The following is a 56,653-nucleotide window of genomic DNA, read 5'->3' as shown; positions in this document are numbered from 1 at the left end:
GCAGGGTCTGAGGGTGATCGGGCCCCAAATCTCGTACGTGCCCCTCGTACACCTCGGTCAAGTGGTCGGCGATTCCCGTCATCAGATCGGGCTCCGGCCGTCGGCGAAGCTCCGTCACCAACGTCCCCGCCAACCCCGCCACCATGAGCACCGATCCCGGCCAGATCAGCCAGGCCTGCCAGAAGAAGGCCAAACCCACCATCTCCCCGCCGACCCACAATGCCAGAATGGACACCACTTGCCAGCGCACAGTCCCCACCCCCACCTGTGCCGGGTTCGAACACCTCCACCGATATCGAGGGTAAGCCGGACCAACCGAGTCGGCCACCACAGAAGGTGCCGAACCGAAACAGGCCGCGCGACTGCGAGTGCGCGTACTCCGCCGTCATCATCGGGATCGGTCCCTGTCTTCATCGCCACATCCGCGGCGAACTCGTCACCCGCGGCATCCGCCCCAACCACGCCCGCAGAGCCGCGATGTTCCATCTCGCAGCCGAGATGCTCATTCCCGTCCTCGCCGAACTACTGGGACTCGCTCCAACCACCGCCGGCCGATGGGCCGCCCTGTCTGCTGGAACCTGGGCCCGATACACCGCCATGCGCCGAACGAGCGGCACAGCCTCCTAGCCTCGTTGAATGCACTTGGAACTGATCGCCATTGTCGTCGCAGAGTATGACCCTGCCATCGACTTCTTCGTGAATACCCTCGGCTTCGACCTTGTCGAGGACGTCCCGTCACTGACCAACGATGGGCGTCCGAAACGATGGGTCGTCGTTCGCCCGCCCGACGCGCAGACCGGGATCTTGCTCGCCCGCGCCGACGGCACCCGCCAACTCGCCGCCGTCGGTGACCAGACCGCGGGCCGCGTCGGCTTCTTCCTCCGAGTCGACGACTTCGACCAGGCATACACACGGATGACCGCAGCGAACGTCGAGTTCGTGACGCAGCCCCGCACCGAACCTTACGGCCGGGTCGCCGTCTTCCTCGACATCGCAGGCAACCGCTGGGACCTCCTCGGAACCGCCGAGAATCGCACGCCACAGCGACGCGAGAATGTCAGTAGGTAATCAACGCGAGCAGGTCAGTAGACCAAGGGGGATGTCATGCAAGCCTTCGTCATCAGCTTGATCTTCGGTTCGGCGGCGATCGCTTGCGCCTACGCTGCCTCGAAGGGATTCCGGGGAGTCGCCACCAGCCGAACCGAGGGATACGGCGAGGAGATTCCCGATACCACTCTCGTTGATCCGGTGCGCCGCAGGAAAGCTAACAGGCTCGTTGCCTGGTGCGAAGCCACTGCGGCGGTGCTATGTCTGCCGCCGGCAGGTTACGCACTCTGGGTCGCCTTCGACCCTGACGGACAGATCCCACTCTCGGTGCTGCTCGGCATGGCGGTCTACTCGATTGCCGTCTTCTCCCTTGCCCACTACCCCTTGGACAAGATCAGGCAGTGAGGCGCCCCCGGGCTGCCCCGAGCGGCGCCCTGTCCCGTGATAGCGAACGGCTCCGAAGCCGTCTTGCCGCTTCGCCTGGCACATCGCCACTGAAGCCGTCCTACTGGTACAGCGTCTCGCCGCGTTGGGTGTCGAAGTACTCGCGCACCTCGGAGATCTTGCCGTCCGTGACGACGAAGTTCGCGATGTAGGCGTTGTCGTACTCGTGGCCTGATGTCGTCGTCGCCCTCGATCGCCACTCGACGACGGCGTTCGAGTCGCCGATGGTCAGGCTGAGCAGTTCAGTGGTGAACGACCCCGGCTGCATCCGAGCCATCGCGATCGGAAAGAACTCCTCAACGATGGCGTTCGGCCCGTGCCAGACTCCGGAGTTGGGCAGACGGCCTGGTGCGAACCATCGCGCGTCATCAGTGAAGCACTCCTTCAGGAGCATCGGGCTCCCAGTCTGGAGTGCATCGAAGTAGCGATGGATGGCCCCCTCGGCGGGGTTCTCATTGGTCACTGATAAAGCCTAGCCGGGATGGGAACGTTTGTTCGATAGAGGCACGGTGTACTGGCCCGCCGGTGGCATCACCCGAGTCAGCGGCTTCCCACTGTCAGCAGCCACAAAACACGAGTGGGGGCCCAATTCCTTGGTTGCCACCTTGCAGCCCTGCCGCACCCCCGCTACGCAGAGGCTTGACCCTGAACAGGTTGAGCGGCGACCGATGACACTCCCCCCGAGAACTGCTGCACTCCTTCGGATCCGGAGTGGAGGACGATACCGCCGTTCTCGCGATCCACGCGCTAACCCTGTCGCAGGGCACGACGCGCTGATCCCGAGCCGGGACACCGCGCCGCCGCGAGATCGGTGTCTCCCCCTGGGGCACAAGTAGATCCGCGCAGCCGCGCCACCGAGCCGTCACCTGCTGGAACGCCACTTCGCCGAAATGGGAACGGCCACATCTGTTTAATGAGCCGTCGGATAGTGGCACAATTCATAGCGAACCAATCTTCGTGTAACCCGGGCGTAACCATGTTGCGCTCAGGGCGGTGAGGAGGGACGCCAGTCCAGATGGGGAGACGCACATGCGGCACACCTCCGCGCCCGGATGGCCACCGTCGCCCGTCGCCAGGCTCTGTACGCGGAAGGGGAGAGTATGTGCGCCGTGCACGGGCCGGGCCGCCCGGAATCTGGGCTCGTCCAGGACGAGTCGCACCCATCGGCGTCGCGTGCTGCCAGACCCGTCCGAGCCGGGATCTCGCCGATGTCGAGAAGAGGCGGTGAATATCGACTGATCCCGCCACCCTCACGCAGGGGCATGGACGGACTGGCTAACTCTCGAGTCGAGGTGATCATCAAGTGTTGGAAACGCAAACCAAGGTAATCCGAAGTCTGGTTCCCGCCCGGATGGACCGGCTTCCGTGGACCAGGTTTCACTGGCTCATCGTCGTCGGGCTGGGCGTCTCCTGGATTCTGGACGGAATCGAAATCCAGATCGTCAGCAGCATGGGCGGACCGCTGCAGGACGCGGATGCGCTGCATCTGACCTCCGGCCAGGTCGGCGCGATGGCATCGTGGTACCTGGCCGGACAAGTCGTCGGCGCCCTCGTCTTCGGCCGCCTCACCGACCGGCTCGGCCGCAAGAAACTGTTCATCCTGACCCTGGCCATCTACCTCCTCGGCAGTGGATTGGCCGGGTTCTCCTGGAATGCGTGGTCGCTGTACTTCTTCCGGTTCATCGCGGGCATGGGAATCGGTGGAGAATACACGGCGATCAATTCGGCGATCGACGAGATCATGCCGTCCAAGTATCGGGGCCGGGTCGACATCGCGATCAACGGCACCTATTGGGGCGGCGCGGCGCTGGGAGCGGCGGCCAGCCTGGTCCTGTTCAACGAACGTTTCATCCCCACCGGCTGGGGATGGCGCATCGGCTTCTTCATCGGCCCCGTCCTCGGGCTCATCATCATCTTCCTGCGCAGGCACATCCCCGAGAGCCCGCGCTGGCTGCTCACTCATGGACGGGCCGAGGAAGCCGAGCGGACCGTCGACGAGATCGAAGCGCAGGTTCGGAGCAGAGGAATCGATCTACCTCCGGTCGATGAGAGCAAAGCTCTGGATGTCGTGGACGCGGGTCGGCTCTCCTATGTGCAGATGGGTCGGATCTTCTTCGGAAAATATCCGTCCCGTTCCTTCCTCGGATTCACGATGATGGCCACACAGGCGTTCCTGTACAACGCGATCTTCTTCACCGTCGGATTGGTGCTGATCAACTTCTACAATGTACCGGCCCACCATACGGGTTATTATTTCTTCCCCTTCGCTGTCGGCAATCTGATCGGCCCTCTCGTGCTCGGCCCGCTCTTCGACAGCATCGGTCGCAGGAAGATGATCTGCGCGACCTATGTGGGGTCCGGTTTTCTGCTTTTCATCTCCGCTTGGGCTTTCAACGCGGGTATTCTCGACGCAACCACGCAGACCATCTTCTGGTGTGTCATCTTCTTCTTCGCTTCGGCGGGGGCGTCCTCCGCTTATCTCACGGTCAGCGAGATCTTCCCGCTGGAACTGCGTGGTCAAGCCATCTCGTTCTTCTTCGCGATCTCGCAGGGCGCCGGCGGGGTTGTCGCCCCGTTCCTCTTCGGTCACCTAGTGGGCGGCGCCGACAACCCGAGTCCCGATCGGTTTCCGCTCACGGTCGGTTACCTCATCGGCGCCGGGTTCATGATCTTCGGTGGCCTGGTCGCCTGGTTCTTCGGAGTGAACGCCGAAGGCCGGTCCTTGGAGGACATCGCAGATCCACTGTCGATGGCTCAACCATCGAAAAAGACTCCCGGCGTAGCCCCCAGCGGCCCGGTGAGCGGCAATGGCTCGCAGGCTCATGACGTGAAGGGTTGCCGGGAACCGACCGCGACTCGCGTTACTTCAGTATCCAATGAGCCGATATCTGACGGTTCATCATGTAGCGACTCACTGAATAGGGATTGACGATATGGTGCAGCCAACTCCATGGGGGGCAAGCAAGAATCAGAACCGGCAGGCAGGCTCACCTATTCGCGCAACGGGCGGCGGCCGAAAACGGCGGGTCGACGCGGAGAAACTGCGGGCGCGGGTCCGACCGCTCGTAACTCTGCTACGAGACAACTCGGGCTACCTGTTGGCCGCGGTGGGCTGCGTCATCACATTCACCCTGCTGTTCAAGCCGTGGCTGACCACCGGCGGACCCGACGGCACGATCTGGAGCAATGCCTTCGGCCAAACCCATATCAGCACTACGCTCGTGGGTCTTTGGTCGCAGAAGCCGCCCGCCCACTCCAATCTCAGCGGCAAGTGGGCGATCCTCGCTACCATCGCGATCTTCCTCACCGTGCTCGCCGCGTTGGCGAATCTTTGGACCCGCACCGAAACGCTTGCTCGTTTGACGACGGGTTCCGCGGTGGCGGTGGCGCTTTTCGTCGCTTTCACACTGGTCTATCTCAACGGAAAGGGACCGGAGCTGCGGTCCATGATCGGGTCCGGCCCTCCCACCGACCTCGGGACGCAGGCCGGCTTCGTGATCCGATGGGCTTCGGGCAACGGGCAATACCCGCTACCAGGGATGCGAAAGGTCGAGTTCTCGACCGCGAAGCTCACCGGTTCCGCGCTGTTGGCAGGCGCGACGGCGATGTTCTCGGCAGTGGCGGCTATCGCGCAATGGGTTCGGAGGTTCAAGGCGCGCCGCCGCTCCGGCTGAGGTCGGCCTCGGCCGGAGCGACTCGGCGGGAGCGCAGCCTAGGAAGCCCGAGGGCCGAAGCAATCACGGCCCCGGGGCCGCCACCGGTCGCCGCGCGCAGCCACTTCGACCAGCGCGGTGGTCTGTTGGGCAGTGGTGGAGCGCAATCGCGAGTCGTGGAGTCATCCGCGTTGCTTGTCGTGGCGGTGCTGGGCGGCCACGACATCGAGCGTGTGCTGACGGACCCACTCCAGGAACTGCTGCAACGACTCGGTGAGCCCCTGGCCGAGGGGGGTGAGGTCGTAGCTGACCCGCGGCGGCGTGGTGGGCTCCACGGCACGCGCGACAAGCCCGTCCCGCACGAGCGTGCGCAGTGTCTGCGACAACATCTTCTCGCTGATCCCGCCGATCATGCCGTGCAGCTCGGAGAAGCGTAGTGGCCCGCCGCCGCCCAGGGCGGTCAAGATCAGCACGCCCCAGCGGCTGGTGATGTGGTCGAGCACCTCACGCGCCGGGCACTCACTGTTGAATGCGTCACTCGTCATGGGCCAGGGAGGGTTTCGGACCTGCGAACGTACCGCCATATCAGGAGCTTACCCAGAGGTATGTCCTTACTGGCAGTAACCCGCACGGCCTACGCTGCCGCCATGGTCACAGTCGTTTTCGGAGCAAGAGGCAATGTCGGCCGCCACGTCGCGGCGGGCCTGATCGCGAGGGGCGAACAGGTCCGTCTGACGAGCAGGGAACCCGACGGGGCGAACTTCCCGCCGGGCGCTCAGGTGGTCGCGGCTGATCTGGAGCGCCCCGAAACGCTGCCCGCCGCACTCGAAGGCGCGCAGCGCGTGTTCCTCTACGCCAAGCCCGACGGGATCGACGGATTCGTGGCGGCAGCCGAGACCGCCGGAGTACGGCACGTGGTACTTCTGTCGTCCGGGGCAGTCCTGCAAAGCGATGCCGACAACCCGATTGCCCAGATGCACAGCATCGTCGAGTCCGCCATCGAAAAGTCCGGCCTGGAATGGACATTCATCCGGCCCGGCATGTTCGCCACGAACGCACTCTGGTGGTGGCAGAAGCCCATTCGCGACGAGGGCGTCGTCCGCATGCCGTACGCCGATTCGCAAACAGCGCCCATCCACGAGCAGGACCTGGCAGCAATCGCGGTTACCGCCTTGACCGAGCCGGGGCACCACGGCCACGCCTACTCTGTGTGGGGGCCCGAGTCACTGACTCTGCGACAGCAGGTGCGGCACATAGGTGAGGCCATCGGCCGCGAGATCGCCTTCGAGGTGGTCTCCGTCGAACAGGCGCGTGCAGCACTGATCGAGACCATGCCCGCGTTCGCCGTCGAGGCCGTCTTGGCCGGATGGAAAGCCGGAACAGTTGCACCGCCGCAGGTGTCGACGATCATCGAGGAGATCACTGGTCGCCCGGCGCGCACTTTCGCGCAGTGGGCGAAAGACCACGCCACCGACTTCCGCTGACCGGTCGTGCGTGGCGAGCCGGGTGGAAGTGAATCGTGGCAGATGAGGCAGAGGGATATGGGGGATTCCCCTGAGGTGGAAGTGTGATGGCCTTGGATACGCTCGGTCGGCACACGCGACGTGAAGTCGGAAAGCGCTGTGCGGCTTGCGAACAGGAGGTCGAAGTTGTTGTCGAGAACCATGGGTGTCGGTAGGGCTGGGCACATAGTCGCGCGGACCGCGGTCGTCGCGGCATTGACGCTCGCTCCTGTCGCTGTCGTCGCGCCGGCCTTCGCCGTTCCCTGCCATGGGACAGCGACCGCCGGTTGCGCCCACAATCCTGGAGGCATCGAAGACCGATACGGGGCGGACGGCTTCGACGACTTCGGCCGCGACCGCTCCGGCCGTGACCGCTTCGGTTACGACTCCTTCGGTTACGACTCGTTCGGCTACGACCGATCCGGCAGGGACCGATCCGGTTACGACTCCTTCGGTTACGACTCCTTCGGCTACGACCGATCCGGCAGGGACCGATCCGGTTACGACCGATCCGGACGGGACCGGTTCGGATACGACAGGTGGGGTTACGACAGATCCGGGTACACCGCGCAGGGCTGCGCCCGCACCGGCGAGCACCGCCCTGATGCTGACCACGCCGTATGCGAGCGGTTGCGCAACTCCCGTCCCTCGACCGGAAGCTCCTGACCGCAGGACGAATCCCGGCCCCGCCGGTCGGCGTGAGTAGCTCTCCGGCCATCCAGCTGGACTGCACGTCCCACGGATGCGGAGGCGACTTGTTCTGCCCTCGCCGGAGTGAATCCGCTTGCTGAAGGGTCGCTACCGTCCGCGGTGGCGACCCTTCGGTCGTGAGAGGGCAATGCGGACAACGTCTTGCCACGCGGAACGCCGCAGTGGATTCGCCGCGCGGCCGACCCGCGAACCGCTACCGTCCGAGGTGGGTGCAGGGTGCCCACCCCCTGAGGGCGCCTCACCCACCCACCCGGGGGGTGGGCACCCTCCACCCCCCGGGGCCCATGACCAGCCAATCTCCATGTCCGTGCGGCTGTCAGCGCCTCCGTGCGAGATGAGGCCCGCTCCGGTTTCGGTCGTGGCGAACGGAACCACACGGTCGAAGCGAGTCGCTGCCCGGAGGGTGCCCGTGCATAGCTAGGGCCGGGTGCTGGAAGTGGTCATGGTCACGGCCGCGGCGGCTGCGATGGCCATGACGGCGAGGAGGGCGGTGGCAGGCCAGCCGAACCAGCCGACGGCGGCGGCACCGGCGGCGGTGCCCGAGCTGCCGCCGATGAAGTAGACGATCATGTAGGCGCTGTTGAAGCGGGCCGGTGCGGCCGGGTCGATAGCGAGCACCGTGCTCTGATTGGCTACCTGCGCCGCGAACAGTCCGGCGTCGAAGAGGCCGAGGCAGAGGAGGGTTACGACGGTCTGCGGCAGGGAAACGCTCAGGACCGCGGCTGCGGCGAGCGCGAGCCCGACCAGGATCACTCGCTGCGCACCGATGCGATCGGTCCACGTTCCCGAAATGCGGGTGGCGACAACGCCGAGGAGCCCAGCGAAGGCGTACATGCCGATTCGTTCGGCGGAATACGAGAACGGCGGCTGGGAAAGCGCGACCGCGAGTCCGGCCCAAATCGTGCAGAAAGCGAAGAACCAGAGGGCGCCGCGACCTGCCGCCAACCGGAGCGCCGAAAACCGGCTGTACAGTCCGGGAATTTCGCGAAGTGTCGCCAGATAGCCGACGGTGGCACTTCCCGCCGCGGCGGGTAGGACGAAGCGAGCGATGGCGGCGATGGCGGCGCAAGCCATTGCGAAGACGGACAGCATTCCGCGCCAGCCGATCGAATCCGTCAGCCACCCTCCGACGATCCGGCCCACGAGGATCCCCGCCGAAATGCCCGCGGTCACGATTCCCAGCGCCGTGGCCTGCCGTGACGGTTGCGCGAAACGCCCGGCGATCGAACTCAATTGGGCACCGGCCGAGGATCCTGCCCCGATCAGGCCGACGACGAAGCCGAGCAGCCAGGGCGAACCGACGACCGCATTCACGGCCAATGCGACTGCCAACGCGCCGAATTGGGCCGATACCACGATGCGCGGCGCGAACTGGTCGACCAGCGGTACCAGAAGCGCGAGTCCGGCCAGATAGCCGATCGGTCCGCATGCCAGGGCCATGCCGACCGCCGCGAGCGAGGTGTGCAGCGAACCAGCCACCTCGGCGATGGCCGGTTGCAGCGGATAGATACTGGCGGTGCCCAGCGCGGCCGCGAGCGCCATGAACCAGACGACGGGTGTCCGCAAGGCGGTGGCGTCCCTTGCGCCGGGAACGAGATCGGTTTCCATTGCACCGACGCTAAGAACGCCGAGGCTCGGATTCCGGCGGGAAAAGGACGCGATCGTCACAGGCGCAGCTGCGGGTCCGGCCCTCTTTCGTCCGCGAACAACGCTCGGCTCAGCCCGCGGATTCCGCCGATCCGACGGCTTTGTCGTACACCTGGCCCGCGTCGCGGACCTTGGTCGCGAGGAACCGCATACGCTCGGCGGTGAGGTAGCCGCCGCCGAAAGCGGTTCGGTCCAGCTCGGCGGCCACCTGGTCCAGCGCCAACCGCGCAAATCGGATCTGATCAGGCATGATCAAGTTCTACCGGCGATTACCGACGAAAACACCGCCCCACGCCGATGAATCCCGGCGCACATCGACGGATTTACGCCGGACACGAATATTCCGCTGCGCCGATTCGAAATCTCGGTGACCGATACCGGCGCTTGTCGGCCGCACGATCAAGCGTTCACTGCGACACGCAAATGGGCTGCTACCCGTCACTGCTCAAACCTGAGCCGCACGGCGTTGTGCGTATGCGATGACGTTCTCTGCATAGGCCGACGTGTCCGGCTCCGCGAAGCATGCCTGGTAGCGGACGAGTGCGTCCTCCAGTTGCGGTCCGGGTCCGCGATCGGCGAGCAGGACGATAATCGCCTCCCAGGTTTCGATCCGCGGGTCCGGGAGGGCCAGCAGTTCGTCGAGGTAGCGGCCCGGTTCGAGCAGTCGCAGCGCCCGGCGCGCGTAGGAGTGCACCCGCCGGGGCAGCTGGGCGCGGATGGCGTCGACGTCGGCCTGCAGCACCTGACCCGGTCGGGCCGGGTCGACCCGCAGGGACCACAACTCGGTCAGATCGTCCGGCATACCGTGTTCATCGATCAGTCCGGGGCCGGTCGCCTGCTCGAGCGGCGCTATCGGCAGACCCAGCTGGGTATTGCGCCGGTTACAGAATTCCCACCAGGCGGCCGGTGTGGCACTCAGGTTCAATCCGAATGTCAGCTCCTGCTGCCCGTCGGTCCAGGTACGCAGCGTCCGGCTGCGGCAGACGGAGGCCACACCGCCCGGCACGACCCGCACCCACCTGGCCTCGGAGCCATCGAAGCCATACGGCTGCAGCAGCTTTCCCGCTTCTCGCGTCAGTCGGCGCAGCGCCGCGTCCGGTCCGACCATGCGAGCAGATTAGCGGTACGCACCGACACGAACAGACGAGCACGCGCCACAGTCACCGCTTTCCCGCTGGTGCGCCGGCGCCGGGGACGAGTGATCACCATCAGCTCCGAGACCGGGTGGCAGAAGGCCCTCATGCTCAACGGGCCCTACGCCATGACCAAACACGCCATCGAGGCTTACTCCGACGCACTGCGGCGGGAACTGATGTTCCTCGGCATCCCGGTCAGCATCATCCAACCGGGCCCCTTCCGCACCGACATGGTGCACGGCATCCGCGCCACCTTCGCACGCGCGCGCGAGCGGTCCACTCACTTCGCCGAACTGACCGGCAAGGTCGCAGCCCTCGCCGAAGGTGAACAGCGCCGCGCCCACCACCCGGATGTCCTCGCTCGCGCCGTATGGAAGGCCGCCACCGCATCTCGGCCGCGCAGGCGTTACTCGGTCCGGCCCGACCCACGGCGGGTGCTCATGCACCGCCTACCCGACGTCCTGCTCGATCCGATGCTCGAGGCGGCGCTGCGACCTCGATGATCGGCTGGTCGCTGTGAAACGGGCTGCCGGTGAACGTCAACCGACATAGCGGCGCGCGGGGGAACGGCGCTGGGATTCTTGTGCCATCCGGTCACTCCCTTCCATGGGCGAGTTCCAGCGTCCTGGCCCGGTGTTCCACCTCCGGCGGCAGCCGACGCCGCTGCGCCAACGCCCACGGCAGGCGACGAATCATGCCCGCGATCGCCAGCAACATTTCCGGGTCACGCGCTGCTCGGCACAGTAGGCCGACGGACTCGGCCACGCACCGGCCCAGCGGCCGCCGCATCCAGACGATCAAGGCGTTGTTGCGCTGCTCGACCCGCCTGCGCCATGCCTGAGGTGGTCGCCGCGCCGACGGGTGATGGTGCGCGCGCACATGCGCCACGTAACAAAGGTGCCAGCCGCAGGCCGCCATGTCGAGTGACAGCAACCGTTCTTCGGCACCGAAATGCAGCAGCGGGCTGAACCCGGCGGCCTGCAGGTACGCCTCCTTCCTGACGATCGCCGCACAGGCCAGGAAGCCGAGAACCGACGGACCCGGCAGCTCGGGGAGGCGCCCGAGCGGGCTGGTCGCCATCAGCTCGTTGACGGGATCGTCACGGTGGTCCGCGCCGACGAGCGTCCGGCCCGCCACCAGGCCCAGCTGTGGATGGGCGTCCAGCAGCCGCTCGGCTTCGGCGAGTGCGTCGCCGGCCCACCACGAGTCGTCGTCACTGAAGGCGACATAGGGGGTCCGAGCGATCGCGACGCCGAGGTTGCGCGCCGCCGCTCCGAAATTGCGCGGTAGTCGGACGACTCGCACGTCCGGGAAAGCCTCGGCCGCGGCGACGGTGTTGTCGGTCGAACCGTTGTCCACCACCACAATCGCCGGGCGCGGGTGTAGTGCGTGCAACTCGCTCAAGGTACGGGCCAACTCGGGAGCGCGGTTTCGGGTGGCGATGACGACAGTGGTCTTCGCCACGGCCGGAGCGCTCACGCCCACCATTCCGGAAGCCATCAGCGCCACCGATATTCGAACGCCCCGGCGTCCACGGTTCGTCCGGCTCGAACCACTCGGCTCGTGCTCAGAACGTCCCCGGCTCCCGCTTCCCCGTGCACGGAGCTGAGCCACCCGGTGACACGTACCCGCACGTCTCGGCGCATATCCGAGCACATACCCGACGCGATCTCAGGTCAATCGGAGGCGACAGCGAAGCTGCCACTCGGTGACCGAAACGTGGCACATCGGGATACGGCCTCCTACAACGGCACCGGACGCAGGTGCACGACCTTCGTCTGGGTCATCTCGTCCAGTAGTTCCGGCCCGTAGCCGAAGCCGGTTCCGCTGGCACGGCGTGGGTGCGCCGCTCCACCGGGCGCCCCGCCGAACACCGCATTGATCTTCACCGTGCCGACCGGCAGTTCGCGCCAGGCGTACTGGGCATTGGCCAGCGAGGGCGTGAGCACGGTCGCGGCGAGACCGTAGTCGTCGCTCGCGGCCTCGGCGATGCCCTGTTCGAATGTGTCCACCACCCGCACCGGCGCGACCGGACCGAACGTTTCTTCGCGCATGATCCGCATATTCGGATCGCAGTGGGCCAGTACCGTAGCCGGATAGTGCGCGCCGGCGCCGTCGGGCACCACACCGCCTCTGACCAGGTCGGCCCCGTGTTCCACAGCGTCGCGCACGTGGGCGTGCACCTGATCGCGGTGGCGCCGGTCGACCAATGGCGCGGGCTTCCAGGATTCGGCTTCGGCTACCAGTGCCGCGACAAATGCCGCCGCGACGTCGCGGTGCACGAAGATCCGCTCGACGGACACGCAGACCTGACCGGCGTTCGCGAACGCGCCGAGCGCCGCCTGCCCGGCGGCCCACCCGGGATCCACACCGGCGTCGATGACGAGGGCGTCATTGCCGCCGTTTTCCAGCAGTGCCTTGGCGCCGGTGGCCGCAGCGCTTTTCGCGATCGACCGTCCCGCAGCCGTGCTGCCGACGTGCGCGACGACGTCCACATCGGGGCGTGCGGCGAGCAGTGCGCCGATACGCCCATCGCCTTGGACCGTCTGTAGAACACCCTCAGGGAGGTCACGGGCGAGCAGATCGCCTAGAAGACCTCCCGTATGCGGTGCGCGTTCGCTCGGCTTGTGCACGACCGTGTTTCCCGTGGCCAGGGCCGCGCCGAGCAATCCGCAGGCCACGGCGACGGGATCGTTCCAAGGCGTCAGGGCGACGACGACGCCGCGAGGTTCCCACACCATGAAGTCGGTCGCTGCGTAGTCGCCCTGAAGGCTCTTTCCTCGGTGCACCGGTCCCAATTCGGCATATTGCTCCAACGTCGCGGCACCGGCCAACACGCCCTCTTCGCTCTCCGACTGCGGGCGTCCGGTTTCGGCATGGTTGAGTTCGGCGAGTTCGTCGGCATGCGCACGCAGCGCGGCGGCGCCGGAACGCAGCGCGGCCGCCCGCTCGGCCGCCGGAGTTCGCGCCCATTCGCACTGAACACGATTGGCCAGCTCCACGTGGCGCTCGATCTCCGCGACACCGGTCATGGGCACCTTGCCGACGGTGGCACCGGTAGCGGGATCGAGAATCTCGATCGTTTCGGCCGACCGATGGTCAGGGCGAAACGTGACAGCGTTCGGTGCGCTCATATCGCGGCCATTGCCTGGCACCAACGATTCAAACCCCTAGGTGGAAACCGGCGCATCGATGCTGCCGCGAAACGCGGTGATTGCGGGCCGGTTGCTCGCCGGGCCGCGGACCAGGTTTGATCCGGCGTCGATAGGCAAGAGCTACCGACATGGCCGCGACGACCGAACGGCTCACCGTGTTGCTGTGGCACGTCCACGGCTCCTGGACGACTTCGTTCGTTCGAGGGCCGCACCGTTACCTGCTCCCCGTGCTGGACGGCGGCGGGCCGTGGGGCCGCGGGCGGTGCGGCCGCGACTGGCCGTCCGCCGAGGACGTGCCCGCGGGTCGATTGCGCGAAACCGAGCCGGACGTGGTCGTACTGCAGCGCCCGGAGGAGCTCGACCTCACCGAGCGATGGCTCGGTCGTCGTCCCGGCGCCGACATTCCGGCGGTCTACGTCGAGCACAACACTCCGCGTCCCCACGCGGCCACCACCACTCATCCGCTGGCCGATCGCACCGACATCCCGATCGTGCACGTAACGCATTTCAACAATCTGATGTGGGACAACGGACGCGCGCGGACCCGGGTCGTACCCCACGGCATCGTGGACCCCGGCGGGCTCTACACCGGCGAAGTGCCACACGGCGTAGCACTGATCAACGAGCCGATGCGGCGCGGAAGGATCACCGGCAGTGATCTGTTGCCCGACTTCGCGATGGCGGGGCCGATCGATTTGTACGGCATCGGCGCGGACGAATTCACGGCCGACAGCGCCTCCGGACACCCGATCCGCGGAATCGGCGACTTCGAACAGTCCGCATTGCATCCGGAAATGGCCCGGCGGAGGGTCTATCTGCACACCGCGCGATGGACCTCGCTCGGATTGTCGCTGCTGGAAGCCATGCACCTGGCCATGCCGGTGGTTGCCCTCGCCACCACGGAGGCCGTGCGCGCGGTGCCGCCGGAAGCCGGCGCCATCTCCTCCGACATCGCCGCGCTCACCGCGAAGTTCCATGAATTCCTCCACGAACCCGACCTGGCGGTGCTCGCGGGCAAGTCGGGCCGGCAGTTCGCGCTGGAGCATTTCGGCCTCGAGGTCTTCCTGCGCCGGTGGGATTCCCTCCTCGCCGAGGTCACCGAATGAAGGCAGTGTCCCGGAGTGAAAAGGCGGAATCATGAAGATCGCGATGGTGTCCGAACACGCCAGCCCGCTCGCCGTCTTGGGCGGCGTCGATGCCGGTGGACAGAACGTTCATGTCGCGGAACTGTCCGCGGCCCTGTGCAGGCAGGGGCACGAGGTCACCGTCTACACCCGTCGCGAGAAGGCGGAGTCGCCGCATGTCGTCACCACCGAAGAGGGCTATCGCGTGATCGGTGTCCCGGCCGGGCCCCCGCATCCACTGCCGAAGGACGAGTTGCTGCCGCATATGGGCGAATTCGGTACTTTCCTGCGAGAGCAATGGCGGCATGATCGCCCCGAAGTAGTGCACGCCCACTTCTGGATGTCCGGACTGGCCGCCCTCGCGGCCGCGCACCCCGCAGGCATCCCGGTAGTACAGACGTTTCACGCGCTCGGGGTGGTGAAACGGCGCCACCAGGGCGCGAACGACACCAGCCCGGCCGACCGGATAAGCCTCGAACAACGGATCGCCGAACAATCCGACCGCATCATCGCCACATGTACCGACGAGGTGTTCGAATTAGCGAGGATGGGCGTGCACCGGTCCCGGACCTCGGTGATTCCCTGCGGCGTGGATCTCGAGCAGTTCACGCCCGACGGGCCGAGCGCACCGAAATCGGCTCGGTACCGCATCGTCAGTGTGGGCAGGTTGGTGCCGCGCAAAGGCTTCGATATCGCCATCACCGCACTCACCGGCCTGCCGGACACCGAGTTGGTCTTGGTCGGCGGCCCGGACGACGGCGAAGTCGCCGATGATCCGGAAGGCCGGCGGCTACTGGCACTGGCGGACGAACTCGGCGTGCGAGACCGGCTTCGCATGCTGGGGCAGGTGCCGAGGACACGGATGGCGGCGCTACTGAGGTCGGCGGACGTGGTCGTGTGCACACCGTGGTACGAACCGTTCGGCATAACGCCGCTGGAAGCGATGGCATGCGGCGTTCCCGTGGTGGCCACCGCCGTCGGGGGCCTGATCGACACCGTGGTCGACGGTGGGACCGGCAGACTGATCACTCCCCAGGCGCCCGCCGAACTGGCCGACGCGGTCCGCGATCTCCTGGCCACGCCCATGCTCAGGGAGAAGTACGGCCGCGCCGGGCGCGATCGAGTGCAGGCGCGCTACTCGTGGGACCGGATCGCCACGGAAACCTTTCATGCGTACCGTCGGGTGACCGCCGCGGCCGTGCGGACGCACAACGACGGCGGGCCCGGAGACAGCGGTCGGCTCGACCGCGCCGGAGGAAGCGGCGGACGCTCCGACGGGTCACCGCCGATGAATCGCGGTATCGACGCGACCGGTCCCGCGTAGGGGTGCGCCATGTCCGAACGATCTGAACGTGCGTTGGTCACCGGTGGTTGCGGTTTCGTGGGATCGCACCTGTGTGAACAGCTGCTCGACGCGGGCACAGCCGTGGTCGCGCTCGACAACTTCGCTACGTCCGCCCCGGACAACGTCGCCCGGCTGCTGGACCGGCCCGAGTTCGATCTCGTACAGCACGACGTCACCGAGCCGCTGCCCGCGGTGGGCTCGTTCGACGTGGTCTTCCACCTCGCGTCGGCGGCGTCGCCTCCGGACTACCTGCGGCTGCCGATCGAGACGCTGCGAGCGGGTTCGCTCGGGACCGCCAACGCCCTCGAGGTCGCCGAGCGGCAGAGAGCTCGGTTCGTGCTGGCGTCGACGAGCGAGGTCTACGGTGACCCAGCTGTGCACCCGCAACCCGAGGATTACTGGGGTTATGTCAATCCGGTCGGTCCGCGTAGCGTCTACGACGAAGCGAAACGGTATGCCGAGGCTTTGACCATGGCGTTTCGCCGCGAATTGGGTGTGAACACCGGAATTGCCCGAATTTTCAACACCTATGGTCCGTACATGCGCACCGACGACGGCCGAATGGTGCCCACATTCATCGGCCAGGCGTTGTCGGGCGCACCGCTCGCCATCGCGGGAACCGGCGAGCAGACCCGCTCACTCTGTTACGTCGAAGACACAGTGCGCGGCCTGCTCGCACTGGCGGCCACAGACCATCCGGGACCGGTCAACATCGGCAATCCGGAGGAAGTTTCCGTGCGGAGTCTGGCCGAGGAAATTCGATCGGTGATCGGCAGCCGGTCCACGGTCCAGTATGTCGAAGGCGCGATCGATGACCCCAAGCGGCGCTGCCCGGATATCTCGCTGGCCCGGCGCGAATTGGGCTGGTGGCCGGTGGTCACCAGGTCCGAAGGACTGCACCGCACGATCGACTGGTTCGCCGGGCGTGCGGCCGAGCCGGCGAAAGAGTCGCTGCGCTGATGATCGGCGCTTTCCGGCGCTTCGGTTTAGTGCTGACTTAAGCGGGTAGCGCCCCGATATGTAGCGGGCAGACCGACAGGTCCCGCGTCTCGACCAGAAAGGCGGGCCCGTGCGCATTCTCGGAATAAACGCGATATTTCATGATCCTGCCGCCGCCCTGATCGTGGACGGCGAAATAGTCGCAGCGGCCGAAGAAGAGCGGTTCACCCGCCGCAAGCACGGCAAGCGACCGGTGCCGTTCTCCGCGTGGGAGTTGCCCGAGCAAGCGGCCGCCTGGTGTCTGGACCGCGCGGGATTACGTCCCGATCAGCTCGACGCGGTCGGCTACTCCTACGACCCGAGACTGGTCGATCATTCGCTCGGCGGTCTCGATCGAAACAGCGAAGAGACCAGGACGGACTACGCTTTCCGAGCGCCCGCGTTCCTCGCGGCCGCATTGCCCGGCCTCGATCCCGCGAACGTGCGCTTCGTGCGACATCACCTGGCGCATGCCGCGTCCGCGGCGCTCGCGGCCCCGGCGGGTGACTGCGCGGTCCTGGTAGCCGATGGACGCGGCGAAAGCCATTCCTATCTCGCCGGAGAATATCGAGACGGCAAATTCGTGGAGTTGGCGTCGCAGCAGCTGCCGCACTCACTCGGGTTGCTGTACGAGGACCTCACCGAACATCTCGGATTCACCCGGTCGAGCGACGAATACAAGGTGATGGCTCTCGCCTCCTACGGCACGCCCCGATTCCTCGACCGGTTCCGGGACCTCCTGTACTCCACCGGTGACGGTGGTTTCCGCACCGAGCCGGTGGACTGGGCGAACTTCGCACCCGCCGTGACCGGCGGTGAGTTCGGGCGCGACCACGCCGACCTGGCCGCGAGTGTGCAACGTCGACTCGAGGACGTGCTGCTGGAGTTGACCTCCTGGCTGCATGACCAGACCGGACAGCGGACGCTCACGCTGGCCGGTGGCATCGCGCTGAACTGCGTGGCCAACAGCCGACTGCACGCCGAGGGCCCCTACGAACAGATCTGGGTGCAACCGGCGGCGGGCGACGCGGGCACCGCGCTGGGCGCCGCGCTGCAATTGGCTGCCGAGTTCGGGGAGCGCGCCACCCCGATGCGGGGGGCCGGCCTCGGCCGCGAGTGGACCGATCCCGAGCTGGAAAGTGTTCTCCGCACGGCGAAGGTCGGATACACGAGGTCCGAGGACGTGGCGGCCGACGTGGCGCAAGCGCTCGCGGAGGACCAGGTGGTGGCCTGGTTCCAGGGCCGCGCGGAATTCGGCCCGCGCGCACTCGGGCATCGCTCGCTGCTGGCGCATCCCGGTCGGGCGGCGAATCTCGAACGCCTCAACGATGTGAAGGGGCGCGAACAGTTCCGTCCGCTCGCGCCGATGGTGCTCGCCGACCGGGCGTCCGAGATCTTCGGACGCGGGCCGCTGCCGAGCCCGTACATGCTGTTCGTCCACGACGTCGCCCCGGCGTGGCGCGCACGCATTCCCGCGGTGACCCATGTGGACGGCACCGCGCGGGTCCAGACCGTCGAACCCGCGGACAACCCGGTCCTGGCGAGGATGCTGGCGGAATTCGACAAGCGCACGGGTCTGCCGGTGGTGGTCAACACGAGCCTGAACACAGCGGGCAGGCCGATGGTCGATTCGCCCCGCGACGCCCTCGAGTGCTTCGGTTCCGCTCCGATCGATCTGCTCGCCCTCGGCTCCTTTCTGGTGCGTCGCCCATGAACGCCCACACCGCGGACTACAGCATCGTCATCCCGACCACGGGCCGGGAGAGCCTTCGCCTGCTACTCGAGTCGCTGCACGACGCGGCCGGCCCGAAGCCGCGGGAGATCATCGTGGTAGACGATCGGCGCAGCGGGGGGTTGCTACCGCTGCCCGACACCGTGCCTCCGGTCCGGGTCATCCGCTCCGGCGGCCGCGGACCCGCCGCGGCGAGGAACGCGGGGTGGCAGCGCGCCGCGGGCACGTGGATCGCCTTCCTCGATGACGACGTGCTCACCGCCCGGGACTGGCCTGCCCGCTTGGCCGAGGACCTGCACGATCTCGACGAGAGAACGGCGGCTTCCACGGCCCGTATCGAAGTTCCGCTGCCGAAGCACCGCCGACCGACCGACGCGGAACGGGCAACCGCACGTCTGGCCACCGCGCGGTGGATCACCGCGGACATGGCCTATCGCCGGTCCGCGCTGGTCGAGGTCGGTGGATTCGACGAACGATTCCCCAGGGCATTCCGGGAGGACGCCGACCTGGCGCTGCGGATCTGCCTCGCCGGTTACGTCATCGCGTCCGGACAACGGCTCACCTGCCACCCGGTCCGCGGATCAGGGCCCATGGCCAGTGTGCGGGCGCAACGCGGGAACGCCGACAACGCCCTGCTGCGGCGAAAGTACGGCGCTCGCTGGCGTCAGCGCATCGGCGAAGACGCCGGACTTCTCCCCCGCCACGCGCTCACCACGGCTGTGGGTACCGCGGCCATCGCGACCGGCGTCACGGGCCGCACCCGCTCCGCCCTCGCGTTCGCGGCGCTCTGGACGGCGCTGACCGGCGAATTCGCCACGCGCCGGGTCCTGCCCGGGCCCCGCACGCCCGGCGAGATCGGCCGGATGACGGTGAGCAGTGCGCTGATTCCGCCCGCCGCGTGCTGGCACCGGCTGCGCGGCGAATGGCGCCACCGGAACGCGACCCACGACTCGCCGCTGGCATTGCTGTTCGACCGGGACGACACCCTCATCGTCGATGTCCCCTACCTTGCCGATCCCACCAAGGTTCAGCCGGTGCCGGGCGCCGTCGACGCGCTCCGGAAGGTTCGTGCGGCCGGCATCCAGCTCGGCGTCGTGAGCAACCAATCCGGTGTCGCGCGCGGACTGATCAGCCCGGGGCAGCTCGTCGCGGTGAACTCCCGGGTCGAGGAACTGCTCGGACCATTCGCCACCTGGCAGGTGTGCGTGCACGGCGAGGGCGACGACTGCGCGTGCCGCAAACCACGGCCCGCCCTGGTTCGACGGGCCGCGGCGGACCTCGGCGTCGACATCGGCAGGTGCGTGCTCATCGGGGACACCGGCGCGGATGTCAGCGCCGCGATCTCCGCGGGCGCACGGGCGATTCTGGTGCCGACGGCCAGAACCCGCCCCGAAGAGGTGCACCACGCGCATCGCGAAGCGACCGTGGCCCGAGATCTGACCGAAGCCGTACGACTGGCGATGGCCGGTGTGCCATGACCGGCCGGGCGCTGGTGGCGCGCATGGACAATCTCGGCGATGTGCTGCTGGCCGGGCCGTGCGTGCGTGCGGTGGCGGCGCATGTCGATTCGGTGACGCTGCTGACCGGGCCGCGAGGTCGTGGGGCCGGGGAGCTGTTGCCGGGTGTGGAACAAATCTCGACCTGGTGTGCGCCGTGGATCGACCCGGAACCGCCCCCCGTCGAGCCGGCGGGCATCACCGCGTTCATCGATCGGATCCGCGCACTCGACGTGGATCTGGCATTGATCCTCACGTCTTTTCACCAGTCGCCGCTGCCGCTGGCACTGCTGCTGAGGATGGCCGGTGTTCCGTGGATCGGCGCGATCTCGGAGGACTACCCCGGTTCGTTGCTGGATCTGCGCCACCGCGTCGAAGGCGATCCGCCCGAAGCGGAACGCGCGCTTTCGCTCGCCGAGGCGGCCGGTTTCCGGCTACCGCCCGGTGACGACGGGAAACTCGCCGTCCGGCAGCCGTTGCCGGACGTCGGCGGCCTGACCGGCGAGCCGGGCTACGTGGTGGTGCACCCGGCCGCTTCGGTACCGGCGCGGCAGCCGTCCTCGTCCCGTTCCGCGGCCATCGTCGCCGCACTCACCAGCGCAGGTCATCGGGTGATCGTGACCGGCGCCCCCTCCGACCGACCGCTCACCGGCGCCGTCGCGGGCAGCCACGCCCTCGACCTCGGTGGAGCCACCACCCTGCCCGAACTCGCCGCCGTGCTGCGCGACGCGAGCGTCGTGGTGGCGCCCAACACCGGTCCGGCGCATCTCGCCGCCGCCGTCGGGACACCCGTGGTCTCCCTCTTCGCGCCGGTCGTGCCCGCCGAGCGTTGGGCGCCGTACGGGGTGCCGGTGGCCATGCTCGGTGACCAGCGCGCGCCGTGCCGGGGCAGCAGGGCTCGGGAATGCCCGGTCGTGGGCCACCCGTGCCTCGAGTCGATCACTCCGGAGCAAGTCGTCATGGTGGCGGAAGAACTCGGTGCGGGCAGGCATTCGCAGCTGCGGACAGGAGGTGTGCGGTGATCGAGGAACATTTCGCGGCTTTGCGCACGGCACTGGAGCGCACCAGTGGCGTCGCACCCGATATCCGCAGGTGGGGACGCGAACTGGCGGACGTACTCGACAACGGCGGCAGATTGCTCGCGTGCGGCAACGGTGGCAGCGCCGCCGAAGCCCAGCACCTGACCGGGGAACTGGTCGGCCGCTTCCGCAGCGAGCGGCGCCCGCTGTCGGCGATCGCCCTGCACGCCGACACCTCGGCGAGTACCGCGATCGTGAACGACTACGGCGAAACCGAACTGTTCGCGCGTCAGGTCCGCGCGCACGGCAGGCCCGACGATGTCCTCGTCCTGTTGTCCACCAGTGGCGCCAGCCCGAACGTCCTGGCCGCGGCGAAAGCGGCGCACGACATCGGCGTCACCACGTGGGCCATGACCGGACCCGCGCCGAATCCGCTCGCAGCGCTGTGCGATGACGCGGTGGCCGTGGACGCACCCACCACCGCCACCGTGCAGGAAGTGCATCTGGTGCTGGTGCACGCCCTGTGCGCGGCGCTCGACGAGGCGCTGGGGATACCCACATGAAGCCGTTGGTCGTCATCGGCGACACCATCCTCGACGTCGACATCGAGGGCGTCGCGGACCGGTTGTCGCCCGAAGCGCCCGTGCCCGTGGTGGACGTGGAACGCCAGTGGGTACGCCCGGGCGGCGCCGGTCTGGCCGCCGCGCTGGCCGCCCGATCGGTCGCCGCGGTCTCGCTCGTCACCGCGACCACCGACGACCAGGACGGCCGCACCCTCGCGCGCCTGCTCGACCGAGACGTTCAGCTCGTTCCGATGCTGCTGCGCGGCGAGACGGTACGCAAGACCCGCATCCGCGCCGCCGGTCAGTCGCTGCTGCGGCTGGACACCGGTGACGGGACGGCGGACGGCGGCTCGGTGAGCGCTTCGGTCATCGAGACACTGCGGGCGGCGGGCGCGATCCTCGTCGCGGACTACGGCCGAGGCGTCGCCGCGCATCCGCAGATCCGGCAACTGCTGACCGAACTGGCCCGGTCCGTGCCGGTGGTGTGGGATCCACATCCGCGCGGCCCGGCGCCCACGCCGGGAGCGTCACTGGTTTCGCCGAATCTGAAGGAGGCGCGCCAGTTCGCGCCGGGATACGCCGAACCCGATGAGTTGGCGAAAATACTTCGCGACGAGTGGGCGGCCGATTCCGTCGCCGTCACCACCGGATCGGGCGGTGCGGTGCTGGCCAATGGGAAGCGGCTCACCATGGTGCCCGTACCCGCCGAGATACGTATCGCAGGCCACGCCCGTTCCGACACCTGCGGCGCGGGCGACCGCTTCGCCTCGGCCGCGACCGCCGCGCTTTTCGACGGATCCACCGTGGCCGACGCGGTGTCGCACGCCGTGGACGCGGCGGCCAGGTTCGTGGCGGCCGGAGGCGCGGCCACGCTGTCCATCTGCGACAGCACGGCCGCCGCGAAGGCACACGTCGCGGACGAGGGCCGGTCGGCGTTCGAGGTGGCGGCCAGGATCAAGGCGCGCGGCGGCAGGCTCGTCGCCACCGGCGGCTGTTTCGATCTGCTGCACCCCGGCCATGTGAGCTTGCTGCGCCAGGCTCGCGCCATGGGCGACGCATTGGTGGTCTGCCTCAACTCCGACGCGTCGGTGCGGCGTCTGAAAGGGCCGCGCCGCCCGATCGTCCAAGCCGGTGACCGCGCCCGGTTGCTCACCGCACTGTCCTCGGTGGACGCCGTGGTCGTGTTCGACGAATCCGAACCGAGCGCACTGCTGGCCCGTCTTCGCCCCGATGTCTGGGTCAAGGGCGGCGACTATTCCGGCGCTGACCTCCCCGAGGCCGCAGTCGTTCGCGGTTACGGCGGCGAGATCGCGCTGATCCCCACGGTTCCCGGTTACTCGACCTCACAGCTCGTCGCCGCGGCCGAAGGCTGCGGCTGACCCGAGAACGAAGGAGCGCGATGCGAACCCTCGGCAATATCTTGATCACCGGCGGCGCTTCCGGGCTCGGCGCGGCGGTGGCCGCCGCCGTCCGCGAGAACGGGGGCCGCCCCTACGTGATCGACCGGGTGGAGCCCGAGACGCCCGTCGACTTCGTGTGTGCCGACCTCGCCGATACCGCCGCCGCCGAACGAGCTGTGCGCGAACTCGTCGAGCGCGCGGGCGGCCGGATCGACGGCGTGTTCACCGCCGCGGGAACCGACGCCTGCGGCCCACTGGACAAGGTGCCCACCGCGAAGTGGGAGCACGTGGTCCAGGTCAACCTGTTCGGCACGGCCGCCGTGGTGCGTGCCGCCCTTCCTGCCCTGCGCAAGAGCAAGGGCACGGTAGTGACCTGTGCTTCCACCCTGGGCATCAAAGCGGTCGGTGACGCGACCGCCTACTGCGCTTCGAAATTCGGTGTGGTCGGCTTCACCAGAGCGCTCGCCGCCGAGACAGCGGGCAGCGTCGGGGTAACCCTGCTGATCCCGGGCGGAATGCACACCGCCTTCTTCGACGACCGCGACGAGCAGTACAAACCGCCGCCCGACGCGAAACTCAACCAACCCGAGGACGTCGCCGCCGCGGTGATTTTCGCGCTGCGCCAGCCGCCGGGCTGCGAGGTCAGGGAATTGGTGGTGTGCGCTTCGGAAGAAGGATCGTGGCCTTGACCGGCTCGATTCTCGTGCTCCGCGCGCTCGGGCTCGGCGACCTGCTGACCATCGTCCCCGCCTTGCGTGGACTGCGGAACGCCTACCCGGACGACCGCGTGGTGCTCGCCGCGCCGGAAGCGCTTCGCGCTCTGGTCGAGCTCATCGACGCGGTCGACGAATTGCTGCCGACCGCGGGACTGGGTGCGCTCCGGTGGCAGGGCGCACCGCCGAGGTTGGCGGTCAATTTGCACGGCAGCGGGCCGGAAAGCATTCGTGATCTGCTGGCGCAACGTCCGGACGCACTGCTGACCCATCGCCATCCGGATTTCCCCGAACTGCCCGGCCTCGAATGGCGCGACGATCTGCACGAGGTGGATCGCTGGTGCCGACTGCTGGAATACGGACGGATCGACGTCGATCCGTCCACGTTGCTGCTTCCCGAGCCGCCGGGGCCCGCCCCCGAGTCGCACGCGATCGTGATCCATCCCGGCGCGGCCTATCCCGCACGCCGCTGGCCGTCCGAACGTTTCGCTCGCGTGGCACGGGAATTCGATGCCGACGGCCACCGAGTGGTGATCACCGGTTCGCACAGCGAGATACCGTTGGCGAGGGCGGTCGCGGAGAAAGCGGGCCTACCGCCCTCAGCGGTTTACGCGGGACGCACCGACCTGGCGGAACTCGCCGCGCTGGTGGCCGCCGCGGCATTGGTCGTGTGCGGTGACACCGGCGTCGGGCATCTCGCCACCGCCTTCGGCACACCGTCGGTAGTGCTGTTCGGCCCCACGCCGCCGCACCGATGGGGGCCGCCCGCCGCCGCGAAACATCATGTAGCGCTGTGGGCCGGTGCCGTCGGCGATCCGCATGCCGCCTATCCGGATCCCGGCTTGCTCATGGTGCGACCCGAGCAGGTGCTCACGGCAGCGGCCGGGTTGCTCGGGGAGAAGGTGCGCCATGGGTAGCCGCGTCGGTGTGGTGGGCGCCGGTTATGTGGGGCTCACCAGTGCCGCATGCCTCGCCCACCTCGGACACCACGTGGTCTGTGTCGACAATGACGAGTCCAAGGTCGAGACTCTTCGCACGGGCACGGTCCCGATCGTCGAGCCCGGCTTGCCGGAACTGGTTCGGGAAGGGCTGTCGGAGAACCGGCTCGTCTTCACGTCGGACCCACGGGCGCTGCACGAATGCGAAGTAGTGCTGCTGTGCCTTCCCACGCCCATGGGCACCGGTGGTACGGCCGACCTGGGCGTGATCGAAGACGCGCTCGAGACGTTGTCCACCGTCCTGCCGCCGGATTGCGTGCTCGTCACCAAGTCCACCGTTCCGGTGGGCACCGCGGCGCGCATCCCCGCCCTGTCCGGTCTCGCGAGCACGGCCGTCATCAGCAACCCGGAATTCCTCCGGGAGGGCCACGCGGTGGAGGACTTCCTGCGCCCCGATCGCGTCCTCCTCGGCGCGGCCGAGCAGGATCGGGAGTCGGCCGATCGTGTCGCGGCGCTCTACGCCGCAACGGGCGCGCCGGTCCTGCGGTCGGACTCGGCCAGTGCGGAACTCGCCAAGTACGCCAGCAATGCCTTTCTCGCGGTCAAACTCTCGTTCGTGAACACACTGGCCGAACTGTGCGAACGGGTCGGCGCCGATATCACGAAGGTCACCGACGCGATGGGAATGGATGATCGGATCGGTCCGGCCTTCCTCGCGCCCGGCCCCGGCTGGGGCGGCTCGTGCCTGCCGAAGGACACGCGCGCGCTCTTGCGGGCCGCGGAGACGGCGGGGGTCGACTTCGCCATGGTCCGTGCCGCGCTGCGAGCCAATGACCGTCAGCACGCGATGGTGCTGCGCAAGATCCGCCGGGCGGCCACCGGTGCTGTCGACGGCTCGCTGTCGGGGACGCGGATCGGCGTGCTCGGCCTCGCGTTCAAAGCCGGGACGGGGGACCTGCGGGAGTCCCCCGCCGTCGCGGTGGCGCGGCAACTTTCCCGTCACGACGCCACGGTCACCGCTTATGACCCGTGTGTCCCGGAGTCGGGCGCCCCCGGCCTCGACGGCATTCGAGTGGTGGACGACCCGTATCTGGTGGCGAAAGAGGCCGACGCGATCGTGATCCTCACCGAGTGGCCGGAGTTCCGTTCGCTCGACTGGGCGAGGATCGCGGCCGACGTGGAGCGGGCCGTGATCGTGGACACCCGAAACCTGCTCGACGAGCGCCTGCTGAGCGGCACCGGCTTCACGTTGCTGAGCACCGGAACCGCCAGGCGCGACACGTGCTCGTGATCGACTCTCAGAAGGAGGAACGCTATGGACGCACTGACCTTTCTACGAACTGATCACCAGAGCGTGCTCGGGATGCTCGAGTCCCTGGAGCGCGGACGAGGTAGCGGCGAGGCCGAGGTGCGCGCTCGCGGGGACATGGTGACCACCCTCGTGATCGCGGAATCACAGCACGAGGCGGTCGAGGAGCAGTTCTTCTGGCCCGAAATCCGGCGGAACGTCCCGGACGGCAACGATCTCGCTGATCAGGCGATCAGCCAGGAGGGCGAAGCGAAGCGGTTGCTGCAGCGATTGAAGGATTGCGAGCCGGGCAGCGACGTGTTCGAGCAGGCGCTGACGCAGTTCATTCCGGCGGCCCGCGCGCACATCGAGTTCGAGCAGTCTCAGGTGTGGCCGCGCTTCGCGGACGCGATATCACCGGAGAAGTCGAACGAATTGGGCAGGAAGATGGCCGCGGCCAAGGCGATGGCCCCGACCAGGCCGCATCCGGGCACTCCATCGAGCCCCGGCGCCCTGAAAACGGTGGGCCTGGTGGCCGCCGTCGTGGACAAAATCCGCGACCTGGTCACCGGCAGGCGCTCGCATTACCCGCCGACTCCGCCCGCAGGCTGAACGTCGCGCCGCCGGACGAGGCCGCCGCGCCGAAGCCGCGGTCGCGCCGAAGCGACGGCGCGTCCCCGTCCGCGCCGTCGCTCAGGTTCTCCGGACCGCCCGCAGAGTCGGTGCGGTACGCGCGGCTTCGTGCCGCCGATTTCGTTCAGCCCTTGACCAGTTCGGGGGTGGTGGTCTCGGGCTCCTCGGCGGCTTCCGGGTCGGCGGACCGGCTCGGCAGCAGCACTGCCATGACGATCACGATCAGCGCCAGGGCCGCCGAGATTCCGAATGCCAGGCGCATGCCGTCGAGGTGGGCGGAGACGACATCGACGCCGTCGGCGGCGAGCGTGGTGGCGCGCGCCGACATCACCGTCACCACCAGGGCGGTGCCGAAAGCGGCCGCGACCTGCTGCAGGGTGCCGAGCATGGAGCTGCCGTGGGAGTACAGCTGGTGCGGCAGCGCGCCGAGGCCGAGCGTGAAGACCGGGGTGAAGGCCGCGGCCAGCGCCACCATCAGCAGGATGTGCAGGGCAAGCAGTTGCCAGTACGGCATGGTCATCGAGATCTGGGTGAACCCGGCCAGAGACGCCGCGATCCCGATCGAGCCCGGGATCACCAGCCAGCGACCACCGAACCGGTCGAACAGACGCCCGACGGTCGGTCCGAGCAGACCCATCGCCAACCCGCCCGGCATCACCAGCAAGCCGGTGGCCAACGGGCTCAGGCCGCGCAGGTTCTGCAGGTACAGCGGCAGCAGGATCATCGATCCGAGCATCGCCATGAACGCCACCGACATCAGGATCAGCGCCTTGGTGTAGGTGCTCGACAGCAGGACCCGCAGGTCCAGCAGCGGAGTGCCGGTGCGCTGCAGGCTCAGCTGACGCAACACGAACGCGGCGATCAGCGCCACGCCCACGGCCACGATCAGCGCGGGACCTGCCAGGTTGCCGCTCTCGAACCGGCTCAGCCCGAAGACAAGTCCACCGAATCCGAGCGCCGCCAGAGCCACACTGGCCACATCGATCTGCCCGGCCTGCGGTTCACCGACGTTCTCCAGCTGACGCAGACCCAGCCAGGTGATCACACCCGCGATCGGCAGCACCAGCACGAAAAGCCAACGCCACGAGGCGATCTGCAGCACCGCACCGGAGATCACCGGACCCATCGCGGGCGCCACCGAAATGGCCAGGGTGACATTGCCCATCACCCTGCCACGGTCGCGCTCGTGCACCACCGTCATCAGCGTGGTCATCAGCAGCGGCATCATCACCGCCGTGCCGCCGGCCTGGATGATCCGTCCGATCAGCAGCACCGCGAACGACGGCGCGACCGCGGACAGCGCGGTACCGGCCAGGAAGACCCCCATCGCCGCCGTGTACGCCGTCCGAGTCGAGACACGCTGCAGGAACCAGCCGGTAGTCGGGATGACCGCCGCCATCGTCAGCATGAACGCCGTCGACACCCATTGCGCCGCACGGTCGGTGATGGCGAGATCCTCCATCAGACGCGGGATGGCGTTGATCATGATGGTCTCGTTCAAGATCACCACGAACGTCGCGAGGACCAGCACCCGGATGACGGTCGGTGTCCGCCCTCCCGAGGCGGGAGCGGATGGTTCGGCGGACATCGGTTACCTCCGGAGTGTGGGTCGTCGACAGGAGCATGTGGCCCGTTGCCCAGTCATCGATTCGCGTCCCGGCGCCACAGTGGTGAAGACGCCGTCAACTGCTCGAACTCATCGGGCGCGGGTCAGTATTCCGGTCGGCACCGACACAAATCACTCGATTATTCCGCCGCCGCACCGCACACTCCGACCACAAATTGCTGGTCAGGACCACTTCTCACAAGTCGCGGATAGCTAATCGTGAGCCTGGTCACCCCTCCTGAACGGCGTCGCCGCCGCCGCTATTTGGACTGCACCAGTTGCTTGGCCGGGTCGGCGTCCGGCGCCACACCGTCGTGGGCCACCATCGCCTCCTGACGGCCGAGGGCCGGACCGCCGGGCAGCAGACCGACGATCGGCCACGGCGCGGGTTCCGGCGTAGCGTGTTCGGAGTCCATGCCGAGAGCCTTCTGCGCGTCGGCGTCCTTGATGCCGTATCGAACTCCGGTGTCCGCGATGTAGAACATGCTGTCCTTGCGCTGGCTGTCGGGTTCGATACCCGTGGTCTGCACGAACATTCCCGATCCGGGCTTGGTGTAGAACTGGGCCACGTTTGCGCCGGTGCCGTCGGCTTGGGCCAGTTGCACGGGCCGAGCGTTCTCGGGGATCGGCAGCGCGCGCCCGGTGATCAGCGAAAGCTCGGCATGACGAGTGCCGTCGGCCTTGTCCGACGCGACCGGCAGCGGTTTCCACGAAATGCACTGCACCGGCTGGTCCTTCATGTCCACGATGGCCGGGGCGGTCTCGGGGTAGTCCTGCACGGGCAGCGTGCTGACGTGGTCGGTGTTGGAGCGGGTGAAGTCGGTCATTTCGTAGTTCCCCGCGGTGGGATTGGAATTGCGAATGATGTCGGCGGTCAACGGCGAAATCGGTTGCAGTCCCGTGCGCAACACCACATAGTTCTGATTCTGACTGCTGACCCGCACTACGTCGCCGTTGCGGCGGTTGTCGACGGGCTTCAGCGGGAACCCGCCCGGATCATCGATCTTGGGGCGCTCGATGGCCGGCACTTCGGGAATCGCGTTCAACAGACCCTGGCTGATCGGGCGCGGGGTCATGCCGCGGATCTTCAGCGCGTCGGTGATCGCACGGTCGGCCATGTCCACGCGGGCGCGGCGGTTGGCATAGATCAGATAAGCCGATTCCTTGCCCTGCACCAGCAGGGCGCGCTCCTGCGTCAGCACGCCCACCTTCTCACCGAGGCTGGGATCGCCGGCGATGACGGTACTGCTCAAGGCGTTGGAGCCGTCCGTCTTCAGCTCGTCGCACACCGTCCAGGCACGGCCCTTGCCGCTGGTGTCGAATCCCAGCGCCGAAGGCGCGCCCGGGATGCCGATCAGCGTGCCGCGCGGCCGCTTCGACAGCTCCGACTCTTTGACGATGACCGCCTTGGCCGCATCGCCGACCGCCAGGCGAGCCGACGCGAGGTTGAGCGCCGGATGCACCACACCGTCGATCGACGCGTATACCTGACCGGAGTCCTTGCCGATGAGGATCTTGCTGTCGCCGATCTTGTCCTGCGGGCGCAACAGCGCGAGCACGCCGCAGCCCGCGAGCACGACACAGCCCAAGATCAGACCGGCCGCGTACGCGCGCGACTGCGAGCGCATCGGGTCGTGCAGCATGCGCACATCCCGGCGCACCAGGGCATGCTCCATCCGCCGGACCAGAAAGCGGTAACCGCTCACCTGCCAACGCGTAGTGGGTTTTGAAGGCATCAGCGCTCCCCCGAACCAGTGTTCATGACTTGCCGAGCCAACCCTACAAGTTGCCACCCGGCCCAGCGGCCGCGACGCGGAACAGACAGCACCCGCGCGGCCGGCGACCTGGATCCGCCAGTGCCGTCGGGCACACGTAGGCAAAGCCGGGCGTGTGGCCGATGACGGCGAACTATGGTGAGGCGGTGCCGCTCGAACCAGGTGACCAGTTTGCGGGATTCATCGTGCAGGCCCGGCTGGGGCATGGCGGCAGCAGCGAGGTGTATCTGGCGCAGGACCCGGACGGATCGCGGCCGGTCTCGCTGAAGATCCTCGGACCCGAGGACAGCCGGTCGGCCGAGGCGCGGGCGAGATTCGTGCACGAGTTCGACATCCTGTCGGCGCTGCGGCACCCCGACATCGTGCGGATGTACACGCATGGGGAGAGCGACGGCAGGCTGTGGTCGGCACACGAGTACGTGGCGGGTGCGACAGGTTCGACTTCGGTGCCGGCGCCGCACCGCGCCCCGGATCTGCGACTGGTGTTGCACGTCTTGGCCCATGTCGCAGCAGGATTGGATTTCGCGCACGCCAACGGCGTAGTCCATCTCGACGTGAAACCGGCGAATGTTCTGGTCGGCACGGACGAGCCCGCGACGGTCAAGATCTCGGACTTCGATTCGGCCCGATGGTTGCAACGCCCCGAACCGCCTTTGGCGACCAACGGTTTCGTCGTCGTATCGGTGCCGTACGCCGCGCCGGAACTGCTCCGGGCGGGCACGGTGTCCCCGGCCACCGACCAATACGCGCTGGCCTGTTCGGCTGTCGAACTGCTCACGGGCCACACGCCGTTCGCCCGCGGCACCCTCATGGCCACCGCGGAGGCCCAGCTGCACGATCCACCGCCCGAGATCTCCCGCCGCAGGCGCTGGATCCCGCCGGAGGTGGATGCGATCCTGCACCGGTCACTCGAAAAGGAGCCCGGTGCCCGCTACGACTCGTGCGCCGAACCCATCCACCTGCTCAGCGAGGCACTTCAGGACATCGATCCTCGCCCCCTCTCCCCCGTACTGGACCGCGTGAAAGCGGCGTTGAGCCGAGCGCCATTGATGAATGCCACCTTGGGACGGATAGGTGGCAAGGGGTTCGGTGCTCGCGTCATACGCTGACGAAATTGTGGCGATCGCCGTCATCCGCGCGGCCGCGTAGGCCGGGTCGAGCAGCGCCACCAGAAGTGCGGCGGCCTGGTGCCACGTGCTTGTCCGCATAAGCGTTCGACAGCCGATTGTGAGCCGGGTGGCTGCCCCGCAGGGTGACCCAGCGCAGCTAGGTGTGATGAGTGCTCACACCGACGGTCCGATTCAGCCTGGTGTCGGCGCGCAGGCGAATGCGATAGTCGGCCACCGGGCACGACAGCCGGTCCGATCCGGGCGAGCGCTGCGCCACGACCGCGCTGTACCTGGACGACGCCACCCTCCACACAAGCTGTGTGAACGTGCTTCGCCGCCGCCTACCTCCGCGCCTACCGCCGACCACCGAGCGACATACTCGACCGCTGCGCAGCTGGGGCGCTTGATTTGCTGGTTTCCTTGCGAGCGAGCCGGTGCGCCGTCACGCTGAAAGTATGCGGACCCGCGATATCGAGGTCGGGTGCACCTATATGGTGCTGGTCCCGCAGCGTCTGCCGCGCAGTCGGTACCCCGACTGCGACCAGCCGGGTTCGCTCACCTGGGCGTGGTCGTGGCTGCGGGGCGGCCGGTTCCGGCTCACCGTGACCGAGGTCGACGACACCAGCGATCCGACCATTGTCGAAGGTTTGCGCATCACAGCGAACTCGCGCATCGCGGTGGTGTTGACCGCCGAGCAGGCCAACGAGCTGGGTCTGCCGGTCGGGGTGTTCCGAGTGCGCGGGACCCTGTTCGACGGCGAGGACCGGCCCGTGCGCCTGCCCGAGGTCGAACCACTACGGGTCCCCGCCCGCTGGTTGCGACCGGTCGAGCAGCCGTGCTTCACCCACCGCGACATCGATTGCTTCCCCTACCTCTGAGACCTCTGACCGATCACGGGCCGAGCATCCCTTCGTGGGCACGGTCGGCGCCACCGTTTCAGCGGATACGCGGGTGCGCGGCAGACCGTGCGCGACAGACCGGGTGGGCGGCGGCCGATGTCGCTCAGGCGGCGTAAGTCGCGATAAGACGTTCTGCCGCGGCCCAGAGTTCGGCTTCGCGCCGCTGGTCGTAGGACTCCTCCGACGAGCGGGACACGCGACCGCGATCGACGTAGGAGCCGGCGGGGGCCGCAGTGGCGCCGAGGACGACGTCCGCGAGATATCGCCCTGCGGCGGCGCGGCTGGTCGCCAACGGCGTGCCTGCCAGCACCGGCAGGATGCGGCGCATCGCGAACCGGGAGACCGGCCCCGCATTGCGGGCGAGGTCGGTGCCGGGGACGAACCCCGGGTTGAAGCCGATCGCGTCGATCCCGGCGGGCAGGCGACGCGCGTACTCGTGCACGAGGTAGATGGCGGCGAGCTTGCTCGTCGAGTACGCGGTGCGTCCGGCGGCGGTGGTGCCCGGCTTCGGAAACGCGCCCGGGCGGGCGAGCACGGCCGGTGACTGCCAGACCGGGCCGGGCACCATCCCCAGGTTGTGCCGGAAATCGCCGAAATGGGTGTCGCTCACGGTGACCACGATTCGGGCCGGGGTGCGGAAGCGATCCTCGAGCAGGCGGACGAACAAGTGGTTCGCGAGCACGTTGACGACGAAGGTGGACTCCAAACCGTCGGGCCCCGCGGTGAGCGCGTTCGTGTACTGCGTTCCCGCGTTGCCCACGAAACCGTGCAGCGGGGGCAGATCGCCACTGTCGAGCCGGGCGCGGATCTCGTCCGCGGCCGACCGCACGCTGTCCAGTGCACCCAGGTCCACCGTGACGTGCGAGACCCGGCGCCCATCCCCGCCCAGTTCCGCGGCCAGCCGCGCGCCGGTGGACCCGCGGGCGGCGACGACGAGATGCGTCTCCCGCGCCTGGCGAAGGATGTGCTCCGCGGCGACCCGGCCGATCCCGCGACTCGCCCCGGTCATCACGATGGTCGACGGCATGACGTCCTCCTCCACTGGCATGCGACAGCGCCCGGTCGGGCATCTCCGACCTTCGTCGCCGACCCCCGTCGGCTGCCAGTACCGCGCCGGTCACCAGGACCGGCAGTACCCAGGCTGGTCGGACCCGCAGAGGCGAGAATGAACGGGTGGCTACCTCTCGCTCCGCTTTCGGCGAGCTCCTGCACGCCTGGCGCGACCGTCTGTCACCTGCCGACGCGGGCTTCGCGGTGACCGCCGGCCGTCGCGCCCCTGGACTGCGCCGGGAGGAACTCGCGCAACTGGCCGGGCTCTCGGTCGACTACATCCTGCGCTTGGAGCAAGGACGCGCGCGCAATCCGTCGGCTCAGGTGGTCGGCGCCCTGGCTCGCGCGCTGCAGCTCTCCCGGAGCGAGCGCGACCAGCTGTACCGCAGCGCCGGGTTGCTGCCGCCCCGAGACGGGACGATCGGCACACATGTGCCCGCGGGCATCCAACGGCTCGCCGCGCGGCTCGGCGATGTCCCGATCGGGGTGTTCACCGCCGACTGGACGCTGGTGTGGTGGAACGGCATGTGGAGCGCCCTGCACGGTGACCCCGCGCTGGTCCCGGCCGCCGAGCGCAACCTCGCGCGCGCCGTATTCGGTAACGGCGCGGCTCGCGCCGCGGTCCGCCCCTTCCGGTCCGACCGAGCCGAAGACGCCTTCCCGGCGTCGATCGTCGCCGATCTCAAAGACGCGGCGTCGCGCTATCCCGCCGACGACGGGCTCGATCGCCTCGTCCGGGAGCTCAGGACCACGTCCGCCGCCTTCGCCCACCTCTGGGCGACAGCGACGGCGTCCCAGCACACGAGCGACCGGAAGACGATCCGGCATCCGGAGGTCGGTGAGATCACCCTCGACTGCGACGTGCTCGTCGTTCCCGGCGCGGATCTCCGCATGGTCACCTACACGGCGGCAGGCGCGAGCAGCGATGCGGGGAAACTCGACCTCCTGCGCGTCACGGACGGCCGCGCGGCCACCACGCTCCCCCGAGCTACGGCGCGTCATCGAATCCGATAGCGGGTCAACCTGTCTCGTCACTCGGACGAGAGCAAGGCGGAGCGTCCGGCAGCCGGTCGATCCCATGGCGCCGGGTCAGTGGACGAGCTGGTCGGCCCAGGCCTGCGGCAGGGCCGCACTCGACACGTCGGCGATTTCGTGCAACCGCTGCACGGGAGTTCCCAAGCGGCTCAACTGGATCAGCCCCTGCGCGACCACGACGACCGTGGCGCTGAGGGCGGAGAGCGCGGCTTCGTCGTGGTCTCCGGCGTCGTGCATCGCGGGCCGCAGCCGGTCGGCGACACCCTGCTCCATCGCCGTGGTGGTCCGGGCGCCGATGGCGGCGACTTCGGGGATCCGGGTGCCGAGCTGGGCGATGCTGTTGATCATCAAGCAGCCGCGCCGATCCGGCTGCGCGGCACAGTCTTCGATGATCGCCTGATAGAGCGCGCGCACCGCGGATCGCGCCGAACCGCCCGCCGCACCGATGGCCCCGCGGACCAGGCGCGCGCGACCCTCGCAATAGCGTTCGAACGCGGCGAGGAAGAGGCCACGCTTGCTGCCGTAAGCGGCGTAGATGCTCCCGTTCCCGATGCCCGTGGCGAGCGAGACGTCTTCCACCGAAGTGCTGTCGAAACCCTTCGACCAGAACAGCTCGGTCGCGGCGTCGAGCAGGTTCGATTCGTCGAACTGTCGCGGCCGTCCCATGTGCTCACCGTACCAATCGACCTGCGAGGTATCCCACACAACTTGTTCTGGAGGCGTGCCTCCACAATACTGGTGGACATGTCTTCCAATTTCGCTACCCGGCCCCGCAGACGGGTGGGCGTTCTGGTCTTCGACGGCGTCAAGATGCTCGATTTCGTCGGGCCCGCGGAGGTGTTCGTCGAGGCGAACCAGTCGGTGGCGGGGTACGAGGTGGTCGTGGTCTCGGCCGACGGCAAGGACGCCCAGACCTCGATCGGCGCGCGGGTCGAGGTGAGCTGCGCGGCCGCCGACGCCGGTCGCTTCGACACGGTGGTGATTCCGGGAAGCGAACTCCCGCCGGGGAAATTCGTGACCCCGGAGGTCTTGGCGGCCGCGCGGCATCTGTCCTGCAACACACGGCGGCTGGCGTCCATCTGCAGCGGCGCGTTCGTCCTCGCCGAGCTGGGACAGTTGGACGGCAGGCGTGCGACCACGCACTGGAAATTCGCGACCGAACTCGCGCGGCGGTACCCCTCGATCGAGGTGGACCCGGATGCGATCTTCGTGCGGGACGGCAATCTGTACAGCTCGGCCGGGGTGGCCGCGGGCGTCGATCTCGCGCTGGCACTGGTCGAAGAGGACCACGGCGCCGATGTGGCGCGGCATGTGGCTCAGTCGATGGTGGTCTACATGCAGCGCGCGGGCGGTCAGTCACAGTTCTCGGCGTCGCTGAGCGGACCGGCGCCGCGCAGCCCGCTCCTCCGCGGCGTGGTGGACCTGATCTGCGCCGACCCGGCGTATCCACACACGGTGCAGACCCTGGCCGCCCATGCGCGAGTCAGCGTCCGGCACCTCACCCGGCTGTTCCGCGCGGAACTCGAGCGCTCCCCCGCGGAATACGTCGCGTTCATCCGCTTCGGAACGGCCAGGGACATGCTGCACGCCGGATACAGCGTGACGGAAGCCGCCATGGCGGCCGGGTACGGCACCAGCGAGGCGCTGCGCCGGGCCTTCGTGACCCGCCTGGGCATCTCCCCGAGCAAGTATCAGCAGCGCTTCCGGTCGACCGGCTCGACCGGCGGGTCGGAGCAGACCATGGCGCGGGCCGTGTCCTGATCAGAGGCTTTTGTGGCCCGTGGGGAGGGGCGCAGGGCGGGTCTTCCGGCCGAAACTGAGTCACCCGCAGCGCCACTCATCGAGCGCTGGAGAAAGGAACGCCATGTCCGCCCCGGCAAGTCCCACCATCGTTCTGGTGCACGGCGCGTTCGCCGATGCCTCGAGCTGGTCCCCCGTCACCGAACGGCTGCTCGCCCAGGGCCATCGGGTCACGGTTCCCCCGGTGTTCAATCGCAGCCTGTCCGCGGACGCGGCCTACATCGAGTCGTTCGTACGGCAGATCGACGGCCCGGTGCTGCTGGCCGGGCACTCCTACGGCGGAGCCGTCATCACCGTCGCCGGTGTCGCCGAGAATGTCGTCGGGCTGGTCTACGTGTCCGGCTACGCGCTGGAAGAAGGCGAGAGCCTCGGGCAATTGCAGGGCGGGTTCCCGGACTCCGACCTGGCCGCCAACCTCGTCTACGCGCCCTACCCGGTCGCGGGCGACGAGCCCGGCACGGACGTCTCGGTCGACATCGACGCCTTCCCCGAGGTCTTCGCCGCCGGTCTCGACCCGGCGAAAGCCGAGGTCCTCGCCGTCTCGCAACGGCCGTTGTCGGCGATCGCGTTCAACGAGCCCGCCTCGGCGGCCGCGTGGAAGACGAAACCCGCGTGGGGCATCGTGTCCAGCGCCGACCGCACCATCAATCCCGACGTCGAACGCTTCGGCTACAAACGAGCCGGATTCCGCGCCGTGGTCGAGATCGACGGACCACACCTGGTGATGCAGACCCACCCCGACGCGGTCGTCGCCGTCATCACCGACGCGATCGCCCGCTCGGCCTGAGCCGCAGCAGTTCCCCCCTAGAGAGAGGCACGATCATGTCAGGAAACCCGCTGGGCATCTCACTCGAACCCGCGGCGCAGGAGTTCGTCGACGCGACCTCGCAGCCGCCGTTCCTCTACCAGCTCCCGCCCGAAGAGGGCCGCAAAGCGGTGGACGGCGTGCAGGACTCGCCGATCTTCAAGCCCGAGATCGACGAGGAATGGATCACCGTCGAGGGCGGGCCGACCGGCTCGGTGCGAGTTCGGATCGTCAAACCGCAGGGCGCCACCGGAACGCTCCCGGTGATCGTCTACACCCACGGCGCGGGATGGGTGTTCGGCGACGCGCACACCCACGATCGCCTGGTGCGCGATCTCGCTGTCGGCGCGCACGCCGCCGTGGTCTTCCCCGAATACGACCGGTCCCCGGACGTGCACTACCCGGTGGCCAACGAGCAGTCCTACCGGGTGGCCCAGTGGGTCACCGCGGAGGGCGCGCAGAAGGGGCTCGACTCGTCCCGGATCGCGATCGCCGGTGATTCGGTCGGCGGCAACATGGCCATCGCGCTGACCCTGATGGCCAAGGAGCGCGGCGACGTCTCCTTCGTTCAGCAGGTGCTGTTCTATCCGGTGACCGACGCCAACTTCGACACCGGCTCCTACCAGCAGTTCGCCGAGGGGTACTTCCTCACCCGCGAGGGCATGAAGTGGTTCTGGGATCAGTACACCACCAGCGCCCAGGATCGTGCGCAGATCACCGCATCGCCGCTGCGGGCTACCACCGAGCAGCTCACCGGACTGCCGCCGGCGCTGGTCATCACGGCCGAAGCCGATGTGCTGCGCGACGAGGGCGAAGCCTTCGCGGGCAAGTTGCGTGCCGCGGGCGTGCCGGTCACCCAGGTGCGCTACGGCGGCATCGTGCACGACTTCGTGATGGTGAACTCGCTGCACGACACGCACGCCGCCAAAGCCGCGGTGGCGCAAGCCGTCGCCACGCTGCGCGCCGCCCTGCACTCCGCCTGACGCACCCGACGATCGAATTCGAAGGAACCACATTCGTGAGCACCGAGTCCACCAGCTCTTCCGCGCCGACCATCGTGCTGGTCCACGGCGCGTTCGCCGACTCTTCCAGTTGGAACCGGGTCATCGAACGTCTGCGCGCACAAGGGCACTCCGTGATCGCGGCCGCCAATCCGCTGCGCGGCCTCGACAGTGACGCCGCGTATGTGGCCTCGGTCCTCGACGCTGTCGAAGGGCCGTGCGTTCTGGTCGGCCATTCCTACGGCGGCAGCGTCATCACGGTCGCTGCCGCCGGGAAGACCAAGGTCGAAGCGCTCGTCTACATCGCCGCATTCATCCCCGACGAGGGCGAGAGCGCGCTGCAATTGACCGACAAGTTCCCCGGCTCGACGCTCGGGCCGACCACGAGGCCCGCCTCCTATCCGCTTCCCGACGAGGGCACCGGCACCGAGCTCTACATCCGGCCGGAGGAATTCCACCAGCAGTTCGCCGCCGACGTGCCCGCCGTCACCGCCGAACTGATGGCCGCGACACAGCGGCCGGTCGCCCTCGACGCCTTGCAACAGCAGGCGACCGCCGCCGCCTGGCGGACCATCCCGTCGTTCGCGCTGGTCACCAGCGAGGACAAGAACATTCCGGCGCAAGCGCAGCGGTTCATGGCAGAACGCGCGGGAGCCGTGACCGTGGAAGTCTCGGCCTCGCACGCGGTCTCGGTTTCCGCCCCGGACGCGGTCAGTGACCTGATCGTCCGGGCAGCCGCGGGCCAGTAGTGCCGCCTCGGAGCTCCGCGCGGCAGGGATTTCCCTCAGCGCGGGGCTCCGTAGTGCGCCCGGTCCGCGCGACCGGGCGCGATCGAGAGCACCGGACCGCATCGAAGGCAGCGGCTATCCGCCCTCGTTCTCAGCAGGTGACCACGGCTGTGGCGAAGCCGTCGAGCACCAGGACGGCGTCGGTGAGCGGTGTGACTCGCAGACCGTTGGATCCGATCTGTTCGACCGCGACCGGGGCGGACGGGGAAGCCAGGGTGACCGTCAGCGGCGTGTCGGACTTGTTGATCACCACGAGTTTTCGATCGCCGGACACGGTGACGAAAGCCTGTGCGTGCATCCGTGCGTCGGGGAAGGCGGTGGTGGCGGCGGCGAGCTCGTCGCCAGGGCCGAAGTGCCGCAGCAGTAAGGCCAGGGCCTCGTAGCGCAGGTTCGCAGCGCCGGTCTCCCAGTCGATCAGCGAGGTGCCGGGAATCATGCCGGGGTAGTCAATGAACTCGGCGATCCCGACCAGATCGGTGCCGAGCGCGACGAGTTCGGCCCAGAGATAGGACTGAACCGCGGCGCTGAGTGCCCAGTACTCCTCGGGGATCTCCGGGCTCGGATTCATCACGTCAGCCGGATAGGTACCGATCTCGTTGATGAACGTTTTCGCGGCCGGGGCGAGCCTGCGCCGGATGCCATCGATGAACCGCGCCTGCTCCAGGAATCCGTCGGCCCGCGCGAAGAAGATGTCGCGCCAGTGTGCGTACGGCGCGTTGCCCTCCGGGCCGAACGGGTTACGGATGTCCGGCGACGCATAGAAGTGATAGGAGAACGCGTCGACCGGGATGCCGGGCCGATGGTTGGCCGAATCGAGGAACTGCCAGTAGTACTCCGGTTCGCGGTGCATATGACTCAGCGACAAACCGACGAACTTCATCTCGGGGTCCAGCGGACGAAGACGTTCGACGATCGCGTCGTAGAGCCTCGTGTAGTCCGCCGGTGCGATCCGGTGCCCCAAGTCGGGTTCGCACAACACTTCCCAATAGGCGAAGCGGTAGTGGTGCCCGGACTCGTGACGGCGACCCAGTTCGTCGGTGAACCCGCCCGCGATATACCAGCTGGCGACACGGTAGAAATAGTCCGCGACCTCGGTGAACGTGGGGTCCCGGAACTCGGTGCCCCGCTCGTAGTCCCAGTGGATCTCGTCCGGGTCCTCCGCTACGGCAACCGGCTCCTCGGTGCGGAACATCCAGGCCGGGATGGTCGCGAAGTTCGCGACGACCGGCCTGCCGCCCGTGGCCGCCATGAAGTCCTCGACCAGCGGATCGAGCAGCTCGAAGCTCCAGAACGTTTCGCTCGCGGTGGGCGGATTCAGCTCCGCGACGGCGATACGCGGGTGGGAGTACCAGGGCAGGAATCGAACGAGGTCGGCATCGAGCGCGCGTAGCGCGTCGAAGGCCTTGTCGTGGATCGGTGAGCTTCGGCGCAGTGGCGGCGCTGTCCACAGGTGCGTGGTCAGCGTGGTGCGCGAGACGCCGGTGACCGCGGCCCAATCGACGTGGATCGAATTCAACGGTGCACCTGTCATTTCGTCCTTCTCTTCACTGCGGGGGATGGGAATCCGAGCGCCGGGAGCAGGGCTTCGTCGACGATCGCCGTCCGGACGCGCTCGTCGGGCCACTGCCCGGTGTCGATCTGGTGCTTGATCACCAGCGCCTCGCCGATATCACTCACGATCGGCGTGACCAATGCGGCGTCGATCTCACCGAGCGCCGCGTAGTGGTCGAGGACGGTGCGGGTGAACCGGCCGCCGCGCAGGTCGAAGACATTGCGGTACAACGACTCGACCAGTTCGGGCCGCCGCTGCCGCTCGCTCAGGATCGCGGCCGTGGCCGAGCCGGTCGGACCGGACAACCATTCCGTCAACTGCTCCAATGCGCGCAGCAGGTCCCCGCGCAGGTTCCCGCCGGCCGGGGTGGGCACTTCGACGGGGTACGCCTGAGCCAACGCCTCGATCAGCAACTCCTCGACCGTCGTCCAGTGCCGATACAGCGAGGTCTTGGCGACCCCGGCGCGCCGCGCGACCCCCTCCATCGCCAGACGTCCTACGCCCGCCTCGGCGGCTTCGGCGATGACGGCCTTATGGCAGTCGGCGCGTAACTCGAGCTTGGTGCGGCGGCCCTTCTCGGGGTTCATCGCGTTCACGCCATCGAACATAGCTACAAAATAGTAGCTATGCAACCGTAGCTACGGATTAGTAGCTTAATGCGGACAGTCCGCGCTCGGATGGAGGACGGAGTCGAGGGCGCGGCAAGACGACCGATAGCCGTCTACCGCGCAGCCTCGGGGCACGGTGCGGCTACCCGTCCAGCGCGCGGCCGGGCACCATGTGGCTGCCCGGCCTGGCGCCCGGCACGGTGTGGCTACGGCGCGGCCGTCACGTCGTCAGTCGCAGACGGCACCGATCGATGCCGAGCCGACCAGCTTCGTGTACTTGGCCAGGACGCCGCGGGTGTAGCGGGGCGGCAGGGATTTCCAGCCCTCGCGGCGGCGGGCGAGTTCGTCGGCGTCGACCAGCAGGTCCAGGGTGCCCGCGGCGACCTCGAGGCGGATGCGGTCACCGTCGCGCACGAACGCGATCGGGCCGCCGTCGACGGCTTCCGGTGCGACGTGCCCGACACAGAGACCCGTCGTGCCGCCGGAGAACCGCCCGTCGGTGAGCAGCAGGACGTCTTTGCCGAGGCCCGCGCCCTTGATAGCGGCGGTGATGGCCAGCATCTCGCGCATGCCGGGCCCGCCTTTCGGGCCCTCGTACCGGATGACGACCACGTCGCCCGCCGCGATAGTGCCGTCCTCGAGAGCGTCCATCGCCAGGCGTTCCCGGTCGAAAACCCGTGCCGTGCCGGTGAAGACGTCGGACTCGAACCCCGCCGACTTGACGACCGCGCCATCGGGCGCGAGCGAACCGGTGAGGATGGTGATGCCGCCGGTCGGATGGATCGGCGACGCCATCGCCCGGATCACCTTGCCGTCGGGATCCGGCGGGGTGATGTCGGCCAGGTTCTCCGCCACCGTTTTTCCCGTCACGGTTAGGCAGTCGCCGTGCAGCAAACCGGCGTCGAGCAACGCCTTCATCATGACGGGCACGCCGCCGATCCGGTCCACATCGGTCATCACGTGCTTGCCGAAGGGTTTGACGTCGGCGAGGTGCGGCACGCGGCGACCGATACGGGCGAAATCGTCCAGGCTCAGGTCGACCTTCGCCTCGTGCGCGATGGCGAGCAGGTGCAGCACGGCGTTGGTGGAGCCGCCGAACGCCATGACGACGGCGATGGCGTTCTCGAAGGCGGGTTTGGTGAGGATGTCGGATGCGGTGATCCCCTGCCGGATCAACTCGACCACGGCCTGACCGCTGCGGCGGGCGTAACCGTCACGACGACGGTCGGTCGCGGGCGGCGCCGCGCTGCCGGGGAGCGACATGCCCAGCGCCTCCGCGGCGCTGGCCATGGTGTTGGCGGTGTACATGCCGCCGCAGGCGCCCTCGCCGGGACAGATCGCCCGCTCGATGGCGTCGACATCGGCACGGCTCATCAGGCCGCGGGCGCAGGCGCCGACCGCTTCGAACGCGTCGATGATCGTCACCTCGCGTTCGCTGCCGTCGGAGAGCTTGGCGATGCCGGGCAGGATCGACCCCGCGTACAAGAACACACTCGCCAGATCCAGCCGGGCCGCGGCCATCAGCATCCCGGGCAGCGACTTGTCGCACCCGGCCAGCAGCACCGAACCGTCGAGCCGCTCGGCCTGCATCACCGTCTCGACGCTGTCGGCGATCACCTCGCGCGAGACGAGGGAGAAGTGCATCCCCTCGTGCCCCATGGAGATGCCGTCGGACACCGAGATGGTGCCGAACTGCATGGGAAAACCGCCACCGGCGAAGACGCCGTCCTTACAACCTCTGGCCAGCCGGTCCAGCGACAGGTTGCAGGGAGTGATCTCGTTCCACGAGGAGGCCACGCCGATCTGCGGTTTCTCCCAGTCCTCGTCGCCCATGCCGACCGCGCGCAGCATGCCGCGGGCAGCGCTCTTCTCCAGGCCGTCGGTGACGTCGCGGCTGCGCGGCTTGAGATCGGAGACTTTCGTATTCTCGGGCACGGTTCCCCATCATCCTCGGTCCGGCCCGATCGCGGCGGTGACCACGCCGAACCCGTGCACGCCCGCGCCGGAAACGCCCGCTCGTACGCCCAGAGCGTAATGCCGGGCAGACCGGCGGCCCGGGATCGTACGCTCGGACCATGACCGAGCACTCGAGACTTCACTCGATCCCCGGTGGACGCGACGACCGGCCTCGGCAGCCGGAACCGCAGATGCCCCCGGAACCCCTCTGGCGCGAGGTGCTCGGCGAACAATTGCGCACGCTGCGGCAGGACCGGAGCGAGACGCTGGTCGAAACAGCCCGGCGGGCAGGCATTTCCCCGCAGTACCTGTCGGAGGTGGAGCGGGGACGCAAGGAACCGTCGAGCGAGATGATCGCCGCCCTCGCCGGGTCTCTCGGCACCACACTGGGCGAGATCACCGGTCAGGTGGCGGACGAACTCCGCGCCCAGCGCCGGGCCGCCTTCCTCCAACGGTCGGCGCCGCGCTCCGGCACCGGGCCCACCCTCATGTTGCTGGCGGCCTAGCCGGGCGCCCGCGCAAGGCCGCAGCGAAGGCGGAGGTACGCATAACGGACGCAGCCGGACGTAGTCCGTCAGTAGCCCCGCGCATGGCCGGAGCGAAGGCGGAGGTACGCATAACAGGCACAGCCGGACGCAGTCCGTCAGCAGCCCCGCGCACGGCCGCAGCGAAGGCGGAGGTACGCCTGGTCAGTCACGCCGCCCCAGCACCTGGTCGACGAGGCCGTACTCGACCGCGGCCGACGCGGTGAAGACCCGGTCGCGGTCGGTGTCGCGCCGTAGCCGCTCCACCGTTTGCCCGGTGTGCCGCGACAGGATCGACTCGATCTCCGCCCGCATGCGCACCAGTTCGTCGGCCTGCAGGATCAGATCGGGGATCGTTCCCTGCCCGCGCGCGGCGGGTTGGTGCAGCACCACCCTGGCGTGCGGCAGCAGGGCGCGCCGGCCGGGCTCACCACCGGCCAGCAACACCGCCCCGACCGCGATCGCCTGGCCGACGCAGGTGGTCTGCACGGGCGACTGGATGTGCTGCATGGTGTCGTACACGGCCAGCATCGAGGACAGATCGCCGCCCTCGCAGTTGATGTAGAGGTTGATCTCCTGTTCCGGGCTCTCCGATTCCAGGTGCAGCAACTGCGCGATGAGCGCGTTGGCGACGCCCGAGTCGATCGGCGTGCCGAGGTAGACGATCCGCTCGGCGAGCAGGTGGGAGTAGATGTCGGTGATCCGCTCGCCGCCGCGCGGATGCTGCGCGATCACATTGGGAATGGTGTAGGTGCTCATACTGTGTCCGTTTCCGGCATAAGCGGGGCCTTGCGTGGTCACGCTCCGCTGCCGCCTCCAGGCCTGCCCGCTCATGCCGAGATCCCGATCCGCTGGCGTTGCGGGACGATCTGCCCGAACGAGTCGACGATGTGATCGATGAAGCCGTACTCCTTGGCTTGCGCCGCGGTGAACCAGCGATCGTGCAGCGAATCCTCGTAGATCCGGTCGAACGGCTGACCGGTGTCCTCGGCGATGATGCCGAGCACGGTGTCCACGGTGTGGCGCAGGTCGTCGGCCTGGACCTCGACATCGACGGCGGTGCCACCGATGCCCGCCGACCCCTGGTGCATCAGCACCCGGGCGTGCGGCAACGCGAAACGCCGGCCCTTGCTTCCCGACGACAAGAGGAATTGACCCGCGCTGCAAGCCAATCCGAGTGCGAGCGTCGAAACTTCGCACGGAACCAGCCGCATCACGTCGCGGATGGCGAGCATCGACGGAACCGAGCCGCCGGGCGAATGTATCCACAGGGAGATGCCCGCCTCGGGGTCTTCGGCGGCGAGGGTGAGCAATTGGGTCATCAGCAGCGTGCCGTTGTCGTCGTCGAGCGCGCCGTCCAGCACGACTATCCGGCGGCTGAGCAGCTGCTCCCGAGCCCGCCAGCTGAACATCGGGGTCTTGTCATCGTGAGCCATGACCCCACGGTGCCGCATCCGCGGCACGAAACCGGCCCGGTGCTGCCCACGGCAGATCTGCTCTCAGCAGTCGGATTCCCCTGCGGCGAGGGGGCACAGCGCCGCTTGCCGTCTCAGAGGCAGCTCTTGCGAAGATCGTCGTCGCGGCCGCGCCGTGCCAGAGGTCCGCACGGCAGCGGTACCCGGAAACGGCAATGCCCGTCGGCGCGTGCTGCGCTGACGGGCATCGTCGATGAAACGCGGCTCGCTAGGACTCGCGGCCCGCGGTGGAGGCGGAGCGCTGCCTGCTGGTGCGGGCGCGGCGGCGTTCGGCCTGCAGTTCGGCAAGTTCCTGTTCGAGGATGTCGGCGACGCGGAACGAACCGGTGTCGTAGATGTCCGGCGTGCGGGCCGTCGGCGGCTGCGCGATGTCGGGCTTGGGGGTGTCCTTGCCGTTCTTGAACTCCGGCGCCGGGCTGTCGCTCTTGACCTCCGCGAGCGGGCGTCGGGTGACCGCCGGGATCTCGGCCGTCGGAACCTCGGCCTCGGCGACCGGAGTGCGCGGCTTGGCCGGAGCCGTCTCCCGGACGACCACCTTCGCCGCGGCGGGCTCTTCGGCGGGCACTCGCGTGGCCGGTCGCTCGTCGGCCTTGACCGAGGAAACCGGCGCGGGCGCTACGGGCTCGCTCGCCGGAGGCTTGTGTCCGTTGGTGGCGGACGCGCCGTTCTTGGCGGCGATCGTGGTGTCCAGGTCCTTGACCTTCACCGTCGTGCTGGGACGCGCAGCGACGACCTCCATCGCGTCGAGGTCTTCGATGGACTCGGGCAGCACCGGCTTGCGCGGCGTCTCGACCGGAGTCCGCTTCCGCTCGGCTTGCACCACGACAGTGGGCTGCTCGTCGGAATCCTGCGGTGCACCGTCGATGTCGGCGACCTCCGCTACTTCCTGCTCGATGGCCTCCACCGGGGCGGCCGCCACGACGGGCCGCGGCTCGTGCTCCACGTATTCGTGCGGGACGGCGGGCGCCTCGGGGGCGACCGGCATCCGGTACCGGGGCAGGGTGAGCCGGATCTGCTCGGCCGGGTCCGGAAGGTCGCGAACCTGCTCGGTGGCCCTGGCGATGGCGAGACCGTAGCGGGCACTCGCGGCGTCGTGGATGAGCAGCGCGACACCGATCATCACCGGGGCGATAGCGTGCACGGCCGCGTCGTACCACGCGCCCGTGCGCAGATACGGATAGGTGTTGAGGCTGACGGTCAGCGCCAGCAGGGCGACCTCGGCCGCCGCGACCTGACGGCGGTTGTCGACCACACCCCATTCGGCGACCTTGTTGGTGCCGATCATGATGATGATCAGGCAGACGCTGATCATGCCTTCGAGCAGGTAGCTGAACCAGTACAGCGGATCGGTCGCGCCGCCGGGAGCGATGTTCTGCTGGACGTTGACCGCCGACCACAGCATGCCCGCCGCGACGACGCCGGCCAGCGCGCGCAGCGACCAGGACCGATGCCGGTAGAGCGAGGCCAGTTTCGCGTGCGGGCTGGATTCGCGTCGCTGCGCGGCAATCGCCTTGCGGGCGAGGAGGAGATCTCGCATGTCGGCCTTCTCGATCGCTTCGGTGGTCTGCCTGGCGCGGTCGGATGCCGCGGCGGCAGCCTGCGCCTCTTTCCAGCGCTGTCCGCGCTCCTGGGTGCGGATCCGTTCGGCGAGCTCACGTTCGGCATGCAGTTCGTCCTCCGACAGCGCCTCGGTGAGCGCGGGATCGAACTGATAGGCGAGCCGTCCACGGGCCTTCTCGACCCGCCTCGCCAGCTGTGTAACCTCGTCCTCGATGGGATGTTCGATGACCATCAGCGCTCCCCGCACGGGAGAGTCGATGGCAGACAAGTGATCACGAATGGCAACGGCACGTTTCATTCATAGTCGATCCACCGCTACTGGCGAAACTGTTCATTTGCCATCTCACGGAACTATTCGGCGCGCCGCGGACGACACACGCGGCACGGCGCGATTTCCGCCGGTCGCGAGCACTTCTTCCGCCGCCGCGCAGCAGCCCATCAGCCATGGCCATTCCGACGAATCCCACCCGAATCCCACCCGAATCGCGGATATCACGTCGCCGCGGGTAATTCGCGGAGCAGAGCGAACCGGTCAGTGGCGACCGGCCTGTTCGTCCCGCACCGAGTCGAGCACCCGGGACAACGTGCCGAACAGCAATCGGCCCAGCCGGTCCTGATCGACGTCGTCGCGCGACAGCCACTGCACGGTGAGATCCTCCGCCATCGCCCACCACGAGCGCACCACCAGGCGCTCGGCGATCGACGGCGCGGGCCCGCCGAGAGCGGCGAACACCCGGTCGGTGAGTTCGTCGTGCATCTGCTCCATGATCGCCTCGAGCACCGGGTCCTGCCCCGCGGCGCGGAGCAAACCCACCAGGGGTCCACTGCGCCTGCGCATGTAGCCCACGAAGTTGGCGATCATCGACGCGAGCGGGTCCGCGGCGTCCGGATCGGGGCCGGTGGCGCGCAGGAACCGCTGCGACGCGGCCCGGACGAGCTGCGCGTAGTACTCCTGCTTGGTCGGGAAGTAGTGGAAGAGCAGGCCACGCGAGATGCCCGCCTGCTGCGCGACCGCGTCGACGGTGATCTGGTGCCAGGGCCGGTCGATCAACATGCCGAGGCCGATGCCGATCAATTGGCGGCGCCGGTCGTCCGCCGAGCGGCGGCCGCCGGGCTCCGCGGCAACCTCGGTCATCCACCCTCCTCTATTGAGCAATGCTCAATAATATGCTACCAATGACTCGACCGGAAGTTGAGCAATGCTCAGCGAGCCTCGAGGATGGGTATGGACTTCACGCATTCCGACCGAGCCGTCCGCCTCACCGATCAGGTGCGGCAGTTCGTGCGCGACGAGATCGAGCCGCGCGACGAGGAGCACGCCGCCTTCTTGCGAGAATCGCCCTGGGCGGTCCCGCCGGTGGTCGAAGAGCTCAAGCAGAAGGCGCGGGCCGCGGGTCTGTGGAACCTCTTCCTGCCCGATCCGGAACTCGGCGCTGGCCTGAGCAATGTCGAGTACGCGCCGATGGCCGAGGCGATGGGCGCTTCCGGCTGGGCGCCGGAAGTGTTCAACTGCAACGCCCCCGACACCGGCAACGCCGAGGTCCTGCTGCACTACGGCAGCACACAGCAGCGGCAGCAGTGGCTGCGGCCGCTGCTGGACGGCGAGATCCGCTCGGCGTTCTGCATGACCGAACCCGAGGTCGCGTCCTCGGACGCGACCAATATGGCCGCGACCGCCGTGGTGGACGGCGAGGAGATCGTGCTCAACGGCCGCAAATGGTGGAGCACCGGCATCGGCCATCCGAACTGCGCGTTCGTCATCTTCATGGGCCTCACCGACCCGGAAGCGCACCCGTACCAGCGCCACTCCATGGTGCTGGTGCCGGTGGACACACCCGGCGTGCGGGTCGAACGGATGCTCACCACCTTCGGCTATCTGGACGAGCCCTTCGGCCACGGCGAGGTCACCTTCACCGACGTGCGGCTTCCGTTGGACGCCGTGATCGCCGGGCCGGGACGTGGCTTCGAGATCGCGCAGGGCCGCCTCGGCCCCGGCCGCATCCACCACTGCATGCGCGCCATCGGCCTGGCCGAGCGCGCGCTCGAATTGGCTTGCCGCCGTAGCCTTTCGCGCACCGCGTTCGGCAAGCCGCTGGCCAACCTCGGCGGGAACCGGGAGCGCATCGCGAACGCCCGCGTCGCGATCGATCAGGCCAGGCTGCTCGTCCTGCACACCGCATGGCTGCTGGACACCAAGGGCCTGGCCGGCGCGCGCAGCGAGGTCTCCCAGATCAAAGCGGTCGTGCCGAGGATGACCCAGGAGGTGCTCGACATGGCGATGCAGTTGCACGGCGGCGCCGGGCTTTCCGACGACTTCCCGCTGGCGCGCGCGTTCGCGGGCATTCGCTCGCTGCGCTTCGCCGACGGCCCCGACGAGGTGCATCTCGGCGTGATCGCCCGTCAGGAACTACGCAAATACGGAACCGACCGGTGAGCGCCGCGGAGGCCACCGCCGTCCGCGCCGAGGACGCCTTCGACGTCGCCGCCGTGCACACCTGGCTCGCCGACCAGGTGCCCGGTCTGAGCCAGTCGCCCGAGGTGCGCCAATTCTCCGGTGGCGCATCCAATCTCACGTATCTACTGCGCTACCCGGATCGCGACTTGATCCTGCGCCGCCCGCCCGGCGGCAAAAAGGCGGCTTCCGCGCACGATATGGGCCGTGAGTACCTCGTGCAGCAGCGATTGCGTCCGCACTACCGCTACGTTCCCCGGATGGTGGCTCGCTGCGCCGATCCAGATGTGATCGGCAGCGAGTTCTACGTGATGGAGCGGGTGGCGGGCACGATCCTGCGTGGCGATCTGCCGGAGGGGACGAGTCTGTCTCCTGACCAAGCTCGGCGGTTGTCCACCACGGCTTTCGACTGCCTGATCGAACTGCACCAGGTCGACCCGGCCGCTGCCGGGCTCACCGACATCGGCAAGGGCACCGGCTATGTCGGCCGCCAGGTCGCGGGCTGGTCGCGGCGCTTCGTGGACGCCCGCACCGACAATGTCAGCGATTTCGCCGCGGTGATGGCCTGGCTCGAGGCCAACCGGCCCGCCGACGTCGCCACCACCGTCATCCACAACGACTTCCGGCTGGACAATCTGGTGCTCGACCCGTCGGGCTCGGGCGCGATCGTCGGCGTGCTCGACTGGGAGATGGCGACACTGGGCGATCCGCTGATGGATCTCGGTGGGGCGCTGGCGTACTGGGTGCAGGCCGACGACGACGAGGCCATGCGGGCTGCCCGCCGTCAGCCGAGTCACCTGCCCGGCATGCTGACCCGCGCCCAGATCGTCGACCACTACTGCGCGCGCACCGGCCGCTCCGCCGACAACTGGCCGTTCTACGAGGTGTTCGGGCTGTTCCGGCTCGCGGTGATCGCCCAGCAGATCTACTACCGCTACCACCACGGGCAGACCACCAACCCGGCGTTCAAGGACTTCTGGATGCTGATCAACTACCTGGACTGGCGCTGCCGGAAAGTCGCCGGGCTCGAGTAGGGCAGCCCAAGAGCGGTCGGACGAGGCTCAGTTCGGCGGGGCGATCTTGACGATGGTCGATTCGCCGCCGGTGTCGGCCACGGTGACGAACTGACGGTAGGTGCGGTTGGCGGAGTCGGGCCGCAACTCGGTGATGACCACGTCGTAGCGTCCGTCGAGCATCGGCGTGATCATGACGCAGTGCTGGGTTCCCGCCGGGACGGAGGCGATGCCCGCGTCGATCACGGCGGCCGGTGGCACCGCGGCGTCCGGCGCCGTCAGCGATCGTGCGACCGCTCCCGAGCGGGTCACGTAATAGGCGTGCTGAAACGCCAGGATCACCTCCGGTCCCGAGGCTGTCGAGCCGGTTCCGCTGCCGCGCACCAACTGGTCGCCGCGGGTCGGCTCGCAACCCGGGCCGCCGCCGAGTACCGGGTCCGCCACGGTGGCCGATTGCCGTGGCGCGGAGGCCGCGTCCGTGTAGACCAGGACCAACGCGGCGGCGGCGAGCGAGGCGGCCACGCCGACACCGCCGACCAGCCAGGCGCGGCGTGGCCCGCGCCGAGCGCGACGCCGAGAGCGAGGCGCCCGATGCCGCTTCCCGCGCGGCCGGGGCGACGGCTCTTGGGCGGAGAGCATTCCGGGCCAGGTGGGCACGCGTTCGGCCCGCTCACGGCCCGGCCGGGCGCGCAGCAGTCCGTTGTGCTCGGACGTGTTCGACGACATGATCTCGCCGCACCCCCTTTTACCGGTGCCTACTCGGCCACCGTGGGTTCCCTCTCAATGCCGTTGCGCAATAACAACATTGCATATCTCCCTGGATTTTGTCGGTCGAATGCTCAACAGGCAAGACCGAACCGCGCGCAACGCTCCGCACAGCACCGAACACCGGCTGATCAGGACCGGGCGGTCGGTGCGGTTCCGTCGCACCGGCGGGCCCGCGACCTGGCGCAGGCGGCGACCGGCTAACCCCAGGTCAGCGGATCCAAGTGGAGGAAGAAACGCTGACGCTCGGCGTCCAGATCGATGCCGTAGCGGTCGGCGAAGATCCGGTCGGCGCGTTCGGCGCGCCGTTCGTCCTGCCATGACTCCCGGGAATTGGCCAGCAGGAGAGCGATATCGGCGTACGGGTCGGCGATGCCGAGGCGGCCGAGGTCGACGAAACCGGCGACCGTGTGCGTGGCCGGGTCGAGGATGATGTTGGGCAGGCACAGATCGCCATGGCACACCACGGCTTCGGCGAGCTCCTGTGTCATCCTCGGCTCCAGCTCGGTGGCCAGCCTGGTGAGCAGGACGGTGGGCGGAGTGTCCTGCTGCTCCTCGGGGAGGAACTCGGGATGGACCGCACCTCGGACGACGACGTCCTGGGCGATCGCGAACATCCGTGCCAGGCCCCGGTCGAACGGGCACTCCGCGACCGGCACATCGTGCAGGCGGCGCACCGCGTCCGCGATGGATTCCCATGCGCGGGAAAGGGTCTGCGCGGAAACGGCGTCCGCGGCGACGCCGGGGACCGCACCGGTGACCAGGCAGGCGCCCTCGTCGCCGGCCCGCCAGTCCAGCACTCGGGGACCGGGAATATCCCGGCCGTCGAGCCAGGTGATCTTGTCGCGCTCCAGCGCGAGGGCAGCGACCAGGCCGGGGCCGACGCACTTGGCGTAGCGGGATCCGTCGGCGGACCGGAACACCACGGCGCCGGACTCCCCGCCGCGGACCGGCTCCCATCGGCAATCGGACGGCAGAGCGGCCGGAAAGCGAACAAGCGACTCGGACACGTCGACGACGGTAGCAACGCGCACCGGACCGGCCTACCTCGCCGACCGTCGGCAACCCAGATGTATAGTTGCCAAAAGCAACTAATTGAGGTTGCTAAGTAATCTGCCGGTGGGGAACGTCGAGGTGAAGTCATGTCCGCAACCGCTCGCGAGCGCCGCGCGTCGGCGGCCGAACTCGCGGCCGCCGACGCACTCGGTCAACGGATGGTCCGTTTCATGCGCGCGATCAACCGGTCGAAGTGGCAACCGGCCCGGCCCGGGCCGGAAGGGCTGGAGCGACTCGCCTACGCCGTGCTGTTCTGCCTGGTGCACGAGGGACCACAGCGCGCGGGCAGGCTGGCCGAGTTGCTGCACGCCGAGGCGTCCACGATCAGCAGGCAGAGCAGATCGCTCGTGGCGCACGGCCTGGTGGAGCGCCGGACCGACCCGGTCGACGGACGCGCGTGCGTGCTCACGGCCACCGAGGAGGGCGTGCGCGTCTTCGAGGAGAACCGCGCGCTGCGCAACCGATGGCTGGCCGACATCCTGGCCGACTGGCCCGCGACCGACCGCGATACCTTGACCGTTCTGCTCGACCGGCTCACCGCAGGAATAGAGACCACTCCCCGACATCAAGCCGATCCGAAATAGGGCCCATCCATGACGAATTCCACCACCCGGGCTCCGCGGAACCCGGACGCAGGCGCGGACACGTCACTGTCCCACCGGCAGATCCTGACCATCCTGTCCGGGCTGCTGCTCGGCATGTTCCTGGCCGCGCTCGACCAGAACATCGTCAGCGTCGCGATCGTCAAGATCGCCAACAGCCTGGACGGCTTCGACGAACAGGCCTGGGCGACCACCGCCTACCTGATCACCGCGACGATCACCACGCCGCTGTACGGCAAATTGGCCGACATCTACGGCCGTAAGCCGTTCTACCTCACCGCGATCGGGCTGTTCGTCATCGGTTCGGTGGCGTGTACCTTCGCCACCTCGATGTACCAGCTCGCCGCGTTCCGCGCGTTCCAGGGCCTGGGCGCGGGCGGACTGATGTCGCTGGCGTTCACCATCATCGGCGACATCGTCCCCGTGCGGGAACGGGTGCGCTACCAGGGCTATTTCATGATGGTCTTCGGCACGGCGACCGTGCTCGGCCCGGTGCTCGGCGGCTTCTTCTCCGACTACGAAGAACTGGGCGGCATCGAAGGCTGGCGGTGGGTGTTCCTGGTGAACGTCCCGGTGGGCGTGCTGGCCCTGCTCGTGGTGGCCAAGGTGCTCAACGCGCCGCACCAGCGCCAGAACCACCGGATCGACTGGCTGGGCGCACTGACACTGACGCTCTGCGTCGTGCCGCTGCTGATCGTCGCCGAACAGGGACGCCACTGGGGATGGTCCTCGGAGCGGTCGCTGCTGTGCTACGGCATCGGGGCGGCGGGGTTGCTGCTGTTCGTTCTGGTCGAGTTCCTGATGAAGGACTCCGCCCTGATCCCGTTGCGCCTGTTCAAGAACTCGACCTTCAGCGTCACCATCGCGGGCGGATTGATCGTCGGTGTCGCGATGTTCGGCGCGATCACCATGGTCCCGCAGTACTTCCAGGTCGTGCGCGGCTACTCGCCGACCAAGGCCGGTCTGCTCATGCTGCCCTTGGTGCTCGGCATCACGGTCGGCTCGCAGGTGTCAGGGCAGATCACCAAGCAGACGGGCCGCTACAAGATCCTTCCGGTGGCGGGCACGTTCATCGTCGCGGTGGGCGCGCTGCTGTACGCCCAGGTGCACTACGACAGCCCGCTGTGGCAGCCCCTCGTCTACGGCGCGGTGGTCGGGTTCGGCCTCGGCTGTTGCATGCAGACGCTGATCATCGCCGCGCAGAACGCCGGACCCCGCTCGGACATGGGCGTGTCCACCGCGTCGGCCACGTTCTTCCGGCAGATGGGCGGCACGCTCGGCGTCGCCGTGTTCCTGACCATTCTGTTCAATCTGCTGCCGCACCGGATCATCGACGCGTTCGGCGGCGCGCTGCCGCCCGGGTTCGGCCCCGACCAGCTCAGCGGAATCCAGTCCAACACCAGCGGTATCGCGACGCTGCCCGACGAGGTGAAGATCCCTGTTCTCACCGGCTTCACCGACGCGATGCACGGGGTCTTCTACGCGGCGGCCGGTGTCGCGTTGCTGGCCTGCGTGGTGCTGATGTTCATGAAAGAGATCCCGCTGCAGGACGTCCCGGCGCAGGCTCCGATCTACGAGACCGAAGCCGAAGAGTCACACTGGGACGCCGATCAGGTCTGGGAGGGCGCCGCGCAGGCGCTGCCGGAGCCGGAACCGGCGCTCGCCGCGGCCGCGAGCGGCCACGCCGCGGGCGATCCCGCGGGCAACGGCGCCTACCGGCGTGAGCCGAAGGCGAGCTTCGACGACACCGCGTACGAAAGTCGTTCGCTCAGTGGCTACGTCCATCGCGAGGACGGCCGCCCCGTGCCCGCCGCCGCACTCACCTTGATCGACCACCATGGGCGGCAAGCCGCGCGGACCAGCGGCGGCGGCGACGGCGGTTACCTCGTCAGCGCGCCGGACGCGGGCAATTACGTGCTGATCGTGTCGGCCGCCGGGCATCAGCCCACCGCGGTGAACATCACCGTGGGTGACCGGCCGCAGCAATTCGACATCACCCTGCTCGGCTCCGGCGAGTTGTCCGGTGTGGTCCGGTCCGCCACCCTCGGCGAGCCGCTGCCCGGCGCGACCATCACGCTGACCGACCTGGACGGCGAGGTGGTCGGGTCGGCGACCGCGGCGGCCGACGGGGGCTACCTGTGCCCTGGCGTGGTGCCCGGCACGTACACCGTGGTCGCGGTCGCCGAGCACATGCGTCCGAGCGCGACCGCGCTGACCGTGCCGGACAGCGGGCTGCTGCACCACGACATCGATCTCACGCCGATGGCGGTGCTGGCCGGGTCGGCGTGGTCCGACGGCGGCCGGGCGGTCTCGGACGTGCAGATCAGCGTGCTCGACGCGGCGGGCGTCCTGACCGCCACAACACGCACCGACGAGAACGGGCGTTATGTCGTCGCGGATCTCGCCGAAGGCGACTACACGGTCGTCGCGCGCGGCTACCCGCCGGTAACCAGCCAGGTCACGGTGAGCGGCGGCGAGGTCGCGCACGACGTGCGGCTGGGCTACGAGGACCGGCCCCGTTTGTGATCGCCGAACGGTTCGTCGCGTTCCCGGACCGCCTCGCGGAAACCGGCGGTGGCGGCGCGCGTCTGGAAGGCGTAACCCTCCCTGGTGTGCCGGGAGATGCCGTCGAAGACCGTGCTGATCATTCCTGAGTTGGCCACCCCCTGCGCGTACAGCGCCGAGTTGAGCGCCAGTTTGGCCATCATCAGCTGGTTGATCGGCATGCGCGCGATCCGGGCGACGAATTCCTCGGTGCGCGCGTCGAGTTCGTCGGCGGGCCAGGACTCGATCGCCAGGCCCCATTCGACCGCCTGCTTTCCGGTGAGGCAGTCGCCGGTGAACAGCAGGCGCTTGGCGCGCTGGTCACCGAGGCGATGCGCCCACATGCCCGCCGCCGGCACACCCCAGACCCGGGTGGGCGGGTAACCGATCTTGGTGTCGTCGGCGCAGATGATCTGGTCGGCGAACAGCGCGATGTCGCTGCCGCCCGCCACGGCGAAACCGTGCACCTTGGCCACGGTCGGCTTGTTCGCCTGCATCAGGCTGGCGAAACCGCGGTTGAACCGGCTCATCATCGCGTAGTCGATCATCGGGTCCCAGGTCTGCGCCGGATCGTGGTTGCGGCCCTGCACCACCGGGTCGACGACCGTCCCCGCCACGTCGCCCGGACCGCCCGCTACCCCGAAACCCTGCTCGGCGAACATGCTCAGGTCGTATCCGCCGCAGAACCCCTTCCCGCGCCCGGACAGCAGGATCACGTGCACCCGTGGGTCGAGATCGGCGCGTTCGACCGCGTGCGCCAGATCGTGCGGTGTGTCGGGAGTGATCGCGTTGCCCTTCTCCGGCCGGTCGAAGGTGATGCGCGCGATGCGGCCGTCCCGCTCGTAGGTCAGCGTGCGGTACTCGCGTGCGCCGTCCGGCTCGGGGCGTCCGGCCCACGGCGAGTCCGCCGTCTCGGTCCAATCGCGATACCAAGCGCCCGATCCGCCATCGGCCTGGATGTCACTGTCGGTCATCGCTTTCCCCTTCGACGCTGGTCCGGAACTTGTCCCCGCAGTCTGGCGCAGCCACTATTTGACAGTCAACAGTGACTGTGAAATTCTCGCGCCGACGGAGGGAGCAGCATGGCCGGAGTACGCGCGGAGCGGAAACGGGCGACCCGCGCCCACATCCTCGACGCCGCCGCCGACCTGCTGGCCGAGCAGGGCTACCGGGCACTGACCACCTTGTCGGTGCAGCGCGCGGCAGGCGTCAGCCGCGGGGCGCTGTTGCATCATTTCCCGACCATCGGCGCGTTGATCGCCGAACTGGTCGGCCATTTGGTCGCACGCAACGAAGCGGCCGTCCGAGAGATCGCGGCGGGGCTCGGCGACGGGGCCGATCCCGTGCTGCGCGCCTTGACCGCCCTGTACGAGTCGATGGCGCGCCCGGCGGCGCAAGCCGAGTTCGAATTGTGGGCGGCCGCGCGGACCGACCCCGCGCTTGCCGAAGCGTTGCGCGCGGCCGAACGAAAAGCCGGGCGCGACTTGCGGCGGGTGGTGGACGCGCTGTTCGGTCCCGACGTCGTCGGCCATCCGCGCTATCCGGCCGTGCGCGACCTCACCATCGCGATCCTGCGCGGCACCGCGATGTCCCGTCCGCTGCGCAGCACCGAGCGTGCCGCCACGGCAACCATCGACCGATGGGCGGAGGCCATGACAGTTCTACTCGCGCAGGACCAATAGCAATCATCAGGCGTCGCCGTAGCCGGAATGGTTGTGACACGCGTCACTTGCGACTTCGATTGTGCCGTCTCCCACATGGTCGCTATCCTGGCTGCACTTTGAGACCACCGAGTCTCAATGCAGCCTTCGACGGGGCCGGGTTCGACCACCGCACGGCGCCGGCGGAGGCCGATTCCTGCCGGGGAGCGCCTGCGGCGCGTGGACTACCAGGAGCAAACGCCATGCGATCGAAGTTGATCTCGGCGGCCATCGGTATCGCGGCGATGGCGCTGTCATGTGCGGGACCGGGCAGCGGACCAGCCGTCGCCGCACCGGATTGCCCGAGCCTGTACGTGGTGGCGATCCCGGGCACCTGGGAGACCACCGACCAGCTGGACGGCGAGCGCCCGGGACCCGGGATGCTGGCCGGAGTCACCCGCGGCCTGCCGCCCTCGACACGCGTGGACTACGTCAGCTACGCCGCGACCGCATT

55 protein-coding genes (2 of these 55 running past the window's edge) are annotated in these 56,653 nt (G+C 68.3%); 33 read left to right on the top strand and 22 right to left on the bottom strand.

Going from position 1 to position 56,653, the window contains the following annotated elements:
• Nucleotides 1-250, bottom strand: partial view of a tetratricopeptide repeat protein gene (locus ON19_RS07235; RefSeq protein ID WP_043688420.1) — the beginning only. 449 nt of this gene lie to the left of the window's left edge; only the first 250 of its 699 coding nucleotides appear in the window; it begins with the start codon at nt 248-250; the stop codon falls past the left edge of the window.
• Nucleotides 251-636: 386 nt separating this feature from the next.
• On the opposite strand from ON19_RS07235, the gene ON19_RS07225 reads away from it, so the two are divergent.
• Both ON19_RS07225 and ON19_RS07220 read left to right on the top strand, forming a co-directional pair.
• Nucleotides 637-1,068, top strand: a complete 432-nt coding sequence (locus ON19_RS07225) for a VOC family protein (protein ID WP_051168607.1) — start codon at nt 637-639, stop codon at nt 1,066-1,068.
• A 36-nt stretch (nt 1,069-1,104) separates the two neighbouring features.
• Complete coding sequence (locus ON19_RS07220) at nt 1,105-1,452, top strand: hypothetical protein (RefSeq protein WP_043688417.1); 348 nt, start codon at nt 1,105-1,107, stop codon at nt 1,450-1,452.
• 100 nt (nt 1,453-1,552) lie between these two features.
• Here ON19_RS07220 and ON19_RS07215 read toward each other — a convergent pair whose 3' ends face one another.
• Nucleotides 1,553-1,954: a nuclear transport factor 2 family protein gene (locus ON19_RS07215; protein ID WP_051168606.1), complete on the bottom strand. Its 402-nt coding sequence runs from the start codon at nt 1,952-1,954 to the stop codon at nt 1,553-1,555.
• A gap of 840 nt (nt 1,955-2,794) precedes the next feature.
• On the opposite strand from ON19_RS07215, the gene ON19_RS07210 reads away from it, so the two are divergent.
• Both ON19_RS07210 and ON19_RS07205 read left to right on the top strand, forming a co-directional pair.
• Nucleotides 2,795-4,420 (top strand): MFS transporter, encoded by a 1,626-nt coding sequence (locus ON19_RS07210; RefSeq protein WP_227954436.1) that lies wholly within the window; start codon nt 2,795-2,797, stop codon nt 4,418-4,420.
• Nucleotides 4,421-4,598: 178 nt separating this feature from the next.
• Nucleotides 4,599-5,165 (top strand): hypothetical protein, encoded by a 567-nt coding sequence (locus tag ON19_RS07205; RefSeq protein ID WP_157229614.1) that lies wholly within the window; start codon nt 4,599-4,601, stop codon nt 5,163-5,165.
• 161 nt (nt 5,166-5,326) lie between these two features.
• Here the strand turns inward: ON19_RS07205 and ON19_RS07200 are convergent, their stop codons facing one another.
• The gene (locus tag ON19_RS07200) at nt 5,327-5,689 is read right to left on the bottom strand and encodes a winged helix-turn-helix transcriptional regulator (RefSeq protein WP_227954437.1); all 363 of its coding nucleotides are present in this window, start codon (nt 5,687-5,689) and stop codon (nt 5,327-5,329) included.
• A gap of 102 nt (nt 5,690-5,791) precedes the next feature.
• On the opposite strand from ON19_RS07200, the gene ON19_RS07195 reads away from it, so the two are divergent.
• Nucleotides 5,792-6,628, top strand: coding sequence for an NAD(P)H-binding protein (locus tag ON19_RS07195; protein ID WP_043688413.1), 837 nt, complete (start codon nt 5,792-5,794; stop codon nt 6,626-6,628).
• 180 nt (nt 6,629-6,808) lie between these two features.
• A complete protein-coding gene (locus tag ON19_RS38725; protein ID WP_051168605.1) occupies nt 6,809-7,312 on the top strand; it encodes a hypothetical protein in 504 nt (167 codons plus the stop codon).
• Between the two features lie 462 nt (nt 7,313-7,774).
• Here the strand turns inward: ON19_RS38725 and ON19_RS07185 are convergent, their stop codons facing one another.
• The 3 genes from ON19_RS07185 to ON19_RS07175 all read right to left on the bottom strand — a co-directional run bounded on the left by ON19_RS07185 (nt 7,775) and on the right by ON19_RS07175 (nt 10,112).
• Nucleotides 7,775-9,025: an MFS transporter gene (locus tag ON19_RS07185; protein WP_227954438.1), complete on the bottom strand. Its 1,251-nt coding sequence runs from the start codon at nt 9,023-9,025 to the stop codon at nt 7,775-7,777.
• Nucleotides 9,026-9,074: 49 nt separating this feature from the next.
• Nucleotides 9,075-9,254 carry a hypothetical protein gene (locus ON19_RS07180; RefSeq protein ID WP_043688410.1) on the bottom strand — a complete coding sequence of 60 codons (180 nt, stop codon included), beginning with the start codon at nt 9,252-9,254 and terminating at the stop codon, nt 9,075-9,077.
• Between the two features lie 195 nt (nt 9,255-9,449).
• Nucleotides 9,450-10,112, bottom strand: coding sequence for a hypothetical protein (locus ON19_RS07175; protein WP_043688409.1), 663 nt, complete (start codon nt 10,110-10,112; stop codon nt 9,450-9,452).
• On the opposite strand from ON19_RS07175, the gene ON19_RS07170 reads away from it, so the two are divergent.
• Nucleotides 10,038-10,643 (top strand): SDR family NAD(P)-dependent oxidoreductase, encoded by a 606-nt coding sequence (locus tag ON19_RS07170; RefSeq protein ID WP_083899200.1) that lies wholly within the window; start codon nt 10,038-10,040, stop codon nt 10,641-10,643. The genes ON19_RS07175 and ON19_RS07170 overlap by 75 nt on opposite strands.
• Before the next feature lie 91 nt (nt 10,644-10,734).
• On the opposite strand, the gene ON19_RS07165 is transcribed toward ON19_RS07170, so the two are convergent.
• Nucleotides 10,735-11,640, bottom strand: a complete 906-nt coding sequence (locus ON19_RS07165; protein WP_227954439.1) for a glycosyltransferase family 2 protein — start codon at nt 11,638-11,640, stop codon at nt 10,735-10,737.
• A 242-nt stretch (nt 11,641-11,882) separates the two neighbouring features.
• Nucleotides 11,883-13,274 (bottom strand): aldehyde dehydrogenase family protein, encoded by a 1,392-nt coding sequence (locus tag ON19_RS07160; protein ID WP_043688407.1) that lies wholly within the window; start codon nt 13,272-13,274, stop codon nt 11,883-11,885.
• Between the two features lie 149 nt (nt 13,275-13,423).
• Here ON19_RS07160 and ON19_RS07155 point away from each other — a divergent pair, with 149 nt between their 5' ends.
• The 12 genes from ON19_RS07155 to ON19_RS07100 all read left to right on the top strand — a co-directional run bounded on the left by ON19_RS07155 (nt 13,424) and on the right by ON19_RS07100 (nt 26,503).
• Nucleotides 13,424-14,401 (top strand): glycosyltransferase, encoded by a 978-nt coding sequence (locus tag ON19_RS07155; protein WP_043688406.1) that lies wholly within the window; start codon nt 13,424-13,426, stop codon nt 14,399-14,401.
• 31 nt (nt 14,402-14,432) lie between these two features.
• The gene (locus ON19_RS07150; protein WP_063709403.1) at nt 14,433-15,743 is read left to right on the top strand and encodes a glycosyltransferase; all 1,311 of its coding nucleotides are present in this window, start codon (nt 14,433-14,435) and stop codon (nt 15,741-15,743) included.
• Nucleotides 15,744-15,752: 9 nt separating this feature from the next.
• A complete protein-coding gene (locus tag ON19_RS07145; protein WP_043688405.1) occupies nt 15,753-16,724 on the top strand; it encodes an NAD-dependent epimerase/dehydratase family protein in 972 nt (323 codons plus the stop codon).
• Between the two features lie 109 nt (nt 16,725-16,833).
• The gene (locus ON19_RS07140; protein ID WP_043688403.1) at nt 16,834-18,456 is read left to right on the top strand and encodes a carbamoyltransferase family protein; all 1,623 of its coding nucleotides are present in this window, start codon (nt 16,834-16,836) and stop codon (nt 18,454-18,456) included.
• Nucleotides 18,453-19,952, top strand: coding sequence for an HAD-IIIA family hydrolase (locus ON19_RS07135; RefSeq protein ID WP_043688402.1), 1,500 nt, complete (start codon nt 18,453-18,455; stop codon nt 19,950-19,952). The genes ON19_RS07140 and ON19_RS07135 overlap by 4 nt, the downstream gene beginning before the upstream one ends.
• Nucleotides 19,949-20,992, top strand: a complete 1,044-nt coding sequence (locus ON19_RS07130) for a glycosyltransferase family 9 protein (RefSeq protein WP_043688401.1) — start codon at nt 19,949-19,951, stop codon at nt 20,990-20,992. Before ON19_RS07135 ends, ON19_RS07130 begins: the two co-directional genes overlap by 4 nt.
• Nucleotides 20,989-21,552, top strand: a complete 564-nt coding sequence (locus ON19_RS07125) for a D-sedoheptulose-7-phosphate isomerase (protein WP_043688400.1) — start codon at nt 20,989-20,991, stop codon at nt 21,550-21,552. Before ON19_RS07130 ends, ON19_RS07125 begins: the two co-directional genes overlap by 4 nt.
• A complete protein-coding gene (gene rfaE2, locus ON19_RS07120; RefSeq protein ID WP_043688398.1) occupies nt 21,549-22,931 on the top strand; it encodes a D-glycero-beta-D-manno-heptose 1-phosphate adenylyltransferase in 1,383 nt (460 codons plus the stop codon). The genes ON19_RS07125 and rfaE2 overlap by 4 nt, the downstream gene beginning before the upstream one ends.
• A gap of 20 nt (nt 22,932-22,951) precedes the next feature.
• Nucleotides 22,952-23,641 carry an SDR family oxidoreductase gene (locus ON19_RS07115; RefSeq protein WP_043688397.1) on the top strand — a complete coding sequence of 230 codons (690 nt, stop codon included), beginning with the start codon at nt 22,952-22,954 and terminating at the stop codon, nt 23,639-23,641.
• On the top strand, nt 23,638-24,582 hold the full coding sequence (locus ON19_RS07110; RefSeq protein ID WP_227954440.1) for a glycosyltransferase family 9 protein: 945 nt from the start codon (nt 23,638-23,640) through the stop codon (nt 24,580-24,582). Before ON19_RS07115 ends, ON19_RS07110 begins: the two co-directional genes overlap by 4 nt.
• Nucleotides 24,575-25,894 (top strand): UDP-glucose dehydrogenase family protein, encoded by a 1,320-nt coding sequence (locus ON19_RS07105; RefSeq protein ID WP_043688394.1) that lies wholly within the window; start codon nt 24,575-24,577, stop codon nt 25,892-25,894. Before ON19_RS07110 ends, ON19_RS07105 begins: the two co-directional genes overlap by 8 nt.
• Before the next feature lie 24 nt (nt 25,895-25,918).
• On the top strand, nt 25,919-26,503 hold the full coding sequence (locus ON19_RS07100) for a hemerythrin domain-containing protein (RefSeq protein ID WP_043688393.1): 585 nt from the start codon (nt 25,919-25,921) through the stop codon (nt 26,501-26,503).
• A 145-nt stretch (nt 26,504-26,648) separates the two neighbouring features.
• On the opposite strand, the gene ON19_RS07095 is transcribed toward ON19_RS07100, so the two are convergent.
• Together ON19_RS07095 and eccB are read right to left on the bottom strand one after the other, a co-directional pair.
• Nucleotides 26,649-28,112, bottom strand: coding sequence for an MDR family MFS transporter (locus ON19_RS07095; RefSeq protein WP_043688392.1), 1,464 nt, complete (start codon nt 28,110-28,112; stop codon nt 26,649-26,651).
• 278 nt (nt 28,113-28,390) lie between these two features.
• Nucleotides 28,391-29,866 carry a type VII secretion protein EccB gene (eccB, locus tag ON19_RS07090; protein WP_063709402.1) on the bottom strand — a complete coding sequence of 492 codons (1,476 nt, stop codon included), beginning with the start codon at nt 29,864-29,866 and terminating at the stop codon, nt 28,391-28,393.
• A 185-nt stretch (nt 29,867-30,051) separates the two neighbouring features.
• On the opposite strand from eccB, the gene ON19_RS07085 reads away from it, so the two are divergent.
• Both ON19_RS07085 and ON19_RS07080 read left to right on the top strand, forming a co-directional pair.
• The gene (locus ON19_RS07085; protein ID WP_157229612.1) at nt 30,052-31,014 is read left to right on the top strand and encodes a serine/threonine-protein kinase; all 963 of its coding nucleotides are present in this window, start codon (nt 30,052-30,054) and stop codon (nt 31,012-31,014) included.
• Between the two features lie 455 nt (nt 31,015-31,469).
• A complete protein-coding gene (locus ON19_RS07080; protein ID WP_157229611.1) occupies nt 31,470-31,892 on the top strand; it encodes a cupredoxin domain-containing protein in 423 nt (140 codons plus the stop codon).
• A gap of 124 nt (nt 31,893-32,016) precedes the next feature.
• Here ON19_RS07080 and ON19_RS07075 read toward each other — a convergent pair whose 3' ends face one another.
• Entirely contained in the window at nt 32,017-32,940 is a 924-nt protein-coding gene (locus tag ON19_RS07075; protein WP_043688487.1) for an SDR family NAD(P)-dependent oxidoreductase, read from the bottom strand.
• Between the two features lie 146 nt (nt 32,941-33,086).
• Between ON19_RS07075 and ON19_RS07070 the strand changes: the two genes are divergently transcribed.
• The gene (locus tag ON19_RS07070) at nt 33,087-33,977 is read left to right on the top strand and encodes a helix-turn-helix transcriptional regulator (RefSeq protein ID WP_051168602.1); all 891 of its coding nucleotides are present in this window, start codon (nt 33,087-33,089) and stop codon (nt 33,975-33,977) included.
• A gap of 75 nt (nt 33,978-34,052) precedes the next feature.
• On the opposite strand, the gene ON19_RS07065 is transcribed toward ON19_RS07070, so the two are convergent.
• Entirely contained in the window at nt 34,053-34,664 is a 612-nt protein-coding gene (locus ON19_RS07065) for a TetR/AcrR family transcriptional regulator (protein WP_083899191.1), read from the bottom strand.
• Between the two features lie 78 nt (nt 34,665-34,742).
• On the opposite strand from ON19_RS07065, the gene ON19_RS07060 reads away from it, so the two are divergent.
• The 4 genes from ON19_RS07060 (at nt 34,743) to ON19_RS07045 (ending at nt 38,353) form a co-directional block, all read left to right on the top strand.
• The gene (locus ON19_RS07060; RefSeq protein WP_051168617.1) at nt 34,743-35,759 is read left to right on the top strand and encodes a GlxA family transcriptional regulator; all 1,017 of its coding nucleotides are present in this window, start codon (nt 34,743-34,745) and stop codon (nt 35,757-35,759) included.
• Nucleotides 35,760-35,862: 103 nt separating this feature from the next.
• On the top strand, nt 35,863-36,585 hold the full coding sequence (locus tag ON19_RS07055; RefSeq protein ID WP_043688387.1) for an alpha/beta fold hydrolase: 723 nt from the start codon (nt 35,863-35,865) through the stop codon (nt 36,583-36,585).
• A 35-nt stretch (nt 36,586-36,620) separates the two neighbouring features.
• A complete protein-coding gene (locus tag ON19_RS07050) occupies nt 36,621-37,586 on the top strand; it encodes an alpha/beta hydrolase (RefSeq protein WP_043688386.1) in 966 nt (321 codons plus the stop codon).
• A gap of 35 nt (nt 37,587-37,621) precedes the next feature.
• Nucleotides 37,622-38,353 carry an alpha/beta fold hydrolase gene (locus ON19_RS07045; RefSeq protein ID WP_043688384.1) on the top strand — a complete coding sequence of 244 codons (732 nt, stop codon included), beginning with the start codon at nt 37,622-37,624 and terminating at the stop codon, nt 38,351-38,353.
• 130 nt (nt 38,354-38,483) lie between these two features.
• On the opposite strand, the gene ON19_RS43610 is transcribed toward ON19_RS07045, so the two are convergent.
• The 3 genes from ON19_RS43610 to ilvD form a co-directional block, all read right to left on the bottom strand.
• Nucleotides 38,484-39,923: a hypothetical protein gene (locus ON19_RS43610; RefSeq protein ID WP_043688383.1), complete on the bottom strand. Its 1,440-nt coding sequence runs from the start codon at nt 39,921-39,923 to the stop codon at nt 38,484-38,486.
• Nucleotides 39,920-40,552: a TetR/AcrR family transcriptional regulator gene (locus tag ON19_RS07035; RefSeq protein ID WP_227954441.1), complete on the bottom strand. Its 633-nt coding sequence runs from the start codon at nt 40,550-40,552 to the stop codon at nt 39,920-39,922. The genes ON19_RS43610 and ON19_RS07035 overlap by 4 nt, the downstream gene beginning before the upstream one ends.
• 228 nt (nt 40,553-40,780) lie before the next feature.
• Nucleotides 40,781-42,487 carry a dihydroxy-acid dehydratase gene (gene ilvD / locus ON19_RS07030; RefSeq protein WP_043688381.1) on the bottom strand — a complete coding sequence of 569 codons (1,707 nt, stop codon included), beginning with the start codon at nt 42,485-42,487 and terminating at the stop codon, nt 40,781-40,783.
• A gap of 140 nt (nt 42,488-42,627) precedes the next feature.
• Here ilvD and ON19_RS07025 point away from each other — a divergent pair, with 140 nt between their 5' ends.
• A complete protein-coding gene (locus ON19_RS07025; RefSeq protein ID WP_043688380.1) occupies nt 42,628-43,014 on the top strand; it encodes a helix-turn-helix domain-containing protein in 387 nt (128 codons plus the stop codon).
• A 183-nt stretch (nt 43,015-43,197) separates the two neighbouring features.
• On the opposite strand, the gene ON19_RS07020 is transcribed toward ON19_RS07025, so the two are convergent.
• The 4 genes from ON19_RS07020 to ON19_RS07005 all read right to left on the bottom strand — a co-directional run bounded on the left by ON19_RS07020 (nt 43,198) and on the right by ON19_RS07005 (nt 47,202).
• The gene (locus tag ON19_RS07020; RefSeq protein WP_043688379.1) at nt 43,198-43,791 is read right to left on the bottom strand and encodes a ClpP family protease; all 594 of its coding nucleotides are present in this window, start codon (nt 43,789-43,791) and stop codon (nt 43,198-43,200) included.
• A gap of 71 nt (nt 43,792-43,862) precedes the next feature.
• Nucleotides 43,863-44,468, bottom strand: a complete 606-nt coding sequence (locus tag ON19_RS07015; protein WP_043688377.1) for a ClpP family protease — start codon at nt 44,466-44,468, stop codon at nt 43,863-43,865.
• Nucleotides 44,469-44,715: 247 nt separating this feature from the next.
• The gene (locus ON19_RS07010; protein ID WP_043688376.1) at nt 44,716-46,299 is read right to left on the bottom strand and encodes a hypothetical protein; all 1,584 of its coding nucleotides are present in this window, start codon (nt 46,297-46,299) and stop codon (nt 44,716-44,718) included.
• A gap of 300 nt (nt 46,300-46,599) precedes the next feature.
• Nucleotides 46,600-47,202 (bottom strand): TetR/AcrR family transcriptional regulator, encoded by a 603-nt coding sequence (locus tag ON19_RS07005; protein ID WP_051168601.1) that lies wholly within the window; start codon nt 47,200-47,202, stop codon nt 46,600-46,602.
• Nucleotides 47,203-47,292: 90 nt separating this feature from the next.
• Between ON19_RS07005 and ON19_RS07000 the strand changes: the two genes are divergently transcribed.
• Together ON19_RS07000 and ON19_RS06995 are read left to right on the top strand one after the other, a co-directional pair.
• Nucleotides 47,293-48,501: an acyl-CoA dehydrogenase family protein gene (locus ON19_RS07000; protein WP_043688479.1), complete on the top strand. Its 1,209-nt coding sequence runs from the start codon at nt 47,293-47,295 to the stop codon at nt 48,499-48,501.
• A complete protein-coding gene (locus tag ON19_RS06995; protein ID WP_043688374.1) occupies nt 48,498-49,553 on the top strand; it encodes a phosphotransferase family protein in 1,056 nt (351 codons plus the stop codon). The genes ON19_RS07000 and ON19_RS06995 overlap by 4 nt, the downstream gene beginning before the upstream one ends.
• Nucleotides 49,554-49,580: 27 nt before the next feature.
• Here ON19_RS06995 and ON19_RS06990 read toward each other — a convergent pair whose 3' ends face one another.
• Together ON19_RS06990 and ON19_RS06985 are read right to left on the bottom strand one after the other, a co-directional pair.
• Nucleotides 49,581-50,258, bottom strand: coding sequence for a DUF8176 domain-containing protein (locus ON19_RS06990; protein WP_227954442.1), 678 nt, complete (start codon nt 50,256-50,258; stop codon nt 49,581-49,583).
• A 239-nt stretch (nt 50,259-50,497) separates the two neighbouring features.
• Nucleotides 50,498-51,307: an APH(3'') family aminoglycoside O-phosphotransferase gene (locus ON19_RS06985; protein WP_083899190.1), complete on the bottom strand. Its 810-nt coding sequence runs from the start codon at nt 51,305-51,307 to the stop codon at nt 50,498-50,500.
• A gap of 132 nt (nt 51,308-51,439) precedes the next feature.
• Between ON19_RS06985 and ON19_RS06980 the strand changes: the two genes are divergently transcribed.
• Together ON19_RS06980 and ON19_RS06975 are read left to right on the top strand one after the other, a co-directional pair.
• Nucleotides 51,440-51,937 carry a MarR family winged helix-turn-helix transcriptional regulator gene (locus ON19_RS06980; RefSeq protein WP_043688372.1) on the top strand — a complete coding sequence of 166 codons (498 nt, stop codon included), beginning with the start codon at nt 51,440-51,442 and terminating at the stop codon, nt 51,935-51,937.
• 9 nt (nt 51,938-51,946) lie between these two features.
• Nucleotides 51,947-54,481, top strand: coding sequence for an MFS transporter (locus ON19_RS06975; protein ID WP_043688371.1), 2,535 nt, complete (start codon nt 51,947-51,949; stop codon nt 54,479-54,481).
• Here ON19_RS06975 and ON19_RS06970 read toward each other — a convergent pair.
• Entirely contained in the window at nt 54,457-55,473 is a 1,017-nt protein-coding gene (locus tag ON19_RS06970) for a crotonase/enoyl-CoA hydratase family protein (protein ID WP_043688369.1), read from the bottom strand. The two genes, ON19_RS06975 and ON19_RS06970, sit on opposite strands and share 25 nt — an antisense overlap.
• A 108-nt stretch (nt 55,474-55,581) precedes the next feature.
• Here ON19_RS06970 and ON19_RS06965 point away from each other — a divergent pair, with 108 nt between their 5' ends.
• The gene (locus tag ON19_RS06965; protein WP_043688368.1) at nt 55,582-56,181 is read left to right on the top strand and encodes a TetR/AcrR family transcriptional regulator; all 600 of its coding nucleotides are present in this window, start codon (nt 55,582-55,584) and stop codon (nt 56,179-56,181) included.
• Between the two features lie 221 nt (nt 56,182-56,402).
• Nucleotides 56,403-56,653, top strand: partial view of a cutinase family protein gene (locus ON19_RS06960; protein WP_043688367.1) — the 5' end (the start) only. It continues 658 nt past the right edge of the window; the window shows 251 of its 909 coding nt (coding positions 1-251); it begins with the start codon at nt 56,403-56,405; its stop codon lies beyond the right edge, outside the window.

This window comes from Nocardia abscessus NBRC 100374 (assembly GCF_000308455.1).
In the GTDB taxonomy this organism is placed as follows: domain Bacteria; phylum Actinomycetota; class Actinomycetes; order Mycobacteriales; family Mycobacteriaceae; genus Nocardia; species Nocardia abscessus.
The sequence above is the reverse complement of the archived record's forward strand: the minus strand, read 5'-3'. Positions and strand labels throughout refer to the sequence as shown.

Coding starts and splice junctions, on each gene's coding strand:
- ON19_RS07095 (WP_043688392.1), bottom strand. CDS start 28,112: ATGTCCGCCGAACCATCCGCTCCCGCCTCGGGAGGGCGGACACCGACC.
- ON19_RS43610 (WP_043688383.1), bottom strand. CDS start 39,923: ATGACAGGTGCACCGTTGAATTCGATCCACGTCGATTGGGCCGCGGTC.
- ON19_RS07000 (WP_043688479.1), top strand. CDS start 47,293: ATGGACTTCACGCATTCCGACCGAGCCGTCCGCCTCACCGATCAGGTG.
- ON19_RS06975 (WP_043688371.1), top strand. CDS start 51,947: ATGACGAATTCCACCACCCGGGCTCCGCGGAACCCGGACGCAGGCGCG.
- ON19_RS38725 (WP_051168605.1), top strand. CDS start 6,809: ATGGGTGTCGGTAGGGCTGGGCACATAGTCGCGCGGACCGCGGTCGTC.
- ON19_RS07150 (WP_063709403.1), top strand. CDS start 14,433: ATGAAGATCGCGATGGTGTCCGAACACGCCAGCCCGCTCGCCGTCTTG.
- ON19_RS07060 (WP_051168617.1), top strand. CDS start 34,743: ATGTCTTCCAATTTCGCTACCCGGCCCCGCAGACGGGTGGGCGTTCTG.
- ON19_RS07180 (WP_043688410.1), bottom strand. CDS start 9,254: ATGCCTGATCAGATCCGATTTGCGCGGTTGGCGCTGGACCAGGTGGCC.
- eccB (WP_063709402.1), bottom strand. CDS start 29,866: ATGCCTTCAAAACCCACTACGCGTTGGCAGGTGAGCGGTTACCGCTTT.
- ON19_RS07035 (WP_227954441.1), bottom strand. CDS start 40,552: ATGTTCGATGGCGTGAACGCGATGAACCCCGAGAAGGGCCGCCGCACC.
- ON19_RS06965 (WP_043688368.1), top strand. CDS start 55,582: ATGGCCGGAGTACGCGCGGAGCGGAAACGGGCGACCCGCGCCCACATC.
- ON19_RS07225 (WP_051168607.1), top strand. CDS start 637: ATGCACTTGGAACTGATCGCCATTGTCGTCGCAGAGTATGACCCTGCC.
- ON19_RS07115 (WP_043688397.1), top strand. CDS start 22,952: ATGCGAACCCTCGGCAATATCTTGATCACCGGCGGCGCTTCCGGGCTC.
- ON19_RS07020 (WP_043688379.1), bottom strand. CDS start 43,791: ATGAGCACCTACACCATTCCCAATGTGATCGCGCAGCATCCGCGCGGC.
- rfaE2 (WP_043688398.1), top strand. CDS start 21,549: ATGAAGCCGTTGGTCGTCATCGGCGACACCATCCTCGACGTCGACATC.
- ON19_RS07175 (WP_043688409.1), bottom strand. CDS start 10,112: ATGGTCGGACCGGACGCGGCGCTGCGCCGACTGACGCGAGAAGCGGGA.
- ON19_RS07010 (WP_043688376.1), bottom strand. CDS start 46,299: ATGGTCATCGAACATCCCATCGAGGACGAGGTTACACAGCTGGCGAGG.
- ON19_RS06990 (WP_227954442.1), bottom strand. CDS start 50,258: ATGTCGTCGAACACGTCCGAGCACAACGGACTGCTGCGCGCCCGGCCG.
- ON19_RS07155 (WP_043688406.1), top strand. CDS start 13,424: ATGGCCGCGACGACCGAACGGCTCACCGTGTTGCTGTGGCACGTCCAC.
- ON19_RS07130 (WP_043688401.1), top strand. CDS start 19,949: ATGACCGGCCGGGCGCTGGTGGCGCGCATGGACAATCTCGGCGATGTG.
- ON19_RS07220 (WP_043688417.1), top strand. CDS start 1,105: ATGCAAGCCTTCGTCATCAGCTTGATCTTCGGTTCGGCGGCGATCGCT.
- ON19_RS06980 (WP_043688372.1), top strand. CDS start 51,440: ATGTCCGCAACCGCTCGCGAGCGCCGCGCGTCGGCGGCCGAACTCGCG.
- ON19_RS07200 (WP_227954437.1), bottom strand. CDS start 5,689: ATGACGAGTGACGCATTCAACAGTGAGTGCCCGGCGCGTGAGGTGCTC.
- ON19_RS07065 (WP_083899191.1), bottom strand. CDS start 34,664: ATGGGACGGCCGCGACAGTTCGACGAATCGAACCTGCTCGACGCCGCG.
- ON19_RS07055 (WP_043688387.1), top strand. CDS start 35,863: ATGTCCGCCCCGGCAAGTCCCACCATCGTTCTGGTGCACGGCGCGTTC.
- ON19_RS07135 (WP_043688402.1), top strand. CDS start 18,453: ATGAACGCCCACACCGCGGACTACAGCATCGTCATCCCGACCACGGGC.
- ON19_RS07005 (WP_051168601.1), bottom strand. CDS start 47,202: ATGACCGAGGTTGCCGCGGAGCCCGGCGGCCGCCGCTCGGCGGACGAC.
- ON19_RS07165 (WP_227954439.1), bottom strand. CDS start 11,640: ATGGCTTCCGGAATGGTGGGCGTGAGCGCTCCGGCCGTGGCGAAGACC.
- ON19_RS07105 (WP_043688394.1), top strand. CDS start 24,575: ATGGGTAGCCGCGTCGGTGTGGTGGGCGCCGGTTATGTGGGGCTCACC.
- ON19_RS07075 (WP_043688487.1), bottom strand. CDS start 32,940: ATGCCGTCGACCATCGTGATGACCGGGGCGAGTCGCGGGATCGGCCGG.
- ON19_RS07015 (WP_043688377.1), bottom strand. CDS start 44,468: ATGGCTCACGATGACAAGACCCCGATGTTCAGCTGGCGGGCTCGGGAG.
- ON19_RS07050 (WP_043688386.1), top strand. CDS start 36,621: ATGTCAGGAAACCCGCTGGGCATCTCACTCGAACCCGCGGCGCAGGAG.
- ON19_RS07080 (WP_157229611.1), top strand. CDS start 31,470: ATGCGGACCCGCGATATCGAGGTCGGGTGCACCTATATGGTGCTGGTC.
- ON19_RS07160 (WP_043688407.1), bottom strand. CDS start 13,274: ATGAGCGCACCGAACGCTGTCACGTTTCGCCCTGACCATCGGTCGGCC.
- ON19_RS07195 (WP_043688413.1), top strand. CDS start 5,792: ATGGTCACAGTCGTTTTCGGAGCAAGAGGCAATGTCGGCCGCCACGTC.
- ON19_RS07145 (WP_043688405.1), top strand. CDS start 15,753: ATGTCCGAACGATCTGAACGTGCGTTGGTCACCGGTGGTTGCGGTTTC.
- ON19_RS06970 (WP_043688369.1), bottom strand. CDS start 55,473: ATGACCGACAGTGACATCCAGGCCGATGGCGGATCGGGCGCTTGGTAT.
- ON19_RS07100 (WP_043688393.1), top strand. CDS start 25,919: ATGGACGCACTGACCTTTCTACGAACTGATCACCAGAGCGTGCTCGGG.
- ON19_RS07025 (WP_043688380.1), top strand. CDS start 42,628: ATGACCGAGCACTCGAGACTTCACTCGATCCCCGGTGGACGCGACGAC.